The 56981-nt window shown below is 68.3% G+C and carries 53 protein-coding genes and 1 tRNA gene (2 of these 54 cut by a window edge); 29 read left to right on the forward strand and 25 right to left on the reverse strand.

Going from position 1 to position 56981, the window contains the following annotated elements:
- Window positions 1–342: the final stretch of a GTPase gene (locus tag ACFVV5_RS02050; protein ID WP_387238173.1), read on the forward strand. It extends 909 nt beyond the left edge of the window; only the last 342 of its 1251 coding nucleotides appear in the window; its start codon lies beyond the left edge, outside the window; the stop codon is at window positions 340–342.
- On the forward strand, window positions 339–3527 hold the full coding sequence (locus ACFVV5_RS02055) for a type I restriction endonuclease subunit R (RefSeq protein ID WP_387238176.1): 3189 nt from the start codon (window positions 339–341) through the stop codon (window positions 3525–3527). Before ACFVV5_RS02050 ends, ACFVV5_RS02055 begins: the two co-directional genes overlap by 4 nt.
- Before the next feature lie 250 nt (window positions 3528–3777).
- On the opposite strand, the gene ACFVV5_RS02060 is transcribed toward ACFVV5_RS02055, so the two are convergent.
- Together ACFVV5_RS02060 and ACFVV5_RS02065 are read right to left on the reverse strand one after the other, a co-directional pair.
- A tRNA-Gly gene (locus ACFVV5_RS02060) sits at window positions 3778–3851 on the reverse strand.
- A 93-nt stretch (window positions 3852–3944) separates the two neighbouring features.
- Complete coding sequence (locus ACFVV5_RS02065) at window positions 3945–4322, reverse strand: VOC family protein (RefSeq protein ID WP_387238179.1); 378 nt, start codon at window positions 4320–4322, stop codon at window positions 3945–3947.
- Window positions 4323–4436: 114 nt separating this feature from the next.
- On the opposite strand from ACFVV5_RS02065, the gene dcd reads away from it, so the two are divergent.
- Both dcd and ACFVV5_RS02075 read left to right on the forward strand, forming a co-directional pair.
- On the forward strand, window positions 4437–5042 hold the full coding sequence (gene dcd, locus ACFVV5_RS02070; RefSeq protein ID WP_387238182.1) for a dCTP deaminase: 606 nt from the start codon (window positions 4437–4439) through the stop codon (window positions 5040–5042).
- Window positions 5043–5140: 98 nt separating this feature from the next.
- Window positions 5141–5668 carry a hypothetical protein gene (locus ACFVV5_RS02075; protein WP_387238185.1) on the forward strand — a complete coding sequence of 176 codons (528 nt, stop codon included), beginning with the start codon at window positions 5141–5143 and terminating at the stop codon, window positions 5666–5668.
- Between the two features lie 102 nt (window positions 5669–5770).
- Here ACFVV5_RS02075 and idi read toward each other — a convergent pair whose 3' ends face one another.
- Both idi and ACFVV5_RS02085 read right to left on the reverse strand, forming a co-directional pair.
- On the reverse strand, window positions 5771–6322 hold the full coding sequence (idi, locus tag ACFVV5_RS02080; protein WP_387238188.1) for an isopentenyl-diphosphate Delta-isomerase: 552 nt from the start codon (window positions 6320–6322) through the stop codon (window positions 5771–5773).
- A gap of 137 nt (window positions 6323–6459) precedes the next feature.
- Complete coding sequence (locus ACFVV5_RS02085; RefSeq protein WP_387238190.1) at window positions 6460–7476, reverse strand: hypothetical protein; 1017 nt, start codon at window positions 7474–7476, stop codon at window positions 6460–6462.
- 130 nt (window positions 7477–7606) lie between these two features.
- Here ACFVV5_RS02085 and ACFVV5_RS02090 point away from each other — a divergent pair, with 130 nt between their 5' ends.
- Window positions 7607–8323, forward strand: a complete 717-nt coding sequence (locus tag ACFVV5_RS02090; protein ID WP_387238193.1) for a MarR family winged helix-turn-helix transcriptional regulator — start codon at window positions 7607–7609, stop codon at window positions 8321–8323.
- An 80-nt stretch (window positions 8324–8403) separates the two neighbouring features.
- Here ACFVV5_RS02090 and ACFVV5_RS02095 read toward each other — a convergent pair whose 3' ends face one another.
- From ACFVV5_RS02095 to ACFVV5_RS02105, 3 genes are all read right to left on the reverse strand, one after another.
- Window positions 8404–9870, reverse strand: coding sequence for an MFS transporter (locus tag ACFVV5_RS02095; RefSeq protein ID WP_387238195.1), 1467 nt, complete (start codon window positions 9868–9870; stop codon window positions 8404–8406).
- 45 nt (window positions 9871–9915) lie between these two features.
- The gene (locus ACFVV5_RS02100) at window positions 9916–10746 is read right to left on the reverse strand and encodes a serine protein kinase RIO (RefSeq protein ID WP_387238198.1); all 831 of its coding nucleotides are present in this window, start codon (window positions 10744–10746) and stop codon (window positions 9916–9918) included.
- 213 nt (window positions 10747–10959) lie between these two features.
- Window positions 10960–11598, reverse strand: coding sequence for a GTP pyrophosphokinase family protein (locus tag ACFVV5_RS02105; protein WP_387238802.1), 639 nt, complete (start codon window positions 11596–11598; stop codon window positions 10960–10962).
- 326 nt (window positions 11599–11924) lie between these two features.
- Between ACFVV5_RS02105 and dnaK the strand changes: the two genes are divergently transcribed.
- The 7 genes from dnaK to corA all read left to right on the forward strand — a co-directional run bounded on the left by dnaK (window position 11925) and on the right by corA (window position 19552).
- Window positions 11925–13793 (forward strand): molecular chaperone DnaK, encoded by a 1869-nt coding sequence (gene dnaK / locus ACFVV5_RS02110; protein ID WP_387238201.1) that lies wholly within the window; start codon window positions 11925–11927, stop codon window positions 13791–13793.
- A 2-nt stretch (window positions 13794–13795) separates the two neighbouring features.
- The gene (gene grpE, locus ACFVV5_RS02115) at window positions 13796–14476 is read left to right on the forward strand and encodes a nucleotide exchange factor GrpE (RefSeq protein ID WP_387238204.1); all 681 of its coding nucleotides are present in this window, start codon (window positions 13796–13798) and stop codon (window positions 14474–14476) included.
- A gap of 100 nt (window positions 14477–14576) precedes the next feature.
- Window positions 14577–15563, forward strand: a complete 987-nt coding sequence (locus tag ACFVV5_RS02120) for a DnaJ C-terminal domain-containing protein (RefSeq protein ID WP_387238207.1) — start codon at window positions 14577–14579, stop codon at window positions 15561–15563.
- 2 nt (window positions 15564–15565) lie between these two features.
- Window positions 15566–15979, forward strand: a complete 414-nt coding sequence (locus ACFVV5_RS02125; protein ID WP_387238210.1) for a heat shock protein transcriptional repressor HspR — start codon at window positions 15566–15568, stop codon at window positions 15977–15979.
- 179 nt (window positions 15980–16158) lie between these two features.
- On the forward strand, window positions 16159–17202 hold the full coding sequence (gene tdh, locus ACFVV5_RS02130; protein WP_387238212.1) for an L-threonine 3-dehydrogenase: 1044 nt from the start codon (window positions 16159–16161) through the stop codon (window positions 17200–17202).
- Entirely contained in the window at window positions 17202–18392 is a 1191-nt protein-coding gene (locus ACFVV5_RS02135) for a glycine C-acetyltransferase (RefSeq protein ID WP_387238215.1), read from the forward strand. Before tdh ends, ACFVV5_RS02135 begins: the two co-directional genes overlap by 1 nt.
- Before the next feature lie 188 nt (window positions 18393–18580).
- Entirely contained in the window at window positions 18581–19552 is a 972-nt protein-coding gene (gene corA / locus ACFVV5_RS02140; protein ID WP_387238218.1) for a magnesium/cobalt transporter CorA, read from the forward strand.
- A gap of 128 nt (window positions 19553–19680) precedes the next feature.
- Here the strand turns inward: corA and ACFVV5_RS02145 are convergent, their stop codons facing one another.
- Window positions 19681–20055 (reverse strand): YciI family protein, encoded by a 375-nt coding sequence (locus ACFVV5_RS02145; protein WP_387238222.1) that lies wholly within the window; start codon window positions 20053–20055, stop codon window positions 19681–19683.
- Between the two features lie 129 nt (window positions 20056–20184).
- On the opposite strand from ACFVV5_RS02145, the gene ACFVV5_RS02150 reads away from it, so the two are divergent.
- Complete coding sequence (locus ACFVV5_RS02150; RefSeq protein WP_387238225.1) at window positions 20185–21348, forward strand: class I SAM-dependent methyltransferase; 1164 nt, start codon at window positions 20185–20187, stop codon at window positions 21346–21348.
- A 133-nt stretch (window positions 21349–21481) separates the two neighbouring features.
- On the opposite strand, the gene ACFVV5_RS02155 is transcribed toward ACFVV5_RS02150, so the two are convergent.
- Together ACFVV5_RS02155 and ACFVV5_RS02160 are read right to left on the reverse strand one after the other, a co-directional pair.
- Entirely contained in the window at window positions 21482–22024 is a 543-nt protein-coding gene (locus ACFVV5_RS02155) for a GNAT family N-acetyltransferase (protein WP_387238228.1), read from the reverse strand.
- 1 nt (window position 22025) lies between these two features.
- A complete protein-coding gene (locus tag ACFVV5_RS02160; protein ID WP_387238231.1) occupies window positions 22026–22388 on the reverse strand; it encodes a VOC family protein in 363 nt (120 codons plus the stop codon).
- A gap of 222 nt (window positions 22389–22610) precedes the next feature.
- Here ACFVV5_RS02160 and ACFVV5_RS02165 point away from each other — a divergent pair, with 222 nt between their 5' ends.
- The 3 genes from ACFVV5_RS02165 (at window position 22611) to ACFVV5_RS02175 (ending at window position 27318) form a co-directional block, all read left to right on the forward strand.
- Window positions 22611–24119, forward strand: a complete 1509-nt coding sequence (locus tag ACFVV5_RS02165) for an APC family permease (RefSeq protein ID WP_387238234.1) — start codon at window positions 22611–22613, stop codon at window positions 24117–24119.
- 158 nt (window positions 24120–24277) lie between these two features.
- Window positions 24278–25369 (forward strand): fatty acid desaturase family protein, encoded by a 1092-nt coding sequence (locus ACFVV5_RS02170; RefSeq protein ID WP_387238237.1) that lies wholly within the window; start codon window positions 24278–24280, stop codon window positions 25367–25369.
- Between the two features lie 5 nt (window positions 25370–25374).
- A complete protein-coding gene (locus ACFVV5_RS02175; RefSeq protein WP_387238240.1) occupies window positions 25375–27318 on the forward strand; it encodes a carboxylesterase/lipase family protein in 1944 nt (647 codons plus the stop codon).
- Between the two features lie 49 nt (window positions 27319–27367).
- Here the strand turns inward: ACFVV5_RS02175 and ACFVV5_RS02180 are convergent, their stop codons facing one another.
- The 3 genes from ACFVV5_RS02180 to ACFVV5_RS02190 all read right to left on the reverse strand — a co-directional run bounded on the left by ACFVV5_RS02180 (window position 27368) and on the right by ACFVV5_RS02190 (window position 29413).
- Window positions 27368–27718, reverse strand: coding sequence for a hypothetical protein (locus tag ACFVV5_RS02180; protein WP_387238243.1), 351 nt, complete (start codon window positions 27716–27718; stop codon window positions 27368–27370).
- Between the two features lie 268 nt (window positions 27719–27986).
- A complete protein-coding gene (locus ACFVV5_RS02185) occupies window positions 27987–28685 on the reverse strand; it encodes an esterase/lipase family protein (protein ID WP_387238246.1) in 699 nt (232 codons plus the stop codon).
- The gene (locus ACFVV5_RS02190; protein ID WP_387238249.1) at window positions 28682–29413 is read right to left on the reverse strand and encodes an alpha/beta fold hydrolase; all 732 of its coding nucleotides are present in this window, start codon (window positions 29411–29413) and stop codon (window positions 28682–28684) included. Before ACFVV5_RS02190 ends, ACFVV5_RS02185 begins: the two co-directional genes overlap by 4 nt.
- A gap of 125 nt (window positions 29414–29538) precedes the next feature.
- Between ACFVV5_RS02190 and ACFVV5_RS02195 the strand changes: the two genes are divergently transcribed.
- The 3 genes from ACFVV5_RS02195 (at window position 29539) to ACFVV5_RS02205 (ending at window position 31793) form a co-directional block, all read left to right on the forward strand.
- Window positions 29539–31227, forward strand: coding sequence for an alpha-amylase family protein (locus ACFVV5_RS02195; protein WP_387238251.1), 1689 nt, complete (start codon window positions 29539–29541; stop codon window positions 31225–31227).
- Between the two features lie 103 nt (window positions 31228–31330).
- Entirely contained in the window at window positions 31331–31582 is a 252-nt protein-coding gene (locus ACFVV5_RS02200; protein WP_387238805.1) for a hypothetical protein, read from the forward strand.
- The gene (locus tag ACFVV5_RS02205) at window positions 31509–31793 is read left to right on the forward strand and encodes a hypothetical protein (protein WP_387238808.1); all 285 of its coding nucleotides are present in this window, start codon (window positions 31509–31511) and stop codon (window positions 31791–31793) included. The genes ACFVV5_RS02200 and ACFVV5_RS02205 overlap by 74 nt, the downstream gene beginning before the upstream one ends.
- 4 nt (window positions 31794–31797) lie before the next feature.
- Here the strand turns inward: ACFVV5_RS02205 and ACFVV5_RS02210 are convergent, their stop codons facing one another.
- A complete protein-coding gene (locus tag ACFVV5_RS02210) occupies window positions 31798–32520 on the reverse strand; it encodes a hypothetical protein (RefSeq protein WP_387238254.1) in 723 nt (240 codons plus the stop codon).
- A gap of 84 nt (window positions 32521–32604) precedes the next feature.
- Here ACFVV5_RS02210 and ACFVV5_RS02215 point away from each other — a divergent pair, with 84 nt between their 5' ends.
- Window positions 32605–33009, forward strand: a complete 405-nt coding sequence (locus ACFVV5_RS02215; protein WP_387238257.1) for an ArsR/SmtB family transcription factor — start codon at window positions 32605–32607, stop codon at window positions 33007–33009.
- Window positions 33010–33012: 3 nt separating this feature from the next.
- Window positions 33013–33621, forward strand: a complete 609-nt coding sequence (locus ACFVV5_RS02220; RefSeq protein ID WP_387238260.1) for an SRPBCC domain-containing protein — start codon at window positions 33013–33015, stop codon at window positions 33619–33621.
- A 145-nt stretch (window positions 33622–33766) separates the two neighbouring features.
- On the opposite strand, the gene ACFVV5_RS02225 is transcribed toward ACFVV5_RS02220, so the two are convergent.
- Together ACFVV5_RS02225 and ACFVV5_RS02230 are read right to left on the reverse strand one after the other, a co-directional pair.
- Entirely contained in the window at window positions 33767–35266 is a 1500-nt protein-coding gene (locus ACFVV5_RS02225) for a DUF1254 domain-containing protein (RefSeq protein ID WP_387238262.1), read from the reverse strand.
- Window positions 35267–35377: 111 nt separating this feature from the next.
- A complete protein-coding gene (locus ACFVV5_RS02230) occupies window positions 35378–35746 on the reverse strand; it encodes a hypothetical protein (protein WP_387238265.1) in 369 nt (122 codons plus the stop codon).
- 271 nt (window positions 35747–36017) lie between these two features.
- On the opposite strand from ACFVV5_RS02230, the gene ACFVV5_RS02235 reads away from it, so the two are divergent.
- On the forward strand, window positions 36018–38183 hold the full coding sequence (locus ACFVV5_RS02235; protein WP_387238268.1) for an ATP-dependent Clp protease ATP-binding subunit: 2166 nt from the start codon (window positions 36018–36020) through the stop codon (window positions 38181–38183).
- A 120-nt stretch (window positions 38184–38303) separates the two neighbouring features.
- Here the strand turns inward: ACFVV5_RS02235 and ACFVV5_RS02240 are convergent, their stop codons facing one another.
- Genes ACFVV5_RS02240 through ACFVV5_RS02250 form a run of 3 tightly spaced genes read right to left on the reverse strand, consistent with a single transcriptional unit; the run spans window position 38304 to window position 42508 of the window.
- A complete protein-coding gene (locus ACFVV5_RS02240) occupies window positions 38304–39962 on the reverse strand; it encodes a phospholipase C (protein WP_387238271.1) in 1659 nt (552 codons plus the stop codon).
- Window positions 39963–40022: 60 nt separating this feature from the next.
- Window positions 40023–41288, reverse strand: a complete 1266-nt coding sequence (gene efeB, locus ACFVV5_RS02245) for an iron uptake transporter deferrochelatase/peroxidase subunit (RefSeq protein WP_387238274.1) — start codon at window positions 41286–41288, stop codon at window positions 40023–40025.
- Window positions 41285–42508, reverse strand: coding sequence for an imelysin family protein (locus ACFVV5_RS02250; RefSeq protein ID WP_387238276.1), 1224 nt, complete (start codon window positions 42506–42508; stop codon window positions 41285–41287). Before ACFVV5_RS02250 ends, efeB begins: the two co-directional genes overlap by 4 nt.
- A gap of 191 nt (window positions 42509–42699) precedes the next feature.
- Between ACFVV5_RS02250 and ACFVV5_RS02255 the strand changes: the two genes are divergently transcribed.
- A complete protein-coding gene (locus ACFVV5_RS02255) occupies window positions 42700–43749 on the forward strand; it encodes a zinc-dependent alcohol dehydrogenase family protein (protein WP_387238279.1) in 1050 nt (349 codons plus the stop codon).
- A gap of 182 nt (window positions 43750–43931) precedes the next feature.
- Here ACFVV5_RS02255 and ACFVV5_RS02260 read toward each other — a convergent pair whose 3' ends face one another.
- On the reverse strand, window positions 43932–44522 hold the full coding sequence (locus ACFVV5_RS02260; RefSeq protein ID WP_387238282.1) for a nitroreductase family protein: 591 nt from the start codon (window positions 44520–44522) through the stop codon (window positions 43932–43934).
- 544 nt (window positions 44523–45066) lie between these two features.
- Here ACFVV5_RS02260 and ACFVV5_RS02265 point away from each other — a divergent pair.
- The 4 genes from ACFVV5_RS02265 to galU are packed head-to-tail and all read left to right on the forward strand — an operon-like array spanning window position 45067 to window position 50538.
- Complete coding sequence (locus ACFVV5_RS02265; protein ID WP_387238285.1) at window positions 45067–46587, forward strand: glycosyltransferase; 1521 nt, start codon at window positions 45067–45069, stop codon at window positions 46585–46587.
- Window positions 46580–48070: a glycoside hydrolase family 26 protein gene (locus ACFVV5_RS02270; protein WP_387238288.1), complete on the forward strand. Its 1491-nt coding sequence runs from the start codon at window positions 46580–46582 to the stop codon at window positions 48068–48070. Before ACFVV5_RS02265 ends, ACFVV5_RS02270 begins: the two co-directional genes overlap by 8 nt.
- Before the next feature lie 14 nt (window positions 48071–48084).
- Window positions 48085–49479, forward strand: coding sequence for a UDP-glucose dehydrogenase family protein (locus ACFVV5_RS02275; protein WP_387238290.1), 1395 nt, complete (start codon window positions 48085–48087; stop codon window positions 49477–49479).
- A gap of 27 nt (window positions 49480–49506) precedes the next feature.
- On the forward strand, window positions 49507–50538 hold the full coding sequence (galU, locus tag ACFVV5_RS02280; RefSeq protein ID WP_387238293.1) for a UTP--glucose-1-phosphate uridylyltransferase GalU: 1032 nt from the start codon (window positions 49507–49509) through the stop codon (window positions 50536–50538).
- Window positions 50539–50563: 25 nt separating this feature from the next.
- On the opposite strand, the gene ACFVV5_RS02285 is transcribed toward galU, so the two are convergent.
- The 4 genes from ACFVV5_RS02285 to ACFVV5_RS02300 all read right to left on the reverse strand — a co-directional run bounded on the left by ACFVV5_RS02285 (window position 50564) and on the right by ACFVV5_RS02300 (window position 54497).
- Window positions 50564–50860: a hypothetical protein gene (locus tag ACFVV5_RS02285; RefSeq protein ID WP_271175857.1), complete on the reverse strand. Its 297-nt coding sequence runs from the start codon at window positions 50858–50860 to the stop codon at window positions 50564–50566.
- A gap of 342 nt (window positions 50861–51202) precedes the next feature.
- The gene (locus ACFVV5_RS02290; protein ID WP_387238297.1) at window positions 51203–52279 is read right to left on the reverse strand and encodes a threonine aldolase family protein; all 1077 of its coding nucleotides are present in this window, start codon (window positions 52277–52279) and stop codon (window positions 51203–51205) included.
- The gene (locus ACFVV5_RS02295; protein ID WP_387238300.1) at window positions 52276–53025 is read right to left on the reverse strand and encodes an SDR family NAD(P)-dependent oxidoreductase; all 750 of its coding nucleotides are present in this window, start codon (window positions 53023–53025) and stop codon (window positions 52276–52278) included. Before ACFVV5_RS02295 ends, ACFVV5_RS02290 begins: the two co-directional genes overlap by 4 nt.
- A complete protein-coding gene (locus ACFVV5_RS02300) occupies window positions 53022–54497 on the reverse strand; it encodes a DUF6421 family protein (protein ID WP_387238303.1) in 1476 nt (491 codons plus the stop codon). The genes ACFVV5_RS02295 and ACFVV5_RS02300 overlap by 4 nt, the downstream gene beginning before the upstream one ends.
- 224 nt (window positions 54498–54721) lie before the next feature.
- On the opposite strand from ACFVV5_RS02300, the gene ACFVV5_RS02305 reads away from it, so the two are divergent.
- Both ACFVV5_RS02305 and ACFVV5_RS02310 read left to right on the forward strand, forming a co-directional pair.
- On the forward strand, window positions 54722–55462 hold the full coding sequence (locus ACFVV5_RS02305) for a DNA alkylation repair protein (RefSeq protein ID WP_387238306.1): 741 nt from the start codon (window positions 54722–54724) through the stop codon (window positions 55460–55462).
- A 33-nt stretch (window positions 55463–55495) separates the two neighbouring features.
- Entirely contained in the window at window positions 55496–56392 is an 897-nt protein-coding gene (locus tag ACFVV5_RS02310; RefSeq protein ID WP_387238309.1) for an SDR family NAD(P)-dependent oxidoreductase, read from the forward strand.
- Window positions 56393–56408: 16 nt separating this feature from the next.
- On the opposite strand, the gene ACFVV5_RS02315 is transcribed toward ACFVV5_RS02310, so the two are convergent.
- A protein-coding gene (locus tag ACFVV5_RS02315) for an exodeoxyribonuclease III (protein WP_387238312.1) crosses the window boundary here: on the reverse strand, window positions 56409–56981 show its 3' portion. Its footprint extends 276 nt past the window's final position; only the last 573 of its 849 coding nucleotides appear in the window; its start codon lies off the right edge, out of view; it ends in the stop codon at window positions 56409–56411.

Raw genomic sequence — 56981 nt, forward strand, 5'->3', positions numbered from 1 at the left:
CCGATCCAGTTGACGATGATGGGACGGATCGCGGCCATCTACGACCTCGAACTAAAGACCATGCTGTCGGCAGGAGCTCTCGCACAGCTCGGCGCGCAGATCACCGGGCAGGCGCTGGCTCGCAGCTTCCTCAAGCTGATCCCCGGTGCGGGCAGCGTCATCGGCGCCGGTGTTGCCTTCGCGCTCACTGCCGCCACCGGGGAGGGGTGGCTGCGGCTCTGCGAACAGGTCCACACCGGCAAACTCGATCTCGACAAGATCAGTGACTCCTGGAGTCAGTACGCTCCTAGTTTCCTGGAGGTTCTCCGCAAGATGGCACAGCCGGGTATGGCGAAACGATGACCGGCGGCATCTCCGAAGCCGACTGGGAACGGGCAGCGCTCGACACGCTTGCCGAGCCACTCCTCTGGGAGCCGAAGCGCGGCGAGGCGATCGCCCCTGGGACAGGCGAGCGGGAAACCTGGGACGAACTGTTGATTCGTCCACGGCTGCTAGACGCGATGCGCCGTCTGAACCCGGAAGTGCCGATCCCGTACTTGCAGCAGGCTGTCGCAGAAGTCGCCGCACCCAGGTCGCTTGATGCCATTACCGAGAACCATCGAATCCACGAGTACCTGGTCGGAGGCTATCCGCTCAGCTACATCGACAGTGACGGCATCGAACAGAATCCGCGCGTCCGGTTGCTCGGCGCGCCCGACCAGAACGACTGGTTCGCCGTCAATCAGGTCACGATCCGGCAGGCCGATCTGCACCGCCGGTTCGACGTCGTGCTTTACGTCAACGGAATGCCCTTAAGCATCGTCGAGTTGAAGAAGGCGGGCTCGGCATCCACCGGCGTCGGTGCAGCACACGCGCAGCTTCAGACCTACCTGAGGGAATTCCCCAGTGCGTTCCGCTTCTGCGTCTTCACGCTCGCAAGCGACGGGATCGACGCCAAGTACGGCACGCCTTTCACACCGCTCAACCACTTCGCGCCCTGGAACGTCGATGACGACGGAACCCCTCTCCAGCAGCCGCGAATCGAAGAAAACGTAGAGGTGCTCCCGCTCGACGACGCGCTCAACGGCCTCTATAACCAGGAGCGATTCCTCCAGCTCGTCCGCAACTTCACCGCCTTCGACGAGGGCTCCGAGGGGCTCGTCAAGCGCATCGCCAAGCCACACCAATACTTCGCTGTGACGAAGGCCGTCGGCAGTACTATCCAAGCGGTCGAGACCAATGGGAAGGCCGGCGTGGTGTGGCACACGCAAGGCTCCGGCAAGTCGATGGAGATGGAGCTCTACGCGAATCTGGTCGCGCGGCATCCGAAGCTCAAGAACCCGACGGTGGTCGTAGTTACAGATCGGAACGAACTCGACGGCCAGCTCTTCCAGGGCTTCGACCGTAGCGTCCTGCTCGCCGAGAAACCGGTTCAGGTGCGGGAGCGCACACAACTGCGCGTCGAACTCAGCCAGCGAGTAACGGGTGGGATCTACTTCACGACACTCCAGAAGTTCGGCCTGACCGAGGTGGAGAAGAAGTCCGGTACACGGCACCCTCTCCTCACAGACCGCCGCAATGTCATCGTCATCGTCGACGAAGCGCACCGCAGCCACTACGACGATCTCGATGGTTACGCCCGCCACCTGAGCGACGCACTCCCGAATGCAACCCTGATCGCGTTCACGGGCACGCCGATCTCGTTTGCCGAGCGCGATACCCAGGCCGTCTTCGGGGACTACATCGACATCTACGACCTGACCCGAGCTGTCGAGGACGGCGCAACAGTTCCCGTGTATTTCGAGCCGAGACTCATCAGAGTGTCTTTCGGTGAGGGCACGAACGAGGAAGACATCGATCGCGCAGCTGACGAGTACACCCTCGGGCTCGACGACACCGAGCGCGCACGGATCGAGGCATCCGTCGCCGTCGTCAACGCCGTCTACGGATCGCCGGAGCGCATCGAGACCCTAGCGCATGACCTCGTCACCCACTGGGAAGAGCGCCGCGCCCGCATGGTGCCCTTCATCGGATCGCCGGGCAAAGCCCTCATCGTCGGCGGCACGCGTGAGATCTGCGCGCGCTTGTACTCTGCGATCGTCGCCCTGAGGCCTGAATGGCACTCGGATGCCATCGACGGTGGAAAGATCAAAGTCGTCTATTCAGGTTCGGCGACCGACCAGCCGCCCGTCAGCGATCACGTCCGCCGAGACTCTGCGAACGCAGCGATCAAGGACCGCCTCAAAGACGCATCCGACGAACTCGAACTGGTCATCGTCAAGGACATGATGCTCACCGGCTTCGACGCGCCGCCGCTGCATACCCTCTACCTCGACCGTCCACTCAAGGGTGCGTTGCTCATGCAGACTCTCGCACGTGTGAATCGTACCTTCGAGGGCAAAGAGGACGGCCTGCTTGTCGCTTACGCCCCGCTTGCCGACAACCTTGCCAAAGCCCTAGCCGAGTACACGGTTGAAGATCAAGCGAACCGACCGATCGGCCGAAACGTCGACGAAGCAGTCGCGATCGCCACCGAACTCGTCGCACAGATTCGCGACATGCTGACAGGCTGCGACTGGCGAGCTCTGCTTCGACGCGGCGGCCCGCGGGCGATGCTCGCAGCCGCGACGACGGCAACGAACTACCTCCGCGACGCGGCCAACCCGCTCAACGACCCCGAGCTGGGAGTCGCACGCCTCGCGAGTCGTTATCGCGCGACGAGCAGCAAACTTGCTCGCGCATGGGCCCTGAGCTCGGGCCGCGCGGGGCTTTCGGAGCTGCACGATGAAATCGCCTTCTATGAAGAGGTGCGCGTGTGGATGGCGAAATTCGACGCGATGGAGAGGCAGGCTCGCGACGAGCCTGTCTCAGAGGAGATCGAGCGTCTATTGACCGGCCTGGTCGCCGAAGCGATGTCCACGGGCGAGGTGCTGGACATTTATGAAGCCGCCGGCCTGCCGCGACTCTCACTCGACGATCTCGGCCCGGACTTCCTCGAGAAGGCGCAGTCAGCGCCGAACGCGCATCTCGCGATCGAGGCTCTTCGCAAGTCCCTCGTTGACGCTGGGTCAACCGCCATGCGCGGGAACGTCGTCCGCGAGAGGGTGTTCTCGGAGCGTATCGCCGAGATCATGAAGCGGTACACGAATCAACAGCTCACAGCGGCAGAAGTGATCGCGGAGCTGGTCGAGCTCGCGAAAGAGGTCGCTGCAGAGGCGTCCCGCGGCGCCCTCTTCTCGCCCCCTCTCTCCAGCGACGAGCTTGCGTTCTACGATGCTGTTGCGCAGAACGAATCGGCGGCCACTGTGCAGGGCGAAGATGTTCTGGCCCAGATTGCCCGCGAGCTCGTAGCGGTCATGCGACGCGATGTGCGCACCGACTGGACCGTTCGGGATGATGTGCGCGCGAAGCTGCGGTCGTCGATCAAACGGCTGCTCGTCAAGTACAAGTACCCGCCGGATAAGCAGCCAGAAGCAATCAAGCTGGTCATGGAGCAGATGGAATCGATGGCGCCGCGATATGCCGATGATCGGCGCTTGGACGCTTGATGCCTCGGTAGCTCTGAGGCGCCGACTACAGCAACTTCGCTGAAACTTCAGCCCAGCCTCAACGGGGGGGGCGATCGCCCAGCAAGGGATGATGACCGGATCGGGCTTGTGACTGCGCTCGGCGTCAGGGTCGGGCACGGTGACCGAACATAGGTGTTCGCGGCCGGGGCGCAGCACTGCAGGTGGTCCCAAGTAAGGCGAGAAAAGTCTCACAATGCTTGAGAAACGACACGGTTTGCCGCGAAGCGACTGGAGCGAGTGACGGGAATCGAACCCGCGCTATCAGCTTGGGAAGCTGAAGTTCTGCCATTGAACTACACTCGCGTATCGCCCGAAGGCGTTGCCAACATCTTAGCGAAAGCCCGCGCGCTTTTCAGACGGGTCAGACCCGGGTCAGACCCGGGCCGAGCATCCACCTCACGGATCGTGCCGCGGCTCGTGGCTGATGAGGCCGACCGTGTTGCCTTCGCTGTCCTCGATGAACGCCATCCACTCGTCCGTTCCCGCCGGGCCGAGCGTGTCGTCCGTGTGGCTGAAGATCACGTGCGGCTCCCCGACCACCGGCACTCCCGCGGCCCGCAGCCGTTCGAGCGTGGACTGCACGTTATCGACCTGCAGGTAGATCAGCGCAGACGGGGCATCGCGCTCGAGGAGGAGGCGCGAGATCCCGACGTTGAAGAACAGCAGCCCCGGCGGGTCGAATCGCGCAGCGGGCGCGCCCCCGAGCAGCATCTCGTAGAACGCGGCCGCGCGGTCGAGGTCGTCCGCATGCTGTGCCACCTGAAGGATCTCCACGCGCGCCTCCTGACGTCTGCGCCCAGTATCCAGCGTCGGCGTCCGCCACGCCAGGCCCCGGATGCTCGCGCAGCAGCCATTCTCAGCGCCCACCAGCCCCGATAGGCTGATGCCGTGCTTCTCTCTGATCGCGATATCAAGTCCGAACTCGGCACGGGCCGTATCGCCCTCGAACCGTACGATCCGGCGATGATCCAGCCGTCGAGCATCGATGTGCGGCTGGACCGCTACTTCCGGCTGTTCGACAATCACAAGTACCCGTTCATCGATCCGGCCGAAGACCAGCCCGAGCTGACCCGCCTGGTCGAGGTCGACCCGAACCAGCCGTTCATCCTGCACCCCGGCGAGTTCGTGCTCGGCTCCACCTTCGAGTCGGTCTCGCTGCCCGACGACATCGCCGCTCGGCTCGAGGGCAAGAGTTCGCTCGGCCGGCTCGGGCTCCTCACGCACTCGACCGCCGGCTTCATCGACCCCGGATTCTCGGGCCACGTCACCCTCGAGCTGAGCAACGTCGCCACCCTGCCGATCAAGCTGTGGCCGGGCATGAAGATCGGCCAGATGTGCTTCTTCCGGCTCACCTCGGCGGCCGAGAAGCCGTACGGGTCCAGCGAGTACAGCTCCCGCTACCAGGGCCAGCGCGGCCCGACCGCCTCGCGTTCCTACCTCAACTTCCACCGCACCGATGTCTCGACGACAGAAGCGGGGCGTCCCGTCAGCTGACCGGCGCCAAGCCATCTGCGCCCACCCACCTGCGCCCACCGCCGCGCGCCGCCGAGCCACCCACTCACCGAGCAAGCGACAACCTGGAGGCCAGAGCAATGAGCGAGAGCAGCAACGAGACGTTCGCACGGGCGCTGATCGCGTCGGGCCCCGCCCTGGTGCGAGCCCAGCGAATGCACCTGTTCGGCCAGTTGGTCGGCACCTGGAAGGCGGAGTGCCGGCTCCTCGACGAGGAGTCCGGGGCGTGGTCCGAGTTCTCCTACGACTGGACCTTCGCCTACACCATCGGGGGACGAGCGGTTCAGGATGTGCTGGTCGCGCCCAGTGCATCCGACCCCGCGGTTCTGGAGACCAAAGGCAGCACCGTTCGCGTGTACGACCCCGTGATCGGCGCCTGGCGCGTCAACTGGTTCGGCGCGGTCGCCAACGACTTCTGCACGCTTGTCGCGACCGGCCACCGCGACGGGATCCGTCAGGACGGCACGCAGACCGACGGCCGCCCGATCCGCTGGAACTTCAGCGGGATCTCTGAGAACTCTTTCATGTGGGACGGCTGGGTCTCCGACGACGAGGGCAAAACCTGGTGGCTGGAGCAGCACATGGACGCCGTCCGCGTCAGCGAATGATCCGGCTCGCCCTGCTGGCGCCGGGGTCGCCATGCCGGTGCCGGCATACGCGATCGCTAGTTATCCACAATCAATTACACAGGTGGAAAATATGAGTTCCGCTCACAGCTGATCTGAAGCTTCGAGCGAACGGTCCGCGTACAGGGCGGGAAGCTGCAATGTCAGCCACGGGCTGAACGCCCACGGGGTCGCGTCGACGGCGGCGAGCAGGGTGCGGGCATCCACCCACTCCCATTCGACGACCTCGGATGCGGCCGGCGTGAGCTCGCCCGACACGGTCGCGGTGTAGACGGGGCAGATCTCGTTCTCGACGATGCCGCCGGCGTCGACTGCCCGGTAGCGGAAGTCGGGGAGCACGACGGTGAGGTTGTCGATGGTGGCGCCCAGCTCATCCTGCGCCCGCCGCGCCACGGCATCCTCCATCGCCTCGCCCGGCCCAGGATGCCCGCAGAACGAGTTCGTCCAGACGCCCGGCCACGTCCGCTTCCCGAGCGCGCGCCGCGTGACCAGGATGCGCCCGTCGCCGTCGAACAGGTGGCACGAGAAGGCCAGGTGCAGCGGGGTGTCCGCCGTGTGCACGGTGGCCTTGTCGGCCACGCCGACGGGGGTGCCGTCGTCGGCGAGCAGGACGACCTCTTCGCGGGTTGCGGTCATGCGTCCATTCTCGCCGATGCAGGCGTGCCGAAGGGCGCTCCGGATGCTCGCGCGAAACAAGAATCCCGGCCGCGACCCGAAGAGATTCGGGTCGGGGCCGGGATTCTGCGTGGGCGCAACCCCGCGGGTTCGGCGGATCAGGCTTCGGGGCCGGCGTCCGCGTCGCTCTCGGGTGCGTCCTCGCCCGTTTCGGCGGAAGGGGAGCTGCCCTGCTGAGCCGACGACGCGTCCTGGGTGGAGCCCGCACGCTTCGACGGGTCCCAGCCGAGGTTGCGGGCCATGGCCTCGAGGGTCGCCATAGTGGTGGCGTAGTCCTCGGCGCTGATCCCGTCGGCGACGGAGCTGCGAAGCCTCCGGATGCGCTCGAAGGCGCCGTCGTGGGCGGCACGTCCTTCCGGCGTGAGCTCGGCGACACCGTCGGTGATGGTCACCCAGCCGCGCTCGGCGAACGCGTCGAGGATGGATTCCACACGTCCGGCGCGTTTCCCGCCGTGGTGGGTACGACCGTGGTGGTCGTGCTCGGCCTGGTCGTGCTGGCCGTGCCCCGCGTGCTCGTGCGGACTGTGGCTATCACCGTGCCCATACCCGGAGTGGTCGTGGTGGTGGTGGTCGTGGTCGTGGTCGTGGTCGGCCGGGCCGAAGCCGCGCCACTCGCCGCGCCCGTCGCCGCGCAAGAAGCGCGAGGCGCGCATTCCGGCATAGAAGGCGTGCTGCTCCTCGGCGGAGGCGAAGGGCGCGAAGCCCCGCTCGCCGCCGGGCCGGAATCCGGGGCCGGCATGGTCACGGCGATGTTCGGCGAAGTACGCTGCGCGCTCCTCGTCGGTGGCGAACCCGCGGCCATACCCGCGCCAGGAGCCGCGCCCATAGCCTCGCCCGGAACCACGCTCGAATCCGTAGCCGAATCCGCGCCCGGAATCGGGACCACCGCGCTCGCCGCGTGCGCGGCCGTGCCCGGGGTGGCGACGGGGAGGCAGCGCGGCCCGGATGTCCTCGGCGGTGGCTGGGCCGTCGGCGAGGGTGTGCAGAATGCGCCAGCTTCCGCGGCGCAGGCCGAGCTCGGTGAGCTCGTCGCGCATCGAAGCGCGAAGGTTGTGCTCGATCACGCCGAACCAGTAGGCGGGCGGCGTGCTGTGAGTGTCTGTGGTGGTGTTCATCAGAGAACCCCTTTCTATTGCATGTACTGTTACAACCAAATGTATGATTACATACATGGAAATGGACGGTCAAGCCCGTGAAGAAAACTCACAGCCTGCGGAGGTCGTAGCTCTCATCGAGCAGTCCCTGGTGGCTGTTCGCCACGACCAGTGGCGCCACCGGCTCCAGCACCGCGGCGAACACGGCGGAGGTCCCGGCGGCCACGCCGCGCCCGGCGGCTTCGGCGGACCCTTCGGCGGCGCATCCTGGGGCGGGGCCCCCTTCGGTCCGGGGGGACCGGGTGGGCGGGCCGGCTACGGAGGTCGCGGTCGCGGCTGGCACGGCCACGACGGCCACGACCATGACGGTCACACCGGTCACGACCACAACGGCCACGCCGACCACGAGGGCCAAGCCGATCCCGGCCCCGACGCGGGCGCCGTCGACAGCCACTCCAACGCACGCGACGCCGCAGGCCCGGGCCCTCGAGGACGCCGCGGCCGCCCCGACGGCTCACTCGGACGAGCGGCCCGCTTCCGGATGCTCGACGCACTCGAGGCCGCCGAGAAGGCCGGCACCGAGCTGTCGATCAGCGCGATCGCCGACGCGGTCGGTGTGGATCAGCCGCGAGCGAGCCGCCTCGTCCAGGAGGGTGTCGAACGTGGCCTCGTGCGCCGAGTGACCGACCCCACGGATGCCCGGCGCAGCATCATCCAGCTCACCAACGCGGGCCGCTCCCAGATCACCGAGGTGCGCACCCACCGTCGCTCGGCTGTCGAGGAGGCGATCGCCGGATTCACCCCGGACGAGGCCCGCACCTTCGCCGACCTCTTCGACCGCTTCGTCCGAGCCTGGCCCCGCGACTAGCCGGTCGTGCGACTGCCGCAACGAGCGCTGCCCGACCGAACAGCCCGGATCAACCCGGATCAACCCGGCCAAGTCCCGCCCTACCGCGCCCGCGTCTCCACCCGCGCTTGCGACTGCGCGCGCACCGGAATGAGCAGCGCCAGCCCGATCGCGAGCACGATCACGATGCCCAGGATGCCCCAGAACTGAGCTCCGCCCACGGCCACGAAGGTCGCGAACAGCAGAGGAGCGAGAAAGCTCACCGCGCGCCCGGTGGTGGCGTAGAGGCCGAAGACCTCGCCTTCGCGCCCGGTCGGCGTGATCCGTGCCAGGAAGGTGCGGCTCGCCGATTGGGCCGGGCCGACGAACAGGCAGAGCACGAGGCCGCCGATCCAGAACGCCGTCGCACCCAGGTCGTGGGCGAAGAAGACGGCGAGGCCCGCGATGATCAGGCCGATCAGCGACGTCACGATCACCGGCTTGGGTCCGAACCGGTCGTCGAACCGTCCCGAGATGAGGGTGCTCACACCCGCCACCACGTTGGCCGCGATCGCGAAGATGATCACATCGCCGCTCGAGAAGCAGAACGTCCCCGCGGCGAGGATCCCGCCGAACGTGAAGACCCCGACGAGACCGTCGCGGAAGAACGCGCTGGCGACCAGGAAGAGCACGGTGTTCCGGCTCTCCTTCCAGAGGCGTGCGATGTCCCGGACGAGTGCGGGATACGACGCGAAGAAGCCGACGCGCACGGCACGATCGGCCTTCGGGATCTCCGGCACGCTGAACAGCACCGGAAGCGAGAACACCAGTGTCCACGCGGCCGCGATCAGAGTGACGATCCGGATGTTCAGACCATCGTCTTCCGGAACGTGCAGGAGGCCGCCGTCGCCGGACACCAAGCCGAAGTACACGATAAGCAGAAGGACGATCCCGCCCAAGTAGCCGGCGCCCCACCCGAACCCGCTGACCTTGCCGACGGTCCTCGGCGTGGACACCTGAACCAGCATCGCGTTGTAGTTCACGGACGCGATCTCGTAGAACACGGTTCCCACCGAGACCAGGATCACCCCGAGGAGGAAGTAGCCCGGCTCCCCTTTGACGAAGAACATCAGCGCCGTCATCAGAACGACGACCCCGGTGTTGATCCCGAGCCAGAACTTGCGCCGCCCCGACCCGTCGGTGCGTCGCCCCAGCACGGGCGCGATCAGTGCGACGACGATACCCGCGATGGCGAGACCCAGACCGAGCCCGCTCGAGAGGGGGGCCGCCGTCGCAGCCGTCTTGCAGGCAGCGGTCGGATCCGTGGTCAACTGCATCGAGGGGTCGACGAAGTAGCTGCTCGTCAGGTACACCGTGAACACGAACGTGGTGATCACGGCGTTGAAAGCAGCGCCGCCCCAGTCCCACAGCGCCCAGGCGACGACGCGGCCGGTGGGGATGATGCGCTCCGTGCTGGAGTCGACGAAGAGGGGGCTCGCGGCGGTGAGCAGAGCATCCGTGTTCGCGGCGCCGGACGGCTGCTTTCCGCGCTCGGCGTCGCTGCCGCCCCCGGTCGGGTCGTTGGTCATGAGCACACAGTATCGAGCGTCGGTTGACTTCGCGGGATGCTCGCCCTAACCGAACACCTCCGCCACGAGCTCGCCGAAGAGCTCGTCCGCATCGCAGTCGAAACCTCGCCGCACGAACCAGTCGCACACGTTCACGCAGTCCCGTTGCAGGAAGTCCAGTCCGCCCGGATTGCTGACGACCTCGACCACCTGCGGCAGGTCGATCACCACAACTCGGCCGTGATGCACCAGGAGGTTGTAGGGGGAGAGGTCTCCGTGCGCCAGCCCGGCCCGCGCCAGGGCGCGCATGATGTCGGTGACCTGGGTGAAGCATCCGGCCAGCTCGTCGCCGTCGAGGCGGACCTGTGCGAGCCGGGGTGCGGCGGTGCTGCCGTCGCCGACGAACTCCATGAGGAGTTCGGTGCCGGTGACCTGCACCGGATACGGCACGGGCAGACCGAGACCGTAGAGGCGGCTGAGGGTCTCGAATTCGGCGTAGGCCCAGCGGCCGGCCGCCACCTGGCGTCCGTAGGCGGAGCCGCGCGCGACGGCTCGCGTGTCGCGCGTGTTCCGCATCCGGCGACCCTCCTGGTAGCGCGCGGAACGGTGGAAGTCGCTGGTGGCGGCATCCCTGTACCGTTTGGCGGCGAGCAGCACGCTCTGCCCCGGGTCGTCGGGGACGGAGCGTTCGATGAGGTGAACGTCGGCCTCTTTGCCGGTCTTGACGATGCCGAGCTCGGTGTCGACGGCGCCGGCTGAGGTGACCAGCCAGGCGGGCCACGGATGCGGTCCGCGCTCGCTCGGCATCGTGGCCGGCCAGGTGCTCCAGCGCTGGCCGTCGCCGGGTTCGTAGGTCGAGAAGGTGGGTACAGCGAACGACGAGTCGTCGAAAGTCACGGTGGTGAGCTCCAGGGTTGGAGGCCACCGAACGTCAGATGTTCGCGGTGGCCTCGAAGAAGTGAGGGCCGGATGCGGTCACAGCAGTCGCAGTCATGGTGTCACGCATCCTCTCCGCCCTGGGCTCGGGAGTCGATCTCCCCGCAGAACCTCCCCAGGCTAGCGCCTGCCGGCCTTCGACTCAACGGTCGAGACGAACCGGCCGGGGGCGAGTCAGATCGCGATCGGGATGCCGTCGGTGGGCCCGGCGCCGCGCACCTGGTGGTGCAGCTTCTCCATCGTCACGTCGAGATCGTTGGCCGTGTCGGCCGCCGCGGTCAGGTCGCGGAGGATGCCGGCGGGGACGTCGCCGTCGTACTTGTAGTAGATCTTGTGCTCGAGGCTGGCCCAGAAGTCCATCGCGACCGTGCGGAGCTGGATCTCGACCGGCACGAGCACGCTGCCCTCGCTGAGGAAGACCGGGATCTCGACGATCGCGTGCAGGCTCTTGTAGCCGTTCGGCTTGGGCGCGGCGATGTAGTCCTTCACCCGGAGCACGTGCACGTCCTCCTGCGCGGTGAGCAGGTCGAACACGTGGTAGACATCGGACACGAAGCTGCAGACGATGCGCACGCCCGCGATGTCGGTGATGGATTCGCGGATCGCGTCGTACGACGGCTCGCACTGTTTGCGCACGATCTTCTGCTCGATGCTCTCGGCCGACTTCAGGCGACTGGAGATGTGCTCGATCGGGTTGTACTCGTGCAGTTCGGAGAACTCTTCGCGCAGGATCGAGACCTTCGTCGTGACCTCGTCGATGCCGAACTTGTACGGCATGATGAACCGCGCGAAGCTCTCCCGGAAGGCCCTCATCTCGCCGAGGGTCGTCGGGTCGATCTGCTGCAGGGCGATGATCGCCCGCTCGGACAGGAGGGGTTCGCTGGGTTCGGTCGGCGAAAGCTCGAAAGTCACGTTTTCGACCGTAGCGAAGGCGCTTGTGCGCTCGGTGTGAAGTCGCGACGCCGTCCCGCACAGGGAATGAAAGCCCTCTTCTCAAAGTTGAGTCAAGTGTGCTCAAGTTTCAGCTTCTCGTCTTGACAAGGCGAAAGGGCGGATGTAACACTTGAGCCATCGAGACTCAAGTCTTGATCACTGACTTTCAGAGCGACAACCAGCAACACAAAGGAGAGAAAGCACATATGTCACGTGCAGTAGGAATCGACCTCGGAACCACCAACTCGGTCGTCTCGGTCCTCGAAGGTGGCGAGCCCACCGTCATCGCGAACGCCGAAGGCTTCCGCACGACCCCGTCGGTCGTGGCCTTCACCAAAGACGGCGAGGTTCTCGTCGGAGAGACCGCCAAGCGCCAGGCCGTCACCAACGTCGACCGCACCATCGCCTCCGTCAAGCGCCACATGGGCACCGACTGGAAGGTCGAGATCGACGGCAAGAAGTACACGCCGCAGGAGATCTCGGCGCGCATCCTGGCCAAGCTGAAGCGCGACGCCGAGCAGTACCTCGGCGACACGGTGACGGATGCTGTGATCACCGTTCCGGCGTACTTCAACGACGCCGAGCGCCAGGCCACCAAGGAGGCCGGTGAGATCGCGGGCCTCAACGTGCTCCGCATCATCAACGAGCCCACCGCCGCGGCTCTCGCCTACGGCCTCGACAAGGGCAAGGAGGACGAGCTCATCCTGGTCTTCGACCTCGGTGGCGGAACCTTCGACGTCTCCCTCCTCGAGGTGGGCAAGGACGACGACTTCTCGACCATCCAGGTGCGTTCGACCGCCGGCGACAACCGCCTCGGCGGCGACGACTGGGACCAGCGCATCGTCGAGTGGCTCATCAAGAAGTTCAAGGAGACCACGGGCGTCGACGTCTCGAAGGACAAGATCGCCCTCCAGCGTCTGAAGGAAGCCGCTGAGCAGGCCAAGAAGGAGCTGTCGTCGAGCATGTCGACGAGCATCCAGCTGCCGTACCTCTCGCTCACCGAGAACGGGCCGGCCAACCTCGACGAGACGCTGACCCGCGCCCAGTTCGAGCAGATGACCAGCGACCTCCTCGACCGCACCAAGAAGCCGTTCCAGGACGTCATCCGCGAGGCCGGCATCAAGGTGTCCGACATCGCGCACGTCGTGCTCGTCGGCGGCTCCACCCGGATGCCCGCCGTGAGCGAGCTCGTGAAGCAGGAGACCGGCGGCAAGGAGCCCAACAAGGGCGTGAACCCGGATGAGGTCGTCGCCGTGGGCGCCGCCCTGCAGGCCGGTGTCCTCAAGGGCGAGCGCAAGGATGTGCTTCTCATCGACGTCACCCCGTTGAGCCTCGGAATCGAGACCAAGGGCGGCATCATGACCAAGCTCATCGACCGCAACACGGCCATCCCGACCAAGCGGAGCGAGACCTTCACCACGGCCGACGACAACCAGCCGTCCGTCGCGATCCAGGTCTTCCAGGGCGAGCGCGAGTTCACCCGCGACAACAAGCCGCTGGGCACCTTCGAGCTCACCGGTATCGCTCCGGCGCCGCGCGGAATCCCGCAGGTCGAGGTCACCTTCGACATCGACGCCAACGGCATCGTCCACGTGTCCGCCAAGGACAAGGGCACCGGCAAGGAGCAGTCGATGACGATCACCGGCGGCTCGTCGCTGCCGAAGGACGACATCGAGCGCATGGTGCGTGAGGCCGAGGAGCACGCCGCCGAGGACAAGAAGCGTCGTGAGACCGCCGAGACCCGCAACACGGCCGAGCAGCTCGCCTACTCGATCGAGAAGCTGATCAAGGACAACGAGGACAAGCTCCCCGAAGACGTCAAGAACGAGGTCCAGGGCGATGTCGACGCGCTCAAGTCCGCTCTCGCCGGAGACGACGAGGACGCGGTGAAGACCGCCTACGACAAGCTCAACGCGAGCCAGCAGAAGCTGGGCGAGGCGATCTACTCGTCGAGTCAGGCCGACGCGGCCGCCGGCGAGCAGGCGCCCGCCGGCGACCAGCCCGCGGGTGAGTCCTCCTCCGACGACGAGGACGTCATCGACGCCGAGGTCGTCGAAGACGAGGAGAAGAAGTAACGATGTCGGACCAGAACCCCAACGGGCAGGACTCGAACGAGCCTGAGAACGAGGAGCCGATCGTCCGCGACAAGCGGCGGATCGACCCCGAGACCGGAAAGGTTCGGGAGCCGGCCGACGCAGGGGCCGGGTCGGAGGGCGACACCTCCGACGCCGACCTCTCCCACGAGGAGCTCGTGGACGTCGGACCGGCCGGGGGCGACGAGTTCGAGTCTCTGCTGAGCGACGATGAGCTGGATGTGCTGAGCGGCCAGGCGACGGCCGACCAGGTGGCTGCCGAACGGCTCGCCGACCTCCAGCGGGTCACCGCCGAGTACGCGAACTATCGCAAGCGCACCGAAGCCAACCGTGAGATCGAGCGCGAGCGCGCGATCGGCGACACCGTCAAGGGTCTCCTTCCGGTGCTCGACGACGTGGACCGCGCCGAGAAGCACGGCGACCTCGAGGAGGGCAGCGCGTTCGCGACCATCGCGGCCAAGCTGCGTCTCACGGTCGAGCGTCTCGGCCTGAAGCCGTACGGCGCTCCGGGCGACCTGTTCGACCCGCAGATCCACGAGGCGATCTTCCAGCAGCCGAGCCCCGACGTGACGGTCGACACCGTCGCCGACGTGGTCGAGACGGGCTATCAGCTCGGCTCGACGACCGTCCGCGTGGCGAAGGTCGTCGTGGCGGTCCCCGCCTAGACAGTTCGAAACCGGCCGGGGAGCGACAGGATGCCCATCCTGCCGCTCCCCGGCCTCGACAGTGCAGACTGACAGAATCAGACTTTAGGAAGGAGGCGCCGTGGCAAGCCAGGACTGGTTCGACAAGGACTTCTACAAGGTCCTTGGTGTCTCCAAAGACGTCACCCCGGCAGAACTCAAGAAGGTCTACCGCAAGCTCGCGCGCAAGTACCACCCCGACTCCAACCCCGGGGACGCGGCGGCGGAGGCCAAGTTCAAAGAGATCAGCGAAGCCCATTCGGTGCTGAGCGACCCGGAGCAACGCAAGGAGTACGACCAGATCCGCGCGATGGGCTCCGGCGCCCGCTTCACCGCCCCCGGCTCGGCCGGGCAGGGCGGCTTCGACGACGTGTTCGGCGGAATGTTCGGCCAAGGCGGCGGGCAGCGCGGCTACACGTACCAGCAGGGCGGCAACTTCGACGACGTGTTCGGCGGCATCTTCGGCAACGGAGGCTTCGGTTCGTCGAGCGGCGGCTTCCGCGGCTACGGCGGCCCGACCCGCGGACGCGACGTGACCGCCCACACCACCATCGACTTCATCACCGCGACGCGTGGCGAGACCATCACGCTGCAGGCGGCCGACGGCAAACCGATCAAGGTCAAGATCCCGGCCGGCGTCGCCGACGGACAGAAGATCAAGCTCCGCGGCAAAGGCCAGCCCAGCCCCGACGGAGGCGAAGCCGGGGACATCGTGCTCTCCGTCGCTGTGCGCAAGCATCCGGTGTTCGAGCGCGACGGCCTCAACCTGCGGGTGACCGTGCCGGTCACCTTCGCCGAGGCCGCACTCGGGGCCACCATCGAGGTGCCCACTCTGGGCGGCGACCCGGTGAAGCTGCGCGTGGCGCCCGGAACGCCGAGCGGCCGGGTGCTGCGCGTCAAGGGCCGGGGCGTCCAGACCGCGAAGGGCACCGGCGACCTTCTCGCCGTCGTGCAGATCGCGGTGCCGTCCCACCTCACGACGGATGCCGAGGATGCGCTCAAAGCGTTCGCCGACAAGCTTCCCGACGAGAACCCGCGCGACGACCTGCTGGCCAAGGCTCGAGGATAGCGATGGACGAAAACAGCCAGGTCTTCGTGATCTCGATCGCTGCGGAGCTCGCGGGGATGCACCCCCAGACGCTCCGGCAGTACGACCGGCTCGGCCTCGTCAGCCCCACCCGCACCCAGGGCAAGTCGCGCCGGTACTCGATGCGCGACGTCGCCAAGCTGCAGGAGATCGCGCGACTCGGTGGCGAGGGGGTGAGCCTGGAGGGCATCCGGCGCATCATCGAGCTGGAAGACCAGGTCGGAGAGCTCAGGAAGCGCGTGCACGACCTCGAGAGCGCGCTCGCCGATGAGCTGCTCAACCGCCCCGGCAGCCGCGTGTTCGCGGCCGGCTCGGAGGGCGAGGTCATCTCGCTCCGCGCCGGCACCCGCGTGCGCCGCAGCAACCAGGTCGTCGTCTGGCGTCCGCTCGGCCGCTGACCCGCCGGAGCCTGCGCTCGACGGCGCCGGCCTGCGCATTCGCTTCGCCGTGCATCCGGGGCCGCGTTCGTCACACCCCGACGGGGAACAGCCGGCGTGGGTAGGCTTAGCGCGGTGAATCGCGGCCTCATGAGGGCGGCGCTTCCCACCAACACGGAATTCCTACAAGGAAGGTGGCGATGAAGGCGCTGTTCAAGAGCGAGGCCGGACCGGGTCTCGAACTGGTCGAAGTCCCCGAACCCGAGATCGGTCCCGAAGACGTGAAGATTCGCGTGCTGCGCACCGGAATCTGCGGAACCGACCTCCACATCCAGCGCTGGGACGACTGGGCGGCGTCGGCTGTGAAGGCCCCGCTGATCCCCGGCCACGAATTCTTCGGCGAAGTCGTCGAGGTCGGACCCCTGGTGCATGACGTCGCCGTCGGCGATCAGGTCTCCGGCGAAGGGCACATCGTCTGCGGCACGTGCCGCAACTGCCGCGCGGGACGCCGTCAGATGTGCATCCGGACCCAAGGAGTCGGCGTGCAGCGCAACGGTGCGTTCGCCGAATACCTGACGCTGCCCGCCACGAACGTCTGGGTGCACCACAGCGCCATCGAGCCCGAGGTCGGCGCGCTGTTCGACCCGCTCGGCAACGCGGTGCACACGGCACTCGCCTTCCCGGTGGTCGGCGAAGACGTGCTGGTCACCGGATGCGGCCCGATCGGTCTCATGGCCATAGCTGTCGCCCGCCACGTGGGCGCGCGATTCATCGTCGGCACGGACATCAGCGCGTCCCGGCTCACGCTCGCCGAGGGGATGGGCGCCGACTACACGGTCGACGTGTCGAGGGCGCCCATCCGGTCGGCGCAGGACGCGCTCGCGATGCGCGAAGGCTTCGACGTCGGGTTCGAGATGAGCGGGGCGCCCGGCGCGCTGCCGCAGATGATCGAGAACATGAACCACGGCGGTCGCATCGCGATGCTCGGCCTGCCGTCGTCGCAGATCGCCGTGGACTGGGGCATCGTCGTCACCCACATGCTCACCCTCAAAGGCATCTACGGCCGCGAGATGTTCGAGACCTGGAACGCGATGGGCGCGATGCTGCAGACCAGTGAAGTGCTGCGCACCGCGATCGCCTCGATCGTCTCCGACCGGTTCGCCGCGCGCGACTGGGAGGACGGGTTCGCCGCGGCGGCCGCCGGCGGCGGAGGCAAGGTCATCCTCGACTGGACGGAGCTCTGATGTACGGAACGTTTCGCGACCACGTCGCGGGTCAGCTGGCCGAGATCGAGGAGGCCGGTCTCACCAAGCACGAGCGCAGCATCCGAGGCCCGCAGTCGGCCCTGATCACGGCCGACGGCGCCGAGGTGCTCAACTTCTGCGCCAACAACTACCTCGGCCTCGCCGACCATCCGGCGCTCCGGGATGCCGCCAAGCGGGCCCTCGACGACTGGGGCTACGGTCTCGCGAGCGTGCGCTTCATCTGCGGGACCCAGGAGCAGCACCTCGAGCTGGAACGCCGGGTGTCGCAGTTCCTCGGAACCGAGGCGACCATCCTGTTCTCGTCGTGCTTCGACGCCAACGGCGGCGTCTTCGAGACGCTGTTCTCGGCCGAGGACGCGATCATCTCCGACGAGCTCAACCACGCGTCGATCATCGACGGCATCCGGTTGTCGAAGGCGCAGCGGTTCCGGTACAAGAACCGCGACATGGCCGACCTGCGGGCGCAGCTCGAGGCGGCCGCGGATGCCCGTCACACGGTCATCGTGACCGACGGCGTCTTCTCGATGGACGGCTACATCGCGCCGCTCCGCGAGATCTGCGACCTGGCCGACGAATTCGGCGCACTGGTGTTCGTGGACGACTCGCACGCGGTCGGCTTCGTCGGTGAGCACGGGCGCGGGACGCCGGAGTTCTGCGGCGTCGGAGACCGCGTGGACATCTACACCGGCACGTTCGGCAAGGCGCTGGGCGGAGCATCCGGTGGCTACGTGTCGTCCCGGCAGGAGATCGTGGACCTGCTGCGTCAGCGGTCCCGACCGTACCTGTTCTCGAACACGCTCGCGCCGTCGATCGTGGCCGGCACGCTCGCGGCGCTCGACCTGCTCGAGCAGTCGGACGGCCTGCGGTCGCAGCTGGTGGCGAATGCGGCGCTGTTCCGTTCGCTGATGACGGAGGCGGGCTTCGAGCTGCTGCCGGGTGAGCATCCGATCGTGCCGGTGATGTTCGGGGATGCGGCCCTGACGGCGCGGATCGCGGGCGAGATGCAGAAGCGCGGCGTGTACGTGACGGCGTTCTCGTTCCCGGTGGTCCCGCGGGGGCGGGCGCGCATCCGGGTGCAGCTGTCGGCGGCGCACACCGACGCGGAGATCCGGCAGTGCGTCGACGCGTTCGTCGGCGCGCGCGACGCCGTCGCCGCCGCCCAAGCCTAGAGTCCGCCCGCCCGTCCCCCCTCCCGCCCCGAGGGTCGCCCCGCCCTCGAGTCCTGAGTTGCTGGGTCGAACAGCGCGTTTTCGACCCAGCAACTCAGGACTCGATTGCGGGCGCTGCGCGACCGGACCCATCGAGTTCACAGTCTGAACGGGATAACGTGGCGACAGCCGAGAGAGAGGGCCGTCGCATGCTGGTCGACAACGCCGTATACGTCGACGGACGGCGTACCGCCGATCCCACCTCACTGGAGGATACGTACGAGGCGGTCCGCGACCGCAACGGCTTCGCCTGGATCGGCCTCTACCGGCCGACGGAGAGCGAGATCGGGGCGGTCGCAACGGAGTTCGACCTGCCGAAGCTGGCGGTCGACGACGCCTTGAGCGGGCACCAGCGCGCCAAGATCGAGAAGTATTCGGGCACGACGTTCGTCGTGCTGCGTCCCGCCCGCTACATCGAAGAGACCGAGAAGGTCGAGTTCGGCGAGTTGCACGTGTTCCTCGGCGACCAGTTCGTCATCACCGTGCGGCATGCCGAGAAGCCCGACCTCGGCGCTGTCCGCCGGCGCATGGAGGCGGAGCCCGAACTGCTCGGCCACGGCCCGATCGCAGCGCTGTACGGGATCCTCGACCAGGTCGTCGACGAGTACGCGCCGGTCGTGGCGGGCCTCGAGAACGACATCGACGAGATCGAGGACCAGCTCTTCAACGGCGATCAGTCCGTCTCGCGGCGCATCTACGAGCTCTCGAACGAGGTGATGATGTTCCAGCGTGCGGTGGCGCCGCTCGACGAGGTGCTCCAGAACCTGCGCGAACATCTCGAGGCCAAGGGCGCCGACCTCTCGCTGCGCGAGCAGTTCCGGGATGTGCACGATCACGTCATCCGGGTCACCGAGCGCGCCGACGGGTTCCGCCAGATCCTGCAGAACGCGCTGACCGTGCACACCGCGCTCGTGGGCCAGCGGCAGAACGACGAGGTCAAGAAGATCTCGGCGTGGGCGGCCATCCTGTTCACTCCGACCCTGGTCGGGACGGTGTACGGCATGAACTTCGTGAACATCCCCGAGCTGCGCTGGCAGTACGGCTACCCGTTCGCGATCGCGCTGATGGTGGCGATGGGCTTCGGCCTCTACTGGGCGTTCAAGCGCAAGGGCTGGCTCTAGGCGTGGCGCTCGCCGTTTGCCAGTAGATGCTGCCAACCCGGGCGTGTTGGCGACCACTACTGGCAAATGACGGCGGCGCGAGCGCGGGCGGCGGCGCGAGGCGGCGGCAGCGTGCGGCGGCGCGCGCCTCAGGCTCCCGGATGAACGAGCTGTCGCACCTCGACGGGCGAGTACCGCGCCTCGACGAAGCGCCCCGCGATCTCGACCGCACGGTCGACCGTGGCGCAGTCGACCACGTAGAACCCGCCGACCCACTCCTTCGACTCGCTGAAGGGGCCGTCGACCGCCTTCACACGGTGCGGCGTCCCGCGATCGGCCCGCACGACGACGGCCGTCTGGGGGCTGAGCTCGTTGGAGTCCAGCAGTTCGCCCGACTTCCGGAGCTCGGTCTGCAGGTCGGCGTGGGCGCGCGACCACTCCGCGACGATCGCCGGGTCGGCATCCGGACCCTCGATGGCGGACTCGAACTCGGCGTTGTTGTAGATCAGTATCTCGAATCGCATGGAACTCTCCTGTCGTTGGTGGGTGACACGAGGACGTCGAACGGCTGAGGCCCAGATCGACATTCTGCGCCCACACCCGCCCGACGCGCCGGGTCGGACGCTGCGCGCGGCGTCTGGTAGGAAGGGAGCGTGTCAGGTTTCGCGTTCGAAGAGTTGCGGCGCTGGCCCGACGTCGAAGCCCCGAACCTGTTCGCGTCCGACGCGGCCGACCGGCTCCTCCTCGACACCGCCGCCGGGCCTACCGCGGACGAGCCCACCACCGCCGCGCTCGCCCTCCCCACGCCGGCCGACGGCGGACTGGTCGTCATCGGCGACTCCTACGGCGCCCTCACGCTGGCCGCGGCCGCACAGGGCGCCCGCGGCATCCGGGTGCATCAGGATGCTCTGACCGGCTCCCGCGCCCTCGCCGCCAACGCCGTCGCCCTCGGTCTCGAGACGGCCTTCGTCGACCTCCCCCTCGACACGTCCCTCGTCGCGGGCGCCCGGTTGGTGCTCCTCCGCCTGCCCCGCAGCCTGGACGCGCTCGCCGAGGTCGCCGCGCTGATCGCCCGGCACGCGCATCCGGAGGTCACCGTCTTCGCCGGCGGAATGGTGAAACACCTGACCCCCGCCATGAACGACGTCCTCGGTCAGGTGTTCGGCTCGGTGCGGGCGTCCCTCGCCCGGCAGAAGGCGCGCGTGCTCACGGCGACGGATGCCCTCCCCGACGCGGCGGCCGCGCTCGAGCCCTGGCCCCGGCGGACGTTCGACGACGACCTCGGCCTCTGGGTGTGCGCGCACGGCGCCGCCTTCGCCGGCACGACCGTCGACATCGGCACGCGGTTTCTGCTCACCGTGCTCGACCAGGCGATCCCGGATGCTCGAACGGGGATCGACCTCGGCTGCGGCACCGGGGTGATCGCGTCCACGATGGCGATGCGGCGGCCGGGCATCCGGATGCTCGCCACCGACCAGTCGGCTGCGGCGGTCGCCTCGACGCGGGCGACCGCCGACGCGAACGGGGTGGGCGATCGCGTCACGGTCGTGCGCGACGACGCCCTCGCATCGCAGCCGGACGGGACCGCCGACCTCATCGTCCTCAACCCGCCGTTCCACATCGGCGCCGCCGTTCACACAAACATCGCGCACCGGATGTTCGCCGACGCCGGCCGCGTGCTCGCCCCGGGCGGCGAGCTCTGGACCGTGTGGAACTCCCACCTCGGCTACCGGTCCGCCCTCGAGCGAGCCGTCGGCCCCACCCGGCAGATCGCCCGCAACGCCAAGTTCACCGTCACCGCCTCACGCCGCCCCTGATCCTGCGCCCGCCGACCCGCCGACCCGCCGGCCCGCCGACCCGCCGACCCGCCGACCCGCCGGCCCGCCGACCCGCCGACCCGCCGGCCCGCCGGCCAGCCGGCCCGCCGACCCGCCGGCCAGCTGAGCACGCTCAGCGCACTGTCGCGTCCAGCACATACGTCTGGTGCGGCTCGCCACTCAGCGGATGCGGGAACAGCTCGCCGTGGGCTCGCCAGCCACGCGCCTCGTAGAGTGCGACGGCCGCGCGATTGCTGGCGAGCACGTGGAGCACGAGCACCGGATGCCCGCCCGATCGCGTCTCCTGGGTGAGCACGTCGAGCAGTCGTGAGCCGGCGTGGCGGCCTTGCGCCCCGGGGCGCACCGCGAGGAGCGCGAGGTAGGCCGCGTCCGCGGGATCGCCGGACGCTCCGGTGCCGGGCACAGTGACCAGACCGAAGCCGACGATGCCGTCTCCCGAGCGGGCGACCACGAATGACGTCGCCGGGTGGGAGAACTTGGCACGGCACCGCTCAGCAGCTCCGGTGGGCGCCGGATGCTCGTCCCGAGACTCGATCGCGCTGATCCAGAGCGCCACGCACTGGTCGACGTCGCCGGGTCGTCCCGGCCCGATCACGACCGGATCCCCCACCAGCACGTCGTCGCCGCGCGACTCCGGAGCGCTTCCCGCACGCACGTCAGTACTGCTCGCGGAACCCGCCGATGAGCGTCACGACGTTGCCGTCGGGGTCCTCGAAGGAGCAGAGCCGCACGCCCTTGTCGGCCTGGAGGATCTCGCCGGCCTCGATGCCGCGCGCTTCGATTCCGCGCACCTGCTGTTCGAGGTCGTCGACCGCGAGGTTGAGCTGCGACAGTCCCGTGCGCTCGGGGTCGGAGGTCACCTGCACCCAGCCGTTGCCCGTCACCCGCCACTCGACGAGGAGGCCCGGCATCAGGATGTTCGTCGGCTCCGCATCGAAGAACCGCTCGTACCAGCGGCGACTGGTCTCGACGTCGGAGACGGCGACCACGGCGAGCACGTGATTCACGGAAAGTGCCATGCCCGCAACGCTCGCGCCTGCGCGTGCAGAAGTCAAGGACCGCTGGCGTCGGGGCGAGCATCCGGTGGCTTCGGTTTTCGTTGTGATCTGGAACAATCGCGGGTGCTTTAGAGGGCGATTGTTACAATCCGCAACTGAATCCGTTCATCTCAACTTGTATTGGCGTTTGGTCGCTGCTAGGTTCTGCGTGGACATCCAACGACGGATTACGCAGGGAGAGCAATGACGCGCACCAATTCCGCTGAGCAGCAGTCGCGCTCGGTCGAGGCAACCGGCGGGGCGAAGCCCCACGAGCACAAGCTGCGGGCCAACGGTGTGAGCGCCGCCGGTTCCATCGTGATGGCGGTGGCGGGAAGCGCCCCGGCGTACTCGATCGCCGCGACGACCGCGACCCTGGTGGGCACGGCGGCACTCGGCGCTCCAGGCGCCCTGCTCTGGTCGGCCATCCCGATGCTCGGAATCGCGTGGGCGTTCCTCTACCTGGGTCGCGCCGATGTGAACGCGGGCGCCTCGTATTCGTGGGTCGCCCGTGCTCTGCACCCGGTGCTCGGATTCCTCTCCGGCTGGGCCCTGGTGGTCTCGGCGACGATCTTCATGGTCGCCGGAGCGCTCCCCGCGGGCGCGATGACGGTCACCCTGTTCAGCCCGAAGGACGCGGACAACGTGCCGCTCATCACGGCCGTCGGCGCCGTGTGGTTCCTGGTGATGGCGGCCTGTGTGCTCTTCGGGGTGCACGTCACGGCCCGCGCCCAGTGGATCATGTCGGTCATCGAGGTGGGCATTCTCGTCGTGTTCGCGGCCGTGGCGCTCGGCCGGGCGGCGACGACCGACCACGCCGGCCCGTCGTTCTCGTGGGACTGGCTCGGTTTCAGCCACCTGTCCGGTGCGGGCGTCTTCGTCTCCGCCGCGCTCATCGCGGCCTTCTACTACTGGGGCTGGGACGTGAGCGCGAACCTCAACGAAGAGACGAAGGACGGCCACAAGAGGGCGGGCTCCGCCGGCATCATCGGCGTCGTCATCGTCTTCCTGCTCTTCGAGGTCTTCACGATCGCGACGCTCGTGCTGCTTCCCACGAAGACCATCGACGGCAACAGCGCCAACATCCTGTCGATCCTCGGTGAGGTGGTGTGGCCGGGAGTCGGCGGCAAGATCCTGGTCGTCGCCGTCGCGCTCTCGACCATCGCTACGCTCGAGACGACGCTCATCCAGGTGACCCGCACCCTGTTCTCCATGGGACGCGACCACACCATCCCGGCCGCGTTCGGCCGCATCCACCCGAAGTGGCGCACCCCGGCCTTCGCCACCCTCATCGTCGTGGGCGTCTCGATGATCCTCTTCATCGGATCGAACTTCCTCGGGAGCGTCGGGGACATCATGAACAACGCGATCCTGTCGATCGGCCTCCAGATCGCCTTCTACTACACGCTCGCCGGCGTCGCGGTCGTGGTCGCCTACCGGCGCGTGCTGTTCCGGTCGGTGAAGAACTTCGTGCTCATCGGCCTGTGGCCGGCTGCGGGCGCCGTCTTCATGGCGTGGATCTTCATCGCCTCCATCCCGGGCAACGACCCGATCGTCAACATCCTCGGCATCGGTCTGATCGTTCTCGGGATCATCCCGATGCTGCTCTTCTGGCGCAAGGCCCGGGGCTACTACACGCGGCGCCCGCTCGAACTGCCCGACGAACTGGATGCGAAGGCTCCGGCGCACGTCGACGACGGCCCGATCGGCTGACCCGGCGGCCGTTGCGCCGCGTCGCCGATTCAGAGGATTCGGCGGCGCGGCGCAGCCCATTCACGGGCCCTGGTCAGACTCGGCCGATAGCTTGGCTACATCTGAGGGTGAACGCCCGACACCGCGGCTGGGAAGTCGAATCGACAGAACGGCGCGCAATGTCCGCACCCGCTCCTACCCTCGGTCCGATTCGCAGAACCGCTCCCCGGATCTCCACGCAGCCCACCGGTACGGCCAGCTACTCGCGCCTGCTGAATACGGTCCGCGACCAGGGTCTGCTGCGCCGCACACCGCTCTTCTACGCGCTGCTGTTCGCCGGGCTCGTGGTGGCGCTCGCCGCCGGGATCGCCGGAATGGTGCTGCTCGGCGACAGCTGGTTCCAGCTGCTCGTCGCCGCGGCGCTCGGCATCATCTTCACCCAGTTCGCGTTCCTCGGACATGAGGCGTCGCACCGGCAGATCGCCGCATCCGGGCCGGTCAACGACCGCATCGGCCGGCTGCTCTCCACCCTCGTGGTCGGCATCAGCTACTCGTGGTGGATGACCAAGCACACCCGCCACCACGCCAACCCGAACACTGTGGGCAAAGACCCGGACATCGAGGTCGATACGATCTCGTTTCTCGAAGAGGACGCCGCGAAGCGCACCGGCATCATGGCGAAGATCACCGAACGCCAGGGCTACCTCTTCTTCCCGTTGCTGATGTTCGAGGGCATCAACCTGCACGGCCGCTCGATCGGAACCCTGTTCGGCAAGGGCAAGATCGACGGCCGCGCCAAAGAGCTCACCTTCCTCGCCGTGCGGTTCACCGTCTACCTCGGCCTCGTCTTCTGGCTGCTGCCGTTCGGGATGGCCGTCGCCTTCCTCGGGGTGCAGCTCGCCGTCTTCGGTGTGTACATGGGCGCATCCTTCGCGCCCAACCACAAGGGCATGCCGATCATCGAGCCCGGCATCAAGGTCGACTTCCTGAGCCGCCAGGTGCTCACCTCGCGCAACATCGAGGGCACCGGCACCACGGCGTTCATGGGCGGCCTGAACTACCAGGTCGAGCACCACCTGTTCCCCAACATGCCCCGCCCGCACCTGCGCAAGGCCGCGGCGATCGTGCGCGAGCACTGCGCGACCGAGAACATCACCTACACCCAGACCACGCTGATGCGGTCGTATGCGATCGTCATCGCCTACCTCAACCGCGTCGGGCTCGCCGCCCGCGACCCGTTCGACTGCCCCGCGGCGGCCGCGCTGCGCTGACGTCGATGCGTGCGACGCACTCTCCCCGGCATGCGCTGCGACGCGCGCGCCCGGTCGGAGTGGTCGCCTTGCTCATCTACCCGCGCCGGACGGGCGACGATGTCACCGTCACGATCCAGGCCGACCCGCGCGAGCTGCCGAGGAGGCTCGCGCTCGAGAACGCGCTCGACGACGACCTCGAGCTCTTCGTGCTCTACGACGACTCCGGATGCTCGGCGAGCGCATTCCGTCCGACCGCTAGCTATCCCGTCCCGATGCGCGTTCTATGGGTTTCGGAATGGGAGGTGCCCGTGCGAGTGCTTTCAGGAGCGGAACGGGAGCTCCGCGTCCGCGTGACCGGAGGCGACGTCCTGGGCGTGCGCGAGGGTGCGATCTCCGCGTGGCGGGGCATCCCGTATGCCGCACCTCCGACGGGCCCGCGACGTTTCCGTGCGCCTGGCCCCGTCGTGCCGTGGGTCGGAACCCGCGACGCGTCGCGCTTCGGGAGCATCGCCCCGCAGACTCTGCGGCGACGGCTGCGGGGCGCTCCCCCCGAGGTCGCCTCCGACGAGGACTGCCTCACGGTGAACGTGCAGTCGCCCTCGGAGGTCACGACTCCGCTGCCGGTGCTGGTGTTCATCCACGGCGGCGGCTACAGCTCGGGCTCGTCGCAGGAGTTCTCGGGGCGGGGGGAGAGTTTCGTCACCGGTGGGCGTGCGGTCTATGTGAGCTTCAACTACCGTCTGGGCCCGTTCGGCTATCTGGACTTCAGCCGCTATTCGACGCCGGAACGACCGTTCGAGAGCAATCTGGGCCTCCGCGACCAGGTCGCCCTGCTGGCCTGGGTGCGCGACAACATCGAGTGGTTCGGTGGCGACCCCCGCAACGTCACGGTGTTCGGCGAGTCGGCCGGCGGCAACGCCGTGATCACGCTGATGGCCACGCCGGCGGCGCGGGGCCTGTTCGCCCGGGCGATCGCCCAGAGCGCTCCGCCCTCGGCCATCTACGAACGCGAGCTCACCTCCGCCTGGGCCGGGGAGTTCGTCGACATCCTCCGCCGGGTGACCGCGAGCAGGGTTGCTGACAGCCGGATGGGCGCCGCGATCGCCGGGGCCGCCCCGCCGCGCTCGCCGTACTCGCCGTACTCGCCGCACCCGCCCGAGGACATCGGCGTCGTGCTCGCGGAAGCCGACGTCTCCGATCTGCTCGCCGCCGGGCTGGAACTGCAGACCCGCACGCCCGACGCCTATCCCGGCCGCTTCTGTCTCGCCCCGGTCATCGACGGCGACTACCTCCCGAGGCACCCCCTCGCGGCCATCCGTGAAGGACACGCCCACCGCGTGCCGCTCATCATCGGGACCAACGACCGCGAGGGGTCGATCTTCCGCGGCCGGGTCGACATCCTTCCCCGCTCGGCGGCCCGGATCGCAGCGATGTTCGCGACCGCCCCGGTATGGTCGCACGACCGGATGCGGGAGGCGTATCCGGGGCTTCCGTCGCGACGGCCGGCGGCCGATTTCAGCGGGGACTACGGCTTCTGGTATCCGAGCGTCGTGGTCGCCGACCTGCACTCGACTTTCGCCCCGGTCCACGTGTACCGGTTCGATCTGGCGCCCCGCCTGCTGAGGCTGCTCGGCCTCGACGCGACGCACGGGGTGGAGATGTTCGCCCTCTTCGACAGTCTGGACATGCCGATCGCCCGGGCGATGACATCCATCGGCGGGCGGGAGGAGTATTCAGCGGCCGGCGAGCGGATGCGCGGCTACTGGCTCGGTTTCGCCGAGGACGGCGGGGTGGCCTCGTCGTGGCCGCCGTACGAGACGAGGTCGCGGGCGACGCTGATCATCGACGTCGCCGACCGCGTGGAGAACGATCCGCACCGCGCGCGGCGGCGGGCCTGGGTCCTGTTCCTTCCGGAGCTCTTGCGGCGCCATCCGACGCAGCACCGGTTCTCGGAAGCAAGGAACTAGGGCTGCTCCAGCGCACCGCTCCGCCGCACCGAGCACGGAGCGGCCGGGTTCAGGCGAGCGGTGGGCAGTCGACGCACGCGGCCGGGCGGGGCCGCAGCGGCGCGTGCATCCGGATGCTCCGGACCAGCTGTGCCCAGCGGGCCGCACCCCGCTCCCGGAGCGTCGGGGTCGCGCTCGCGTCCACGGCGGCGATCGCCGCGGTCGTCACCGGGGTCAGCACGCGGATCAGCGGGGACAGGTCGTGGAGGTTGTTGCGCCGGGAGCCGTCCCAGTTGGCGTAGAGGTATGCGCCCCCGGTGGTGGAGATCGCCCGCACCGGCACGCGCACGTAGGAGTCGGGGCCGGTGACGTAGGTCACCTCGCCGCGGGCGATCTCCGCAGACGCCGTCTGTGCGTCCACGACGCCGTCGGGAGTGATGAGCGCGACGATCGAGCCGAGTTCGTCTCGGGCAACGATTTCGATCTTCAGGTCAGGAATTTCAGGTACCTCGTGTGGGTCGGCGCCGCGGGTGTCGTGAGCGCGAGGGTGGGTGGCGGGATGCCGAGCCGTCCGTCTCGCTCCGACAGGGGGCCGTCGTCGCGAGGCGACAGCGCCAACGTCCTGAATTCGATGGTAGAGAACTTGATTGATCGAATCCAATAGGAAATAGTTCTACGACTGATCGCCGCTAGCTCTGAATGACGCGATCCTCGTCTTGGGCGAGCACGCGGTCGACCACGTCGAACAGCTCCCGCCGGCCGAGCAGCCGGAAATGCCCTCCCACGTCGAGCCGTACGTTCTGCGCGCCGACCAGTTCGCACCCGCCGGGGATGTGCGGGTCGAACCAGCCGTAGACCGAGACGATGCGCGCGTTCACCTCGTGGTCGAGGCTCAGCCGCGAGAGCTCGGGATCCGTCGGGGCGAGGGTGCGAACACTTCGCAGCGGGAAGAACTGTGCGTACGAGGAGCCGGAGAACGGCGTGCTCACCGCGATCGTCCTCCGGATGCGCTCGGCGGCGCCGGGGACGCCCATCGCGTGCTTGGCGATCAGGCCGCCCTTGCTGTGCGCGATGAGCGTGACGTCGGTGAGCATCCGGCGCTCGAGGTAGGCGGCGACGATGGCCGAGCCCTCGCCGATCGACAGGTGGTTGAGTCCGAGTGCGGTGACGACGTGCACCGGATGCCCGAGAGCGTGGACGTGCGTCGCGAGGGGCTGCAGAAAGCGCCACGTCTCGAAGATGCCCGGCAGCAGCACGACCGGCGCGAGCATCCCCGACGCGGCGACCAGGGCATCCGGGTGCGTGCGGTCGAGCGCGGCCCGCACCTGATGGCGGCCGGCGTACACGTAGTCGGCCAGCCAGACGCCCGCCTTCTGAAACAACGTCATCGAGGCGACACCGCGAGTTCCACGAGCAGGTCGGCGGTCCGTCGCGGCTGGGAGTGCATCACCAGATGCCGCGCCCCGTCGACGACGTGCGCTCGCGCGAGCGGGGCGCGGTGTGCCAGCAGACTCACCCAGTCGTCTCGGGCGATCGGGTCGCGCACGCCGCGGATCACGAGCACCGGCGCGGTCACCAGCTGCACCTCGTCTTCGATGCGGTAGTCGAGCATCGACGGCAGCACCGTCAGATACCACCGGATGCCGCAGCGCACGTAGTCGCTGAGCACGAGCAGGTTGCCGCGCGGGCTCTCGCCGAGGCAGTCGACCGCGAGAAGGAAGCCGGAACGGGTCGCGCTGCGATCCCGGGGGTCGCAGACCGGACCGAGCAGAGCGAGCGAGGCGACCGACTCCGGATGCGTGACGGCCAATCGGGTCACCACCTGGGAGCCCATCGAGTGCCCGACGACCACGCACGGACCGAGATCGAGCCTGTCGATCACCCGGGAGACGACCTCCGCGAAGTCCTCGACCGTCAAGGCCCGGGGCGGCTTGGGCGCTCGGCCGAAACCGGGGAGGTCGATGGTGACGACGCGTCCGTGTTCGGCGAGCAGGGGAGCGAGGCGCTCGAAGTAGCGCGAGCTCACGCCGATTCCGTGGATGAGGAGGTAGCAGGGTCCGGCGGTGCCGGAGTCGCTGACGACCACGGCCTCCGGTCGGTGATCGCGATCGTCCATGACTGATTCGTACACCCGGTGGCGTGGGATGTCACGGACTGGCGCGAACCGAGTCGAGTGCTTCGAGCAGCCGGGGCATGGCCTGCGACAGGCACAGGCGTACGGTGTGCGCTGAAGGAGGTCGGATGAAAGTCAGCGACACCAGCGACCTGTGGTGGAAGAGCGCCGTGATGTACTGCCTCGACGTCGAGACGTACCTGGACGGCGACGGCGACGGCATCGGCGACCTCGGAGGCCTCGCCACGCGCCTCGACTATCTGGCGGAGCTGGGGGTGACCTGCCTCTGGCTGATGCCGTTCTACCCCTCGCCCGACCGCGACGACGGCTACGACATCACCGACTTCTACGGTGTCGACCGGCGGCTCGGCCATTTCGGCGACTTCGTCGAGGTGATCCGGATCGCCCGCGACCGCGGGATGCGCGTGATCGTCGACCTCGTCGTCAACCACACCTCCGACCAACATCCGTGGTTCAAGGCCGCGCGCTCGAGCCCGGACTCCCCGTTCCGCGACTACTACGTGTGGCGCGACGAGCCGCCGAAGAACCAGCCGGCGCCCGTCTTCCCCGACCAGGAGACCAGCGACTGGCAGTACGACGAGAAGGCCGGTCAGTACTACCAGCACGTCTTCTACCGGCAGCAGCCCGACCTCAACATCACCGACGAGAGGGTGCGCGACGAGATCGCCAAGGTCATCGGCTTCTGGCTGCAGCTCGGCGTCTCCGGCTTCCGCATCGACGCGGTGCCGTTCCTGCTGCAGACCGACGGCATCATCGACGGGTCCCGGCGCCTGCCCGACCCGCACGCCTACCTGCGGTCGCTCCGGTCGTTCCTCAACCGGAGAGCCGGCGAGGGCATCTTCCTCGGCGAGGTCAACCTGTCGCGCGAGGGGCAGAACGAGTTCTTCGGCGGGGCCGAGGGCGACGAGCTGACGATGCAGTTCGACTTCATCAGCATGCAGAACCTCTACCTGTCGCTGGCCCGAGGGGATGCCCGGCCTCTGGTGAAGGCGCTGCTCTCGCGTCCGGAGGGCTCGCCGGACATCCAGTGGGCCAACTTCGTGCGCAACCACGACGAGCTCACCCTCGACAAGCTCACCACGGAGGAGCGCGACGAGGTGTTCGCCGCCTTCGGCCCGGAGGAGCGGATGCAGGTCTACGGCCGCGGTCTGATCCGCCGCCTGCCGCCGATGCTCGACGGCGATCCGCGGCGCATCCGGATGGTCTACAGCCTGCTGTTCTCCCTGCCGGGCACTCCCGTGCTCTTCTACGGCGAGGAGATCGGCATGGGCGAGAACCTCGACATCGGCGGCCGGATGTCCGTGCGCACTCCGATGCAGTGGAGCTCCGGTCGTAACGGCGGCTTCTCGACGGCCCGAAAGTCCCGTCTGCGGAACCCGCTGACCGAGGGCGGGTTCGGCCCCGAGCACGTGAACGTCGCCCAGCAGCGGCGTGACCCCGACTCGCTCCTGCAGTTCATGCGCACGCTCATCCGGCACTACCGCAACGAGCGCGAGCTCGGCTGGGGCGCGTTCGAGGTGCTCGACCAACCGGATGCGGCCGTGCTGGCCCACAGCCTGACCTCCGGTGACCGCGTGCTCATCGCCCTGCACAACTTCGGGTCGGAGCCGCGCGAGGTGCAGCTGGCGCTCGGCGGCGCCGCCCGGGACGCCGGCGCCGACGACGGGTCCGCCGACCGGTTGACCGATCTGTTCACTGGTGAGGAGTTCGCCCTCGACCGGGGTCGCGTCGGCGTCCCCCTCGACGGCTACGGGTACCGCTGGCTGCGTCTCGGGGCCGACGACGACCCGGCCTGATCGGGCCGATCGGGCGGCGGGTGACGTGCCGGCGGCCGGTCACCCGGTTGGAGTCGGAGTCCCCGTCGGAGTCGAGGCCTACCCGATCGCCTCGATCGTGAAAGTGCCGCTCGCCATCGCGACCCTGGAGCGCATTCGGAGGGGTGGACTCGACGGCTCGACGGCCGTCGTCGTGGAGCCGGGCCAGATCGCGACACCGGGGCCGACCGGGATCACGCGCTTCCAGCATCCAGCATCCCGCCACCGTCGCCGTCGACGACCTCCTCTACCTCAGCACGGCGATCAGCGACGGCGCCGCCGCGGACGCCCTGTTGTCGCTCACCGGCCCGGCCGAGGTGGTGGCGATCCTCGGTGAGCTCGGCGTGCGCGGGATCGCCGTTCGGCACCTGATGGGCGAACTGACGGAGACGATCGTCGCTGACGGGCTCACCTACGCGGTGGCGGCGTTGACGGAGTCGCACGTGCCGACGCCGCAGCAGCCGGCGGCCGAAGCGCTGATGGGACGAGTGGCGCGGGCGCTGCGCGACCACCTTCGCAGCGCGGCGGATCCTCGCGCCTCCGGATGACGGCTCAGAGCAGTACGGGGTAGGTGGCGAGGATGATGCCGCCGCCGATCGCGATGACCACGGCCAGCCCGAGGAGGAACCAGTCGACCCAGGGGAAGCGGTTGCGGCTCGACATGGCGCTGAAGAAGAGCACGAGCGCGAACAGCACGGTGAGGAGCGAGTAGTTGTCGCCCCGCTGGTTGCTCTGGAGCGCTGTGGCGAACTTCTCATCGGCTTGGGCGGACAGCTCGCGCGACTGCACCTGGCCGGCGGGGACGTAAGAGGGTTCGTTGAAGGGCGACTTGAGGGTCTCGCCATTGTTCTGCCACGCGTCGAAGGCGACCGCGAACTCGGGAGTGAACCGTGCCTCGACGTACGACGTCAGCTGCGAGTCGCCCGCAGCCCGTGCATCCACCCACTGGGCGTAGATCGCGAGATCCACCTGCCGGGCATCCCGGGCCTCGCTGGCGGCATCGGATGCGCGGATCCGGTCGCCCGACGCCTCACTGAACTGGATCGACATCTCGCCGCTCCACTTCGACGCCTCGAAGCCGCACCAGGCGGTGAGGATCGCCGTCACGGACAGCACGAACACGGCGATGATCTCGCGCACCTCCGTGGGCCATTGCCGCGGGGCGCGAGGAGACTCCGAAGCCTTCTCGGACACCGATTCTGGCTTCGTCTCTGCCATTGCGACCGCCGTTCCGATCGCCACCAGTATCGGGCGGAGGACCGCGGCGGTCGTCATCCGTTCTGGATGATCATCGTCGAACCGGCGCCCACCATTAATTTCGTGTTGACTTATATAAGCGAACGTTGATAAAGTCGCACCGTGCACGCATTCGATGTTCTCGGTGACCCCGCCCGCCGGCGGATCCTCGAGCTGCTCCTCCAAGATGAGCAGTCGTCCGGGCAGATAGCGGCGATCATCCGCGAGGAGTTCGGGATCAGTCAGCCCGCCGTCTCCCAGCACCTGCGCGTGCTCCGTGAGAACGGTTTCGCACGCGTGCGCGCCGAGGGGACCCGTCGCCTGTACGCGGTCGAGACCGGCCCCCTGGTCGACGTCGACCGCTGGCTGCAGCCCTTCCGGGACTACTGGGGGCAGAGGCTGGACGCGCTCGGCACCGAGCTCGCCCGGGGTCGGCGCGAACGCCGTGCCCGGATCGTAGACAACGCCGACTCGGCCGACGCAGCCGAAACGGCCGACAAGCCGATCAAGCCCATCAGGGAGGAATGACCCATGTTCGACATGCTCGCAGAACTCGCCGCAATCCACCGTTCGGTCGCCCGCGACGACGTCGGGGAGACCGTCTCGGTGACGGTCAGCCGAACGTACGACGCGGACGCCGCGGAGGTGTGGGACGCGCTCACCGACCCGGAACGCCTTCCCCGCTGGTTCTACCCCATCACCGGCGACCTCGTCGTCGGCGGCACTTTCCAGCTCATCGGCAACGCGGGCGGCGAGATTCGCGCCTGCGACAGGCCGACCCGGCTGCAGGTGACCTTCGGAGGACCCGACAGCATCGTCGATCTCGGGCTGGCCGAGCGCGACGGCAGCACGACGGTCGAGCTCGTCCACACCGTCCCGCTCGCGATGGCCGGGAGCGGCGCCGGTGCGCTCTTCGTCGGCCCCGGCTGGGACGGCGCTCTTCTGGGCCTGGGGATCCATCTGGGCGGGGAACTCGTCGGCGACCCGCGCGAAGCCGCCAACTCGCCCGTCGTCCTCGACTTCAACCGTGGATCGATCGACCGCTGGACGGAGGCCGTCGAGACCTCGGGCACCGCAACGCCCGACGAGATCGCCGCCCTCCGGGCGGTGGCCGTCGCGCAGTACACCGTCGTGCCGTGACGCGGCGCTAGTCCCGGTCGGTGGGCACGATCCGCAGCCGATGCACGCTCCGGATGCTCACCGCCCCTCCCCCGAACGCACTGAGTTGTCCCAAAGTGTCGTTATGGGGGCCGTTTTCGGCGCTATAACGACAATTTGAGACAACTCACGGGCCGGGCGGGTCGTTCGGGTGTGGATAACTCCCTTCCGAGGCGCCCTGGTCGAGGCGCTCGAACTCGTTGAGCCTCCAGGTCTGGTCGAACCACGGCTGCAGAGGGCCGTAGAGCCTGAACAGCTGGAACCAGGACTTGCCCGGAATCGTCTCGACCCAGTTCGACTCCATGCCGTCGGGAGGCGTCGGGCCGAAGTAGAGGTCGTAGGACCCGTCGTCGTTGGCCTGGAGGGTGCCGGTGCTGCTGGCGAGGGCGGGCCAGATGGTCGACGGCACCTGGAGCAGGGAACGCGTCTGGGTGTCGTAGACGTCGACCGACCAGAAGTTCTTCGCGGGCGGGTGGGGGTCGACGTGGAGGCGGTAGGTCCTGGCGCCGTCGAGGAGCTCGCCGTCGCTGTCGTGGATCGTGTAGGCGTAAGCGGAGCCCGCTCCGACCTGGGCGTGCGCCATCGCCGGCGTGACGACGGTCGCGAGGTAATGGAACTGGGTGCGCGCGTCGAGCAGGCGTGCCCCGGCGCGGAGGAATTCGTGACTCCCGCCGACGAACGCGTTCTTCCAGGATCCGTACAGCGCAGCATCCGGATCTCGCGGAGCGTACGCAACCACTCGGGACAGGCCGGCGCCGATCAGCGCCGCGCGGGAGAGGATCGCGCGCATCCGGTCGTCGGGGGCGAAGGGCTGCCCTTTGACGATGCCGATCGCGGCGAGCTGGCCGGCGCGCTCGGCGTCGAGCGCCTCCGTCGGCTCCTCCTGGACGAGCTCGGCCACCTCCTCGAAGAAGGTGAAGTCGTTCGCGTGCACGGTGCTGAAGATCTCGTCCGCGATGTCGATGAACCGGTTGTGCTCCGGTGCGGCGGCCTGCGACAGCGGGTAGATCCGGGTCTGCCGCATGGCCGGGACGCCCCCGAGCGCCCGCAGCACGACCCAGTTGGTGAACGTCGGACTGCGGAAGGTGAAGTACCCGTCGGCCACGTCGCCGTGGTGGTCGGGCGGCAGGAACAGGTATTTCCCGCCCTGGCCGTGGTCCGGACCGGCGATGCCCATGTCGGCGACGTAACGGAACCAGAAGTCGTCGACGACGCACAGCGACTCGGGCGGCGCCTCGATCACGGTCGGCCCCCACTCGCGGAGGTCCAGGAACGTCGTGCCGTAGGTCGTCTCGGTGTTCGGCGTCAGGTTGACACTGTTCGAGTTGGCCCGCGGGTCGGTGAGGCCGATGACATGGGGCGACGTCACCCCCGCGGCCCGGAGGCCGCGCCGCATCGCCGCCAGGGATGCCCCGGGCACGGCGGTGAGGAACACCTCGACGCCGCGCATCAGGTCGAGTGCGTCGTAGGCCGTCGTGACCGTGTCGGGTCGCGGCACCCCGTCGAAGAATTCGAGGCGCCCGAACGGCGACTCGACGGTGTCCGGGGAGGACACGGAGGCGATCGCCTCCCTCAACTGGTCCGGCGACAACCCTCCACCCGCGACACCGGTTCGCGTCTCAGACACGTCCGTCTCCCTCCTGCTCGAAGCTCTCCGCCCGATGCTCGCAGCGCAGACGGCCGGTGTCGTCACCTGAGTGGGGTGACTTCCGGAGCGGTGGCAGCCGGAGGCGCGGAGTCAGGCTCCCGGCTGCGGGACGGTCGTGTGGTTGTTCGCGCGGTAGGTCGTGACCGCCGCGACGGAGACGCCGAGGATCCGCGCTATGGCGTCGTCCGTCTCGCCATCGGCGATGAGGTCCCCGGCCTTCTTTGCGCGATCCTGATGGAGGGGCGCTCTGGCGTCGGGGATGGAGCTGCGGCTGAGCGCGTGGCGCACGAGGTCTTCGATGAGATGGCTGGCTGACGTCGACCGTGCGGCGGCGATCCTCAGGAGCGCGGCGTAGTCGCTCTCGGTGAACCGGACCGTCAGGGGCAGTCCGCCGCGGCTCCGGTCCGTCCCCGGGCCGGTCACGAGCTCGCCGCCGGCCCGCTCTGCGGGGGTGCTCATGTCGATGTCCCGGTGCGGGCGCGCGTGCATCGTCGATCGCTCGACAGGTCGGGTGTTGCGGTCGAAGTACGCATGGAACCCTCCGATGAGGAGGCTGGGTCCAGACTCCTCTCTGGGAGGATAGCCCAGCGTGGTTGAGTTGTGCTGTGTAGTCGTGCGGTCGGATGTCGGCCGGAGGTCGGTCGGAGCAGGTTGCGGGCCGGAATAGGGGATGCGGATCAAAGTTGAGCCTAGTAGACTCAACTTTGCTCGACGATTTGAAGGGAGACGCATGGCCAACATGCAGGGCGCGCCCTCCACGCAGGAGGAGCAGAAGAGCGCTCTCGAACAGTACGGTGTGAACCTCACCGAGATCGCCAAGAGCGGCAAGCTCGATCCGGTGATCGGGCGAGACGCCGAGATCCGCCGGGTGAGCCAGGTGCTCACGCGGCGAACCAAGAACAACCCCGTGCTCATCGGCGAGCCCGGCGTCGGCAAGACGGCCGTGGTCGAAGGCCTCGCCCAGCGCATCGTCGCGGGCGACGTGGCCGACTCGCTCAAGGGCAAGCAACTCGTGATGCTCGACCTCTCCGCCCTCGTGGCAGGCGCTATGTACCGCGGCCAGTTCGAGGAGCGGCTCAAGGCCGTTCTCAAAGAGATCAACGATGCCGAAGGTCAGATCATCACCTTCGTCGACGAGCTCCACATCCTGATGGGCGCCGGCGGCGGCGAGGGGTCCGTCGCGGCCTCCAACATGCTCAAGCCGATGCTCGCACGCGGCGAGCTGCGCCTGATCGGTGCGACCACACTCAACGAGTACCGCGAATTCATCGAGAAGGACGCCGCCCTCGAGCGCCGCTTCCAGCAGGTCTACGTCGGAGAGCCGAGTGTCGAAGACACCGTCGCCATCCTCCGCGGGCTCAAAGGTCGCTACGAAGCGCACCACGGGGTCACGATCGAGGACTCCGCCCTGGTCGCGGCCGCATCCCTCTCCAACCGCTACATCACCGCGCGGCAGCTCCCCGACAAGGCCATCGACCTGATCGACGAGGCCGCCAGCCGGCTCAAGATGGAGATCGACTCGGCGCCGGTGGAGATCGACACGCTGCAGCGCGTGGTCGAGCGGATGAAGCTCGAAGAGTTCGCGCTGAAGAAGGAGAAGGACGACGCCAGCAAGGAACGGCTCGCCCAGCTCCAGGAGCGGCTGCGCGAGAGCGAGGCGGAGCTCGAGGAGCTGCAGGAGCGCTGGCGACTCGAGAAGGCATCCCTCAACCGGGTCGGTGCGCTGCGCTCGCAGCTCGAAGAGGCAAAGACCAAGCGCGACCTCGCCCTGCGCGACGGTCGCTACCAGGAGGCCTCCAAGATCGAGTACGAGACGATTCCGTCCATCGAGCGTGAACTGGCCGAAGCCGAGCGGGCCGAACAGCATCCGGACAAGCCCCGGATGGTCAACGAGCAGGTCACCAGTGAGGACATCGCCGCCGTCGTCGCGGCCTGGACGGGCATCCCGGTCGACCGGCTGACCCAGGGGGAGACCGAGAAGCTGCTGCAGCTCGAGTACGAGTTGGGGCGTCGCCTGATCGGCCAGAAGACGGCGGTGTCGGCGGTGGCGGATGCCGTGCGCCGCACGCGAGCGGGCATCTCCGACCCCGACCGCCCGACCGGATCGTTCCTGTTCCTCGGCCCCACCGGCGTCGGCAAGACCGAGCTGGCCAAGGCGCTCGCCGCGTTCCTGTTCGACGACGAGAAGGCGATGGTTCGCATCGACATGAGCGAGTACGGGGAGAAATTCTCCGTCTCGCGACTGGTCGGCGCCCCTCCCGGGTACGTCGGCTACGAGCAGGGCGGGCAGCTCACCGAGGCCGTGCGTCGCCGGCCGTACTCCGTGATCCTGCTCGACGAGGTCGAGAAGGCGCACCCCGAGGTCTTCGACGTTCTGCTGCAGGTGCTCGACGACGGCCGGCTCACCGACGGCCAGGGCCGCACGGTCGACTTCCGCAACACCATCCTGATCCTCACCTCCAACCTGGGCAGCCAGTACCTCGTCGACCCGAGCCTGTCGGACACCGAGAAGGAGGAGGCGGTGCGCCAGATGGTGCGCGAGGCCTTCAAGCCGGAGTTCGTCAACCGTCTCGACGACATCGTGGTCTTCTCGGCTCTCACCAAGGAGGAGCTCGGCGAGATCGTCGAACTCAACATCGACCGGCTGATGCGCCGGCTGGAGGCCCGCCGCCTCGAGCTGGCGGTGACTCCGGATGCTCGTCGCTGGCTCGCCGAGCGCGGCTACGACCCGATCTACGGGGCGCGGCCGTTGCGCCGCCTGATGCAGCACGAGATCGACGACCGCCTGGCGACGGCCCTGCTCGCCGGCGAGGTGCGCGACGGCGACCTCGTGCGGGTCGACATCGCGCCCGACGGCGACTCTCTCACCGTCGTCCCGGTGCACGAGACGGACTGACCGCTCCGAGCATCCGGCCGACGGCCTGGACGCGGCCTGGACGCGGACGAGTCCGGAGTTGCTGGGCCGAAATCGTACGATTCGACCCAGCAGCTCCGGACTCGATGGAGCGCCCTGCGGTTACGGCTTCTGCGACCAGCCGCCGTGCGGGGGTGCCGGCTTGAGCGGCTTCGTCGGGACGACCGACGTCACCGCACCGCTGGTGGGCGAGAGCAGAACCTCTCGCTGCTGCGGGTGGGACCAGTCGAACATCCCGCCCAGCGAGCCGGCGCGGCTGTCGAACGACGAGTCGCCGATGCGGCCGGTGCGCCAGTTGCTCTCGATGAAGCGGAGCACGGAGGTCTGCTCGACCGGCGTGTGGTCCACGTGGTTCTTGGCCGCGTACGGCGAGATCACGAGCAGCGGCATGCGCTGGCTCGGGCCGCAGCGGTCGGCGTAGCCGCCGGCCACGTGCTTCGCAGTCGTGCACACGGTGGAGTCGGTCGCGGCGTCCTTGGAGCCGTTCGCGATCTTCGGCGCGACGTGGTCGTACCAGCCGTCGGAGTCGTCGTAGGTGACGACGACGGCGGTGCTGGACCACGAGCTCGACTTCTGGATGGCGTTGATCTCGTTCACGAGGAACTTCTGCTCGTCGAGCGGGTTCGAGTACGCGGCGTGGCCGTCCTGAGCCTCAGGAGCCTTCAGGAACGACACCGCCGGCAGGTTGCCCTTGTTCAGCGCAGCGTCGAACGAGGTCAGGTCGTACTGGTGGTTGGCCTGATCCGTGTGGCCGATCGCCTGCTCCGAGGTGGGGGGAAGGTGGTGCGGGTTCGACGTCGACTTGTAGTACTGGAACGGCGAGTGGTGCGGCGAGTAGTCCTTGGCGAGGGCCCCGGTGATGTTCGCCGTGGTCGCGTCGCACGCGGCGTAGTGGCCGGCGGTGCCGTCCCACGCGGTGGTCGGCGTGAAGCCGCCCTGGAACCAGCCCCACGTCACGCCCTGCTTGTTGAGCAGGTCGCCGACGTTCGGTCCCGACATCCCCACGACGGCCGAGCTCGCGGTGTGGTCGTTGTCGGAGCAGTCGTCATAGGCCGGGTCGGGGTCGCCGATCACGGTGCCGACACCGGCGGCGTTCGGCGACGAGACCGCGGACGATGCGGGAAGGACCGCGCCCGTCTTCGGGTCGAAGGCCGTCGCGCCGTGCGTCTGCCCGGAGACCAGGTTGAGAGCGCCCGGCGTCGAGGGGCCGAACGTGGTGTCCCAGTTGTTGTCGCTCATGGAGTAGTTCTGGGCGTAGTTCCACAGGCCGGTGACCGTGTTGCCGTCGTAGTAGTCCATCGCGAGCCCGGGAGCGCCGAACAGGCCGGTGCAGGTGTCGGTGGAGGTCTTCTGCACGAAGAGGTCCATCTTGCCGTTGTCGACCGCCTGTTGCTCGGCCGCGTAGCCGTGGTTCTGGTCGCAGGTCGCGGCCTGTGCCGGAGTCAGGCGCTTGGGCAGGTACAGGTTGGGGTTCTTGGTGAGGGTCCCGGAGGTGACGAGGGTGTTGGCCTTCGGGGTGTTCGGCGCTGCCGTGAACGGCGTGCCGTCGGTGTTCGCCGCCTTCGGATACGTGCCGAAGTAGTGGTCGAAGGAGATGTTCTCGTCGAAGATCACGACGAGGTGTTTGATGGGCGTCGCGGTGTGCGTCGCCTTGTCGGGTCCGGCCATCGCCGGCGAGCCGGCGAGTATCCCCGCGCCGACGAGGGCGGTCGCACCAACGAGTGCGAGAGCCGCGTGACGCAGACGGAACGTGGTGAACACTGGTTCCTCTTTCTCTGTTTTCCGGATGTCGGCGCGGGTGCGCCGACCCTGTGCGCCTGGCTAGGACAGCATCGTTCGTCCCAGCCAGTCGTCGCTGTCGCGCGCCCCCGGCAACGCGAAGTAGTACCCGCCGCCGAACGGTGAGATGTAGTCGGTCAGCGGCTCGCCGGCCAGGCGCTTCTGCACGGCGACGAACTGCCGTTCGAGATCCTGGTTGAACGCGGTGAAGATGAGCCCCATGTCGAGGTTGCCGTTGACGTCCACGCCGGCGTCGTAGTTGTATGCCCGCCGGAGCATGCGCTGGTCGGCTGTCGCCGGGGTGCGCGGGTTGGCCAGCCGGATGTGGGCGTCCAGCTGGATCACGTCGCCGGTCGCGTCGTTCTCGTACCCGGGGTCGTCGTGCTCGTGCGACGCCGTGAGCGGTGCGCCGCTGTCGCGCCTGCGGCCGATCATCGTCTCCTGCTCGTGCAGATTCACGCGATCCCAGAACTCGACGAGCATCCGGATGACGCGCACGACGTGATAGGTGCCGCCGGCGACCCAGCCCGGTTCCGCGCCGCCCGCTCGCGCCCAGACGAGGGCCGCCATGGCCGCGGCGTCCGAGGTGGTCGGGTTGGAGGTTCCGTCTTTGAAGCCCATCAGGTTGCGGGGGGTGCCGGACGGCCGCGGGGGCGAGACGAAGCCGTCCTGCCGCCAGCGCACCTGGATCCCGCCCCGGGTCGCGCGGGCGATCTCGCGGACGGCGTGGGTGACGGCGTCCCTGTCGTCGGCGCAGACCTGCAGCAGGAGGTCGCCGTCGCACACCTCGCGGCGCAGCGCGTCGTTCTCGAAGTCCTCCATCGTGCGCAGGCGGGCCGGCTTGGCGGTGGACAGGCCGTAGCGGTCGTCGAACAGGGAGGCGCCGGCCGAGAGGGTCACGGTGAGACCGTCGGGCACGACCGTGGGGCCGAGGATGCCCGAGTCCCGCGGCGGAGCGGCCAGCCCTGGGTCGGGCGGGGTGCCGCCGGTCGTGGAGAACCGCGCGCGGTCGGTGATCGTGCGCAGCAGGTCGGCGAGCTCGGCGCGGTTCGCGGCCGTGACGTCGAGAGCCACGAACGCGGCCGACCGCTGCGCGGGGGTCAGGATGCCCTGCTGATGCGCGCCGTGGAACGGGAACGCGGTGCGTGCCGGTCCGGGCTCCGCGGCGTGAACGGTGCCCGTCGCCGGAGCGCTCCCGGTCGAAGCCGCAGCACCTGATGCAGCGGCACCCGTCGCAGCGGCGATGGGAACGGCGACGCCCGCCCCGAGAGCGGCGCCGAGGAAGCCGCGTCTGTCGAACTGGTTCATGTGCCCCTCCGGATGTCGCAGATGGCCGCCACCGGCGCGAGCAGTTCCACGGTCGCGCCGAGCGACGCGTCGATCCGCTCCCGGTCGGGGCGGGAGACGTGAGCGAGCGGAACCCAGGTGCCGTCGGCGTGCCGGAACGTCTCGATCAGCCGGTGCGACGACGCCAGGCTGGAGGTCGTCGTGGCGAGCTGGTCGTAGCGCGAGCTCAGGATGCCGTGCAGCTGCGCCAGCGCCTGGCCGGCTCCGGTGAGCTCGGCGTCGATACTGGCGAGCTCGGTGCCCGAGCCGGTGTCGGCGGAGCCGGTGAGGTCGAACTGGATCGCGTTCTCCACGATCTCGTGTGCCCGGAGCCCGACGTCGAGAGGGTCGACCTCGGCGTCGGCGAACGCGGCGCCCAGCCGGCCGACCGCCGCGGCGAGCGGTCCGACGGCCGCGGCGACCGCGGCAGCAGGGGCTCCCGACCAGAGCAGGCCCTCCACCCGGTGGAACCCGGTGAGCTTCGTGTCGGTCGCCGCCGTGAGGCCCGGGCCGGGCATCCCGTTGATGGCCGTGTCGAGGTCGCCGAACGAGCCGTACGCGGCGCCGAGCGTCTCATACGTGAGGTGTGCCGTGAGCCAGTCGCGTCGTGCCGCCGCTAAGTCGCCCTCCGAAGCGTCTTCGCCGACCCGGGCGACCTGTTGTCGTAGCACCGGGATGCGCGAGGAGACCCAGGTCCCGTACGCCTTCGCGACCGGGATCAGATCGTTGCGGGTCACGGGCACGATGCCGGGCGTGAGCTGCGCACTGTGCGGCGGGGAGCCGACGGTCACGGTCGGCCCGCGCACCGGGTCGGCATCCGCGGGGAGGCAGATGAATCGGTACCTCCCGGCGCCCAGTGTGGCTCGCGCCGTCGCGTGCGCCGCGGCGCCGAGGCTCTCCAGGTCGAGGTAGACCTTGTTCGTGTCCACCGCCTGGAGGTACACCTCGATGCCCGCCACCGTGTGATTCGTCACGGTGAAGGTCTGATCGCCGCCCGGAACGTGCGCGTTCGCGCCCTCTCCCCAGCCCTGACCGCAGGCGTCGAGGTCCGCGGCGACAGCATAGGTCGCCGGATGCGCGGAAGCCGGGGTCTGACCCGCCAGTACCGCGCCCGGCCGTGCCACGATCGTCAGCGCCACCCCGATCGCCACGAGCCCGCCGAGCACCGCGATGAGCGCGGTGAGCCGGGAGCGCTTCCACATCGAGCGTGCCTCCTCGGGGAACGGGAAATGGGGGTGGGGTGGTCGCCGGACGTCCGGCATCTGCGATCGTATGAGCGGCGCGCTCCCCTGAAACCGCGCTTCACCCTCTGTTCACCCGACTGCCATTCGCCGTACCTCCAACGGGGGACTCGATGCGGACCGGTCCGCGGAGTCGGCGTAGGCTCGTGAGCATGCTTGCTACCGTCATCCACGGGGAACGCGACGTCCGCGTCGAAGAGGTTCCCGACCCCGTCCTGTCCACCGGCGGCGACGCCATCGTGCGCGTCGTGGCCGCCTGCGTCTGCGGCTCCGACCTGTGGCCGTACCGTGGAGTCACCCCCACCCACGAGCCCCGCCGCATCGGCCACGAGTTCGTCGGCGTCGTCGAAGAGGTGGGCTCCGACGTGACCACCATCGCCCCCGGGGATTTCGTCATCGCCCCGTTCTACGACTGCGACATGACCTGCGTGAACTGCAAGAACGGCGTCAGCACGTCGTGCCTCAACGGCGGCTGGTGGGGGTCGGAGGACAGGCTCGGCGGGTTCGCCGACGGAGGGCAGGGCCAGAAGGTCCGCGTTCCGCATGCCGACGGATCGCTCGTGGCGACGCCCGAGTACCCGAGCGAGGAGCTCATCCCGAGCCTGCTCACCCTCAGCGATGTGATGGGCACCGGCCATCACGCGGCGGTCTCCGCGGGCGTCACGGAGGGCAGCACGGTCGTCGTGGTCGGAGACGGCGCGGTCGGTCTGTGCGCCGTGCTGGCCGCCTCGCGGCTGGGTGCGTCCCGCATCATCGCGATGTCGCGCCACGAGCCCCGGCAGGAACTCGCCCGCGCGTTCGGCGCGACCGACATCGTGGCCGCGCGCGGCGATGAAGGCGTGGCGGCGGTGAAGGAGCTGCTCGACGGCATCGGCGCCGACTGCGTGCTCGAAGCGGTGGGCACCAAGGAGTCGATGGACCAGGCCATCCGGTCGGCGCGTCCCGGCGGCATGGTCGGCTACGTCGGCGTCCCCAACGGCGGCCCGGAGCTGCCCGTGCGCACGCTGTTCAACAACAACGTCGGCGTGAACGGCGGGGTCGCACCGGTGCGCAACTACGTCGAGGAACTGCTGCAGGACGTGTGGTCGGGAGCCATCGAGCCCGGCCGCGTCTTCGACCTCGAGCTGCCGCTCTCCGAGATCGCGGAGGCGTACGCGGCCATGGACGAGCGCCGCGCCATCAAGACGCTCGTCCGCCCCTGACCGTCCCTCCTGACCGTCGCTGCTCGGCCGGCCTGCTGAATTCAGGACCACGGTCTCGGCGGCCCCGGATGCTCCGCGCGACGGCACGGAAGCGCCGCAGACATGGAGAACGGGCTGCCGGTCGGGGGAACCGGCAGCCCGTTCTTCGCTGCGCCGCGCACGGGTAACGCGCGGGCGGCGAGCTACGCGTCGACGACGACGATGTCGTTCAGGGGGACTCGCGTGCGGGGAGCGAGTTCACGTTCGCGTAGCGGCTCGGGAAGGGCATCCGGATCGCCCAGGGTGCCGAGGGCGGTGACCGAGACGGGGACGAAACGCTCGTCGATGTCGAAGGCGGCGCGCAGGCCCTGGGCGTCGAACCCGCCCATCTGGTGCACGTGCAGCCCGTCGTGGTGGGCCTGGACGCTCAAGTGGGCGACCGCCTGGCCGAGATCGTACGTGGCCCAGCGGCGTTCCTTGCCGTCGGTGTCGACCGTCTCGGCGAGGGCCACGATGAGCACGCTGGCGCTGCCGGCCCACGCTGCGTTGAAGCCGACGAGGTTGGCGACGACCGTGTCGAAAGCGGTTGTGCCGCGACGCGCGACGATGAACCGCCACGGCTGCGAGTTGGCGGCGGACGGCGACCAGCGCGCGGCCTCGAGGGCGGCGGTCAGCTTGTCTTCGTCGATGACGGCGGTGCTATCGAACGAACGGGGGCTCCACCGTCCGGCGAGGACGGGAAGCAGCTGAATGGCGCGGTCGGCAGCGCGGGTCGAAAGGTCGGCGATGGTCATCGAACTCCAGGAGCAGGTCGGGGGAAAAGGACACGGCCCCATTGCCTGTCCATGTAAACGTATCAACCTGGGAGGTATTCCCAGAAGGCCCGCGCTCCTGTCTGGGAGTTTCTTGAGTGCAAGAGTCCGTGAACGAGATGTGTCGCGTATGTAAATTCTCACGAATTCTCGAGGGCCTCCGGAGGGCTGTTTCGATGCCCCGCAACCGGGGTACAGACGGGGGTACGAGGCCTCGAGGCCCGCGACCCCGGCCGCTCGAGAGCCGGTTGACGGGAATGCCACCTGACCGGCCATTCACTGACCCCCGGAAGGGGGTGTGTCCGCCATTCTGCCGACAGGTTCCGGATGTCCGCATGTCGACGGACACCCAGCCGACGTGGCCCCTCGCGGCCCCCACCGAGAGGAATCTGCGACACGCCCGGAGGACCGGAATCGGCGACTTGCGCAGCGTCTGAGAATCCCGCTAGAAACGAGATCACCCCGAATTCGACCAGATCCTCAGCGTTGCGGATGCCACCCCCGCTGACCGCGAAAGGTCTCATTCGTGTTCATTTTCATTCTGCAGATCAGGCACATGCTCCAAGGCCATGCCGAGTTCTACCTGTTCGCCGTGTACTCGGCGCTGATCTGGGTGATCTGGCTGATCAAGGTTGTCGTGTCCCGCCGGTACCGGCCGTACCTGGAACCGTTCGACGTGTCGACGAGTGTGGTCGTCCCGGTGGTCGATGAACCTCTGGATCTGTTCCGGGATGTGCTGGGGCGGATGGTGGAGCAACACCCCGGCGAGATCATCGTCGTGATCAACGGGGCGCCGAATCCCGGGCTGGTCGGAGTGTGCGAGGAGTTCGCGCCGCTGGTGCGCTGGGTGCACACGCCGATCCCGGGCAAGCGGAATGCCGTGATGATCGGCACCCGGATGTCGACCGGGGACATCACCGTGCTCGTCGACTCCGACACGGTGTGGATGCCGCAGGTGCTGAGCGAGCTCGTGAAACCCTTCGCCGACGAGCGAGTCGGCGGCGTGACGACGAAGCAGCGGATCCTGGAGCCGGAGCGCAGCTGGATCACCCGGTGGGCGGACTGGCTCGAGAACTCGCGGGCGCTCTACTCGATGCCGGCGCAGTCGGTGGTCGGGCAGATCGGCTGCCTGCCGGGGCGCACGATCGCGTTCCGCCGCTCGATCCTGATGCGGGTGATGGACAAGTTCATGACCGAGAAGTTCCTGGGCGTCTTCCTGGAGGTCTCCGACGACCGCACCCTGACCAACCTCACGCTGAAAGAGGGCTACCGGACCGTGTACCAGCACACCAGCCTGGTGTACACGGATGCCCCGTTGAAGGTCAAGAAGCTCTTCAAGCAGCAGTTGCGGTGGGCGCGCGGCAGCCAGTACAACACGTTGCGGATGCTGCCCTGGATGCTCGGGCACGCCCCGCTGCTCGCATTCTTCTTCCTGTCCGACATCATCCTGCCGTTCGTCCTGGCCGGCGTGCTCGGCGGCTGGATCTACCGGTCGATCGCCGGGCAGGGCTACAACTTCTACCAGGGCTTCCTCAGCCAGTACGGGGTGCAGACCGGGATCCTGACCGTGGTCGCTTTGATGGTCGCGTCGTCGGTGATCAGCATGTCGATCCGGCAGATCCGGCACTTGTCCGAGAAGCCCACCGACTTCTTCCGGCTGCCGGTGTTCATCATCGTCTCCACGTTCTTCCTGATGCCGATCCGGCTCCTCGGCTTCTTCCGGATGGCCCACGCCTCCGGATGGGGCACCCGCGCCGGCGCCTACGCTGGCGGGCCCTCCGAGATCACTGCCGACGACGCGATGCCCAGTGACGTGACGGCGAGCGGAGACGAGTCCGAAGCGCGCCTGCCCGACTCCGTCGGAGGCATGACGACGGCCACCGCCCTCGCCACCCGCGCCGAAGTGAAAGCGGCCACGAAGACCAAGACCACGACCAAGACCACGACGACCACCAAGCCCGAGCGGCGCCGGCTCAACCCGCAGGCCGCCATCCCCTACCTGATCGGCATCGCGATCCTGACCCTGGAGGCCTTCTTCCTTGTCTGATAGCACTTCCACCTGGTGGGCGCAAAGCAAATCGCGCTCACAAGCCACCACGGCCGCCTTCCTCGCCCTCGCCCTCGTGCTCGGCGGCATCTCCTACTTCGTCTGGTCGTCTCCCGGCAGCCAGGTGAGCAAGGCCCTGTCCGCCGCCGTGGACGCGGTCAACCCGCTCGCCGTGCAGAACGCGGTTCTGAAGAAGGGCCTGAGCTCGGCCGGTACCACCATCGCATCGCAGAAGCGCCAGCTCACGGCGCTGCAGAAGAAGTCACTCGCCTCCCAGGCCGCGACCGCCAAGCTGCTCGCGAAGACGCAGCAGCGGGCGCTGACCGCCGAGAACGCCCTCGCCGCGGCGAAGGCCCAGGCCCGCTCGCTCACCGCCGCACTCGCGGCGGGAGCCGGCGGAGCGAGCGCGGGAACCGCAGCCGGCGGAGCGAGCGCGGGAGCCGCATCCGGAACCCAGCCCGCCGGCGGATCGACCGGCTCGGTGCCGGCGCCGATCACCGCACCGGCCAAAGCGGCCCTGCTGCAGCCTGCCAACCGCTACTTCGGGATGTACACCGAGCAGGCGCCGTTCAACTGGTCGACCTTCGACGCGACGAGCGCGAAGATCGGCGTGCAGCCGAATGTCGTCGGCTACTTCAGCGGCTGGGATGAGACGTTCCGCGCCAACGCGGTCACGCGTGCCTGGCAGGACGGCCGACTGCCCATGATGACCTGGGAGTCGCGGCCCATCGACGCGGGCAACGACAGCAATGTCGCACCGGACTACTCGCTGCCGAAGATCATCGGCGGATCGTTCGACGCCTACCTGCACCAGTACGCCAAGGACATCGTCGCCACCGGACTCCCGCTGGCCATCCGTCTCGACCACGAGATGAACGGCATCTGGTACCCGTGGTCCGAGACGGACGGCTCAGGCAACTCGATCAACGGCAACAGTGCCGGCGACTACGTGAAGATGTGGCGGCACGTGCACGACATCTTCCAGCAGGAGGGCGCGAACAAGCTGGTCGTCTGGGTCTGGTCGCCGAACATCGTGAACAACGTTCCGGCCGACCACAAGGTCGACGGCTACCTCGCCTCGCTGTACCCGGGCGACGCCTACGTCGACTGGGTCGGGCTCTCGGGCTACATGCGGCCGCCGTACAAGCCGGACAACGACTTCACCTTCGACTACACGTTCGGGCCCAGCCTCACGGAGCTGCGGGGGATCGCGAAGAAGCCCATCATGCTCGCCGAGGTCGGCGCGTCCGAGACGGGCGGTCACAAGGCGGCCTGGGTCACCTCGTTCTTCGACGGGCTCTCCAAACCGGAGAACTCCGACATCATCGGGTTCGCCTGGTTCAACCTCGCGGTCACCAGCTATGTCGAAGGCGTCCGCGCCACCAACGACTGGCGCATCGACTCACGGGCTGACTCGCTGTCGGCGTTCATCGCTGGCCTGACCAGACCAGAAGACCATTTCACGCTCACACCGGCCAAGTGAAAGGACCATTCACCATGAAGAAGTCGACTCAAGACCAGCCCGCCCCCCGCATCAGCGTGATCGGCACGGGCTACCTCGGCGCGACCCACGCGGCCGCCATGGCCGAACTCGGCTTCGACGTGATCGGCGTCGACACCGATCCGCACAAGGTCGAGGAGCTCCAGGAGGGGCGCGTGCCGTTCTTCGAGCCCGGACTGCCGGAGCTCATCACGCGCCACGTCGCATCCGGTCGTCTGCGGTTCACGACCGACATCGCGGAGGCCGTCGCGGTCTCGGATGTGCACTTCATCTGCGTCGGCACCCCGCAGCAGTCGGGGAGCTTCGCCGCCAACCTCGCCTACGTCGATGCAGCGGCTCGCGCCATCGCGTCGAACCTCACGCATGACGGCCTGATCGTCGGGAAGTCGACGGTCCCGGTCGGCACGGCGGCGCGCCTTCGCGCCATCGTCGCCGACGCGCTCCCGGAGGGCGTCGCCTGCGAGCTGGTGTGGAACCCGGAGTTCCTGCGCGAAGGCAAGGCCGTCGAAGACACGCTCTCGCCCGACCGTCTGGTCTTCGGCGGCACATCCGCGCGGTCCGAGGCGCTGCTGCGGCAGGTCTACGCCGCGCCGATCGCCGCAGGCACGCCGGTGCTCGTCGCCGATCTGCCGACGGCAGAGCTCGTGAAGGTGAGCGCGAACGCGTTCCTCGCTACGAAGATCTCGTTCATCAACGCGATCGCCGAGATCTGCGACGTCGCCGGCGCCGACGTCTCCCTGCTGGCGGATGCGCTGGGCCACGACAAGCGCATCGGCCGTCAGTTCCTGAATGCGGGCCTCGGCTTCGGCGGCGGGTGTCTCCCCAAGGACATCCGGGCTCTCATGCACCGCTCCGGCGAGCTCGGCGCCCACGCCGCCGTCGGACTACTTCAGCAGGTGGACGAGATCAACATGGGCCGGCGACAGCGCGTCATCGACCTGGCGCTCCAGGCGTGCGGGGGCTCGGTGCTCAACCGCCGGATCGGCGTACTCGGCGCGGCCTTCAAACCGCACACCGACGACGTGCGCGACTCGCCCGCCCTCAATGTCGCCGCGGCGCTGCACCTGCGGGGCGCCCAGGTCGTGGTCTACGACCCGCAGGCTCGGGGCACGGCGCAGCGGATGTTCCCGACCCTGGGGTACGCGGACTCGATGGAGGAGGCCGTCACCGGCGCCGACGTCACCGTGGTGCTCACCGAATGGCCCGAGTTCATCGAAGCCGACCCGGCCGCGATGGGTGCCCTCGTCAACAGCCGGACGCTGATCGATGCCCGAAACTGCCTCGACGCCGTCGCCTGGAGCCGGGCCGGCTGGGGCGTCCTCTCGATGGGTCGCGTGCCCGAGGTGGCGCCGCTCGCCGACGACCTCGCCGCGCTCTCCGTTCTGCGCTGACATCCGACCACCACGAGAGGACACACCATGACCCACTACGTCACCAAAGCCGTCATCCCCGCCGCCGGCCTCGGTACCCGCTTCCTGCCCGCCACCAAGGCGATGCCCAAAGAGATGCTTCCTGTGGTCGACAAGCCGGCAATCCAGTACGTCGTCGAGGAGGCCGTGAACGCGGGCCTGCACGATGTGCTCCTGGTCACCGGCCGCAACAAGAACGCCCTCGAGAACCACTTCGACCGGGCGACCGAGCTCGAGGACACGCTCGCCAGGAAAGGCGACACCGATCGCCTCGAGAAGGTGAACCACTCCACCGGCCTCGCCGACATGCACTACGTGCGTCAGGGCGACCCGAAGGGCCTCGGGCACGCCGTGCTGCGGGCCAGGATGCACATCGGGCACGAGCCGTTCGCCGTGCTGCTCGGCGACGACATCATCGATGCCCGCGACCCGCTGCTGAGCCGGATGCTCGAAGTGCAGCGTGAACGGAACACCACGGTCGTCGCGCTGCTCCAGGTCGACCCGAGCCAGATCCACCTCTACGGCGCCGCCGCGATCGTGGAGACCGGCGAAGACGACGTCGTGCGCATCACCGGCCTGGTGGAGAAGCCCGACCGCGAGAGTGCGCCCTCGAACTACGCCGTCATCGGCCGCTACGTGCTTCGGCCTGAGATCTTCGACATCCTCGAGAAGACGGAGCCGGGCAAGGGCGGCGAGATCCAGTTGACCGACGCCCTGCAGGGACTCGCCTCCGCTCCCGACTGGACCGGCGGCGTGCACGGCGTCATCTTCACGGGCCGTCGCTACGACACCGGCGACCGGCTCGACTACATCAAGGCGATCGTGCAGCTCGCGGCCGACCGCCCCGACCTGGGACCCGATCTGATGCCCTGGCTGAAGGAGTTCGTCGGTCGCTCGTCCGCCCCGGCGGACGAGCCGGAGGTCGCTCCCGCGGCCGCGCCCAAGCGCGCGAAGCCGGTGCCGTCGCGTACGCCTGAGCCATCGGTCGAGCCGTCGCCCGAGCCTGGTCGCGAGCTGGTCCCCGCGGCGGCCCTCGTCTGACGTCCGATGCGGCTCGGCCGGGGGCTCACTCCTCCAGGCCGAGCCGTTTCAGCGTGTGCTTCTCGCTGTGGCCGGCGTCGGTCTCGATCTCGTCCACCGCGATCGGGATGCCCGGGCCGATCGCCAGCCAGACGAATCCGTCCCGGTGTACGAGCGGAACCAGATCCGTCGTCCCGTCCTTCAGGAGGGTTCGGACCCGCTTGAGCAGTGCATACCCTTCCGACGGCCGCGTCACATACGTCTTGCGCCGGTAGTGGACGACGTGCGCGACGGTCTTCGCGCTCAGTCCGGCCACCTCGGAATCGGTCAGCGTCTCGCTCATCGTCGGGTCCTCTCGCTTCGCCTGGCGCAAAGGGACGGTACGCGCCTCGCCGCGGGAGTCAAGCACGACGTCGAGTCGTCTGCGCGTTAAACCACGATGCCGGGCGCGTGAACTCTAGGGTGTGTTCACGTGCCCGGCATGCATTCGGGGTTATCGGCCGGAGGATTATTCGGGTTCCTCAACCGACTCTTGAACTCTACCGAATAACCGGGCTCTTGTGGGCCAAAATGAGGACACGTTTTGTACCCCAGTAGGAGTGTCATTCTGGCCCTCTTCGGGGGCGAATCGCGCTCGCGCCGTCGACAATCCGACAGAATCCGGCAATTTCGTGCGTGCGGGCGGCTAGCTCTGCTTTCCGAGTTCTTCGATGAGAGCCGCGACGAACGCGTCGATGTCGTGCTCCGTGGTGTCGAACGAGCACATCCAGCGCACCTCGTTGCGTGCGGCGTCCCAGTCGTAGAAGCGGAAGTGCTCGCGCAGCCGGTCGGAGACGCCGGCCGGAAGGGTCGCGAACACGCCGTTCGACTGCGTCGCCTGGCTGAACCCGACACCGGTGATGCTTCCATCGGCGAGCCCGGCTTCGAGGGCGGTGCGAAGCCGCGCGGCCATCGCGTTGGCGTGAGAGGCCGAGCGCAGCCACAGGCCGTCGGTGAGCAGAGCGATGAGCTGTGCCGAGATGAAGCGCATCTTCGAGGCGAGCTGCATGTTCAGCTTGCGGAGGTAGAGGAGCCCCTCTGATGCCTCCGGGTTGAGCACGACGACGGCCTCGCCGTAGAGCATCCCGTTCTTGGTTCCGCCGAAGCTGAGCACGTCGACGCCGGCGTCGGTGGTGAACGCCCGCAGCGGAACGCCGAGGCTCGCCGCCGCGTTGGCGATGCGCGCTCCGTCCATGTGCAGCTTCATGCCGAGCGAGTGCACGTGGTCGGCGATGGCCCTGACCTCGTCGACCGTGTAGGCCGTGCCGAGCTCGGTGGTCTGGGTGATCGAGACGACGAGCGGCTGGGCCCGGTGCTCGTCTCCCCAGCCCCAGGCCTCCCGGTCGATCAGCTCAGGGGTGAGCTTGCCGTCGGGCGTCTCGACCGTGAGGAGCTTGATGCCGGCGACACGCTCGGGAGCCCCGGCCTCGTCGGTGTTGATGTGCGCGGTCTTGGCGCACACCACCGCGCCCCAGCGAGGGATCATCGATTGGAGCCCGACGACGTTGGCGCCGGTGCCGTTGAACACCGGGAACACCTGGACGCCCTCGCCGAAGTGCTCGGCGAACACCTCGTGGAGTCGTGCCGTGTAGACGTCGTCGCCATAGGCGATCTGGTGGCCCTCGTTGGCCGCCGCGATGGCGTCGAGGATCTCGGGATGCACTCCCGCGTAGTTGTCGGAGGCGAAGCCGCGGAGGGAGAGGTCGTGGAGTTGTAGCGTCACCCGTCTATCCTCGCAGGATCGGCGGCGGCCTTCGTGCCGTCGGCCGAGGCTGTGAGTACCTGGCGGACTCCGTTGATTGTGGAGGGATCCTGGGCCCACAGGTCGACGACCCGCGCGGCCAGCTCCTGCTCGAGGCCCGCGAGCGATTTCACGACGAAGATCGTGGCCGCCGCATCCGGGGCCTCCTTGGCGAAGCCCTGCGCGATCGCGCGCGTCCACGCGTCGGCCGCCGCTTTCGCCGCGGCGTAGTTCGCGCCGCCGGCGTACGGGCGGTCGACCGCCGACGACGATACGATCGCGAGCCGGCCCGCCGGAGACGCCGCGAGATCGTCGTAGAAGATGCGCGAGGTGTTGCGCAGAGTCTCGAACGAACGCTCCAGGAACGCCCAGTCCTCGTCCGTCTGCCCGGCGATGCCGCCGCCGCCGCGCCAGCCGCCGACGAGATGGATCAGGCCGTCGATGCGGGCGAACTTCAGGTGGATGCGCATCGCGAGCTCCGCCACGGCCGACCGGTCGGACAGGTCGCACACGCGCGTGTCGACGCCGGGGACGGCCGCGGCCAGGGCATCCAGAGCCTCGGACCGGGTGCCGACGGCGAGAACCGTCGCGCCTGCGGCGACCAGCGCGCGCGCCACGGCCTCACCGCTCGCGCTCGTCGCGCCGGCGATCAGCACGATCCTGCCGTCGAGGGAGCCGTGCGGCCCGGACGTCTCCGCCCGGGCCGCAGTGTCGGACTCGTTCCTCACTTCGCAGTCGCTCCGAGCACAGCCGGTTCGGCAGTCTCGGACTCGCCCGTGATGCCGGCAGTCGACTCGATGACGGCAGCCATCTTCTTGTTGAGCGCCTCGTAGAACATCGAGAGCGGGAACTCGTCGTCGAGCACCGCGTCGGTGTAGCCCTTCGGCGGCCCGGCGAGCGTCTCGTCGGGAAGCCCACGCGCCCACTGCGAGGCGGGATTCGGCGTGACCGTCCGGGTGAGCATCTCGTACGCGGCAAGCCAGTGCGACACCTTCGGGCGGTCGATCGAACGCCAGTAGAGCTCGTTGATCTGGTCGCTCAACGCCACCACGACATCCGGAACGTTCTCCCAGTCGATGGTGAGCTGCGTGTCCGTCCAGTGCAGCACGTCGTGCTGGTGCATCCACGCGAACAGCAGCTGGCCGCCGAGTCCGTCGTAGTTGCGCACGCGACTGCCGGTGATCGCGAACCGGAAGATCCGGTCGAAGATCACCGCGTACTGCACGAGGTGCGCGTGGTCCCGGATCTCGCGCAGTGCCGGCGACAGCTCCGAATCCGGCAGGACTGCGAGCTCGCGCTCCAGTCGCACCGACTCGCGGAAGGCGGTCAGATCGCACCGCAGCTCCTCGAGCGAGTACAGGAAGAACGGCATCCGCTGCTTGATCATGAACGGGTCGAACGGCAGGTCGCCGCGCATGTGGCTGCGGTCGTGGATGAGATCCCACATCACGAAGGTCTCTTCGGTCAGCTTCTGATCGTCGAGCATCGCGGCCGCGTCGGCCGGCAGCTCGAGCTTCGTGATCTCGGATGCGGCACGCACGACGCGACGGTAGCGCGCGGCTTCGCGGTCTTGGAAGATCGCACCCCACGTGAACGTCGGGATCTCCCGCATCGCAACCGTCTCCGGGAACAGCACAGCCGAATTGGTGTCGTAACCGGGCGTGAAGTCCACGAACCGGATGGGCACGAACAGCTTGTTGCCGTAGTCGCCGGCTTCCAGCTCGGAGATGAACTCCGGCCAGATGACCTCGATGAGCACGGCCTCGACGAGACGGTTCGTGCTTCCGTTCTGCGTGTACATCGGGAAGACCACGAGGTGCCCGAGGCCGTCGACGCGGTGCTGCTGGGGCTGGAACGCCTGGAGCGAGTCGAGGAAGTCGGGCACCCCGAATCCCTCCGCCGCCCAGCGCCGGAAGTCGGCGACCAGCGCATCGAGGTACGCCGCGTCGTGCGGGAAGTGCGGGGCCAGCTCGTCGACCGCCGCCACGAGGACCTCGACCTGCTCGGTCGCAGCCGGCTTGTCGGACTCCTCGGCGATCGAGCCGTCTTTGAGCTGCAACGGCTGGAGCGCGATCGCGGCGTCTTTCAGGCGCGACCAGGCCGGATGCGACGCGAGCGAGCGAACGGAACGGGCGTCTTCGACGACCTCGGGTTCTCCGACAATTGCATCCGAAGTGAACTGGGAAACGAACTGAGACATGACGAACCTCCCGTCGCTGAGTCGGCCGCGGCGCGGCAACAATGGATCGAGCGCACCGGATGCGCTCTGTTCGAGCCTAACCACAACTTCTGGACATTTTCTTGCCCGTCCTGCTCGATCGGTGCGTGGAGCAGCGATTGCGCGCCGGATTTCGCCGCTGACCTGTGGAAAGGCGCGCAATATTGCCTTCCGGTGACGGAGATCATGGCGGCTAGGCTCGCCCCATGACGAGTCCCGCCACCGCAGCCGAGGTCGAGCAGGCGCTCGCCGAGGTGGCCGACCCGGATGACGCGCTGTTCCTGCAGCGCTTCTTCAAGACCGGCGCGGGTCAATACGGAGCGGGAGACGTCTTCATCGGCGTGCGGGTGCCGCAGACGCGAGCGGTCGCCAAGCGATTCGCCGGGCTCGGCCTCACCGAGATCGGGAAGCTGCTCGACAGCGAGGTGCACGAGCACCGGCTCGCCGGGCTGGTCATCCTGAACCGGCTCTTCGCCGTCGCCAGCCGGCAGCGCTCGCACGACCCGGCCGAGCGAGAGCGCATCGCCTGCTTCTATCTGGACGCGGTTCGTCGTGGACGCGTCAACAACTGGGATCTCGTCGACTCGTCGGCGGTGTTCGTGCTGGGCGAATACCTGCTCGACAGGCCGCGCACGCTCTTGTTCGAGCTCGCTGCGAGCGATGATCTGTGGGAGAGGCGCGTCGCCGTGCTGTCGACGTTCGCCTTCATCAAGCAGGGCGACGCATCCACGACCCTGGAACTCGCCGAGCGGCTCCTCGGCGACCCGGAGGACCTCATGCACAAGGCCGTGGGCTGGATGCTCCGCGAAGTCGGCAAACGCGTCGATCGGTCCCTGCTCCTCGGCTTCCTCGACGCCAATGCGGCTCGCATGCCGCGCACCATGCTCAGCTACGCCACCGAGCATCTGGCGCCGGAGCAGCGGGCGGCCTACCGCGCACTGAGATGAGCGACGCTCAGCCACTCTTGCGATGATGGACTCATGACGAGAACGGTGCGAGGCGCGCGGGTACTGATCACGGGCGCGGCTTCCGGCATGGGTGCCCTCTACGCCGAGCGGGCCGTGCGTGAGGGGGCTCGCGCGGTGGTGCTCTGGGATCGTGACGAAGCGGCCCTCGATGATGTGGTCGCCCAGCTTCGCGCGATCGTGATGTCGGAGCGCGAGGCGACCCCCTGGGGTGCGCCCAGCTCCCCGAGCTCGGCGGCGGGCCGGCCGACGACGACGATCCACCCGTTCGTGCTCGATCTCGCCGAACTCGGCGCTATCGCGCAGTCGGCCCAGGTGGTGCGCAAGGAGCTCGACGGAATCGACGTGCTGATCAACAACGCGGGCATCGTCCGGGGCAAGTATTTCTGGGAGCACGACAACGGAGACGACACCCGCCCCACCATGCAGGTCAACGCCCTAGCCCCGATGTACATCACCCGCGAATTCCTCCCCGGCATGATCGAGAGCGCCCGCGAGGCGCGCGTCGTGAACATCGCGTCAGCCGCCGGAACGGTGTCGAACCCGCGGATGAGTGTCTACGCGGCGTCGAAGTGGGCCGTGATCGGCTGGAGCGACAGCCTGCGTCTGGAACTCCTCCAGCAGGGCTTCGGGCACGTCAAGGTGACTACGGTCGCCCCGAGCTACATCGATACCGGGATGTTCGAAGGGGCGAAAGGCCCGTTGCTCACGCCGGTCCTCGCCCCCGAGTACGTGGTCGACCGGGTGTGGCGCGCGATGCTCGCGGGCAAGCCCATGCTTCTGCTTCCGTGGTCCGTCGGACTGGCGAAGACCCTGAAAGGCGTCCTCCCGCTCAGGGTGTGGGACGTGCTCGCCGACCGCGTCTTCGGCGTGCACACCTCGATGAACGACTTCACCGGCCGGAGCAGCTGACGGCGTCGGGCCGCGCTCACCCGAAGATCATCGGGCGGTCGTCGTCGTCCTCGTCGTGCGGAGCGAGGTCGAGGTCGACCAGCACCGGGACGTGATCGCTGGGCGCCTCGCCCTTGCGCTCGTTGCGGTGGATGCTCGCGCCGGTCACGAGGTCGGCGAACGACTTCGAGCCGAGGATGAAGTCGATGCGCAGCCCCTCATTGCGCGGGAAGCGCAGCTGCTTGTAGTCCCAGTACGTGTAGCCGTCGGGAACCAGCGGCCGCACCACGTCGGTGAGTCCCGCCGTCTCCAACGCGCCGAACGCGCTGCGCTCCGGCGGAGAGATGTGGGTGGAGAGCCCCGGGACCAGGCTCGGGTCTCCGACGTCGGAGTCGAGCGGCGCGACGTTGAAGTCGCCCATCAGTGCGAGCGCCAGGTCGGGCTTCTCCGCCAGCCAGCGCTGCGTGTCGGCGGCGAGAGTGGCGAGCCAGTCCAGCTTGTAGACGTAGTGCGGGTCGTCGAGCGCCCGGCCGTTGGGAACGTAGAGGCTCCACACCCTGATGCCGTCGACGGTCGCGCCGATCGCCCGCGCCTCCTTGGGGAGGTCGGG

It is taken from the genome of Leifsonia sp. NPDC058248, from assembly GCF_042881905.1.
GTDB lineage: Bacteria > Actinomycetota > Actinomycetes > Actinomycetales > Microbacteriaceae > Leifsonia.

Bases quoted from the DNA above. Each gene is read 5' to 3' on its own strand.
- ACFVV5_RS02055 (WP_387238176.1), top strand. From the start codon at position 339: ATGACCGGCGGCATCTCCGAAGCCGACTGGGAACGGGCAGCGCTCGAC.
- ACFVV5_RS02075 (WP_387238185.1), top strand. From the start codon at position 5,141: ATGAGCGAGAGCAGCAACGAGACGTTCGCACGGGCGCTGATCGCGTCG.
- idi (WP_387238188.1), bottom strand. From the start codon at position 6,322: ATGACCGCAACCCGCGAAGAGGTCGTCCTGCTCGCCGACGACGGCACC.
- ACFVV5_RS02085 (WP_387238190.1), bottom strand. From the start codon at position 7,476: ATGAACACCACCACAGACACTCACAGCACGCCGCCCGCCTACTGGTTC.
- ACFVV5_RS02095 (WP_387238195.1), bottom strand. From the start codon at position 9,870: ATGACCAACGACCCGACCGGGGGCGGCAGCGACGCCGAGCGCGGAAAG.
- ACFVV5_RS02105 (WP_387238802.1), bottom strand. From the start codon at position 11,598: ATGAGGGCCTTCCGGGAGAGCTTCGCGCGGTTCATCATGCCGTACAAG.
- dnaK (WP_387238201.1), top strand. From the start codon at position 11,925: ATGTCACGTGCAGTAGGAATCGACCTCGGAACCACCAACTCGGTCGTC.
- grpE (WP_387238204.1), top strand. From the start codon at position 13,796: ATGTCGGACCAGAACCCCAACGGGCAGGACTCGAACGAGCCTGAGAAC.
- ACFVV5_RS02125 (WP_387238210.1), top strand. From the start codon at position 15,566: ATGGACGAAAACAGCCAGGTCTTCGTGATCTCGATCGCTGCGGAGCTC.
- tdh (WP_387238212.1), top strand. From the start codon at position 16,159: ATGAAGGCGCTGTTCAAGAGCGAGGCCGGACCGGGTCTCGAACTGGTC.
- ACFVV5_RS02135 (WP_387238215.1), top strand. From the start codon at position 17,202: ATGTACGGAACGTTTCGCGACCACGTCGCGGGTCAGCTGGCCGAGATC.
- corA (WP_387238218.1), top strand. From the start codon at position 18,581: ATGCTGGTCGACAACGCCGTATACGTCGACGGACGGCGTACCGCCGAT.
- ACFVV5_RS02145 (WP_387238222.1), bottom strand. From the start codon at position 20,055: ATGCGATTCGAGATACTGATCTACAACAACGCCGAGTTCGAGTCCGCC.
- ACFVV5_RS02160 (WP_387238231.1), bottom strand. From the start codon at position 22,388: ATGGCACTTTCCGTGAATCACGTGCTCGCCGTGGTCGCCGTCTCCGAC.
- ACFVV5_RS02165 (WP_387238234.1), top strand. From the start codon at position 22,611: ATGACGCGCACCAATTCCGCTGAGCAGCAGTCGCGCTCGGTCGAGGCA.
- ACFVV5_RS02170 (WP_387238237.1), top strand. From the start codon at position 24,278: ATGTCCGCACCCGCTCCTACCCTCGGTCCGATTCGCAGAACCGCTCCC.
- ACFVV5_RS02175 (WP_387238240.1), top strand. From the start codon at position 25,375: ATGCGTGCGACGCACTCTCCCCGGCATGCGCTGCGACGCGCGCGCCCG.
- ACFVV5_RS02185 (WP_387238246.1), bottom strand. From the start codon at position 28,685: ATGACGTTGTTTCAGAAGGCGGGCGTCTGGCTGGCCGACTACGTGTAC.
- ACFVV5_RS02190 (WP_387238249.1), bottom strand. From the start codon at position 29,413: ATGGACGATCGCGATCACCGACCGGAGGCCGTGGTCGTCAGCGACTCC.
- ACFVV5_RS02195 (WP_387238251.1), top strand. From the start codon at position 29,539: ATGAAAGTCAGCGACACCAGCGACCTGTGGTGGAAGAGCGCCGTGATG.
- ACFVV5_RS02210 (WP_387238254.1), bottom strand. From the start codon at position 32,520: ATGACGACCGCCGCGGTCCTCCGCCCGATACTGGTGGCGATCGGAACG.
- ACFVV5_RS02220 (WP_387238260.1), top strand. From the start codon at position 33,013: ATGTTCGACATGCTCGCAGAACTCGCCGCAATCCACCGTTCGGTCGCC.
- ACFVV5_RS02230 (WP_387238265.1), bottom strand. From the start codon at position 35,746: ATGAGCACCCCCGCAGAGCGGGCCGGCGGCGAGCTCGTGACCGGCCCG.
- ACFVV5_RS02235 (WP_387238268.1), top strand. From the start codon at position 36,018: ATGGCCAACATGCAGGGCGCGCCCTCCACGCAGGAGGAGCAGAAGAGC.
- efeB (WP_387238274.1), bottom strand. From the start codon at position 41,288: ATGAACCAGTTCGACAGACGCGGCTTCCTCGGCGCCGCTCTCGGGGCG.
- ACFVV5_RS02250 (WP_387238276.1), bottom strand. From the start codon at position 42,508: ATGTGGAAGCGCTCCCGGCTCACCGCGCTCATCGCGGTGCTCGGCGGG.
- ACFVV5_RS02255 (WP_387238279.1), top strand. From the start codon at position 42,700: ATGCTTGCTACCGTCATCCACGGGGAACGCGACGTCCGCGTCGAAGAG.
- ACFVV5_RS02260 (WP_387238282.1), bottom strand. From the start codon at position 44,522: ATGACCATCGCCGACCTTTCGACCCGCGCTGCCGACCGCGCCATTCAG.
- ACFVV5_RS02275 (WP_387238290.1), top strand. From the start codon at position 48,085: ATGAAGAAGTCGACTCAAGACCAGCCCGCCCCCCGCATCAGCGTGATC.
- galU (WP_387238293.1), top strand. From the start codon at position 49,507: ATGACCCACTACGTCACCAAAGCCGTCATCCCCGCCGCCGGCCTCGGT.
- ACFVV5_RS02285 (WP_271175857.1), bottom strand. From the start codon at position 50,860: ATGAGCGAGACGCTGACCGATTCCGAGGTGGCCGGACTGAGCGCGAAG.
- ACFVV5_RS02300 (WP_387238303.1), bottom strand. From the start codon at position 54,497: ATGTCTCAGTTCGTTTCCCAGTTCACTTCGGATGCAATTGTCGGAGAA.
- ACFVV5_RS02305 (WP_387238306.1), top strand. From the start codon at position 54,722: ATGACGAGTCCCGCCACCGCAGCCGAGGTCGAGCAGGCGCTCGCCGAG.
- ACFVV5_RS02310 (WP_387238309.1), top strand. From the start codon at position 55,496: ATGACGAGAACGGTGCGAGGCGCGCGGGTACTGATCACGGGCGCGGCT.